Source organism: Streptococcus sp. HMSC076H09, from assembly GCF_001811765.1.
Lineage (GTDB): Bacteria > Bacillota > Bacilli > Lactobacillales > Streptococcaceae > Streptococcus > Streptococcus agalactiae.
Genome location: NZ_KV806601.1, coordinates 1 through 57,671, shown reverse-complemented (window position 1 = coordinate 57,671; position 57,671 = coordinate 1). Strand labels below are relative to the sequence as shown.

Here is a 57,671-nt window from a genome sequence, read left to right as displayed (position 1 = left end):
CACGTTATAATAAACTTGCTAGAATTTATTACGTGTGTTATTCAACTTAGCTTAGCTGTGTTGTCTGACGCACTTTTTATTTAATTATCAATGGGCAACCTATTTAGTCACTCTTAATTTCTATACGATGTTGTCTTTTGCTAATTATTAATTGCTCAACATCAAATAGAAAGAATTGACTAACAACCATATCGTTGTTATAATCATTTTACAACCTTATAGTTGTTTTGTCAATAGGTAAATTCAAGAAATTTTATGTTTTCCAAAAAACTAAAAGAATTAAGAATTAACAACAAGCTTTCTCAAAAACAAATAGCTGAACAAATGAATATTTCTCAACAAGCTTATGCAAAATGGGAAAGTGGAAAAAATTCTCCATCTCTCGCAACACTTGAGAAAGTTGCAAATTTCTTCAATTTATCTATTGAAGAATTACTATCTGATGGTACTGTTAGTCTTGACAACTTATTAAAAGCTGAAACTATTACTTATCAAGGAAAAACACTATCAGAAGAAGATGCCTTTAAAGTAAAAGAAGTTTTGAACATTGTCATTAGTACAATCAAATAATCTATTGAATTATCAATGATCTAAATTTTTAACTCTGTACTCAAATAAGTGCTTTTTAGGATTATTGATAAATACTTTAACACTTTTTTGCAAGAGTTTTTGATAAGCTATCGCTTGTATTTTAATTATATAACCTTTAGCTTTTATTGTCAACTGTTTTTTCACTAAAAAATATTAAAAATTCAAAAGGTATAAATATATGTTCTCAGAACGCTTAAAATCTCTTCGGAAAGAAGCTAAATTAACTCAAAAAGATATAGCTTCTCAATTTGGATTTTCTCAACCTGCTTACCAACAATGGGAAAGTGGGAAAAAAAAACCAAGTGCAGAAACGCTTGAAAAATTCGCTTCCTTCTTTAATGTCTCTACCGATTATTTATTAGGAAATACAAATAAAAAAAATGCCAACGATTTAGACATTGAAAAAGTAAAAGAGAGCCTAAAAAAATCTCTTGGTTACAATGGAACTTCTGATATTCCTGAAGATGAGCTAGAAAGTATGGCACAAGCTTTTATTGAACACTTTAAAAATCAATAATTAATAATGGATTTATCAACTGTAATTAAAAAAACGGAAGATTTAGGAATTACTATCTTATTTTGTAATATGCCAAAAACCAAAGGAAGATATGATAACACACTTGAAAAGCCTTGTATTTATGTCGACAAAAGTCTTTCAGATATAGAAAAAATTAACATCATTCTTCATGAAAAAATGCACTTTACAAAAAATGATCAGAGTAACTGCTTATCTTATATTTCTTCATATTCACATCATATCGAAAATCAAGCTGAAAAAGACCGCATATTAGATTTTATGAATCTAATTAACGAAGAATATCCGATTGATGAATCTTTTAACTATATCAACTATATGAAAAATGCTTGTGTACCTGAAAAGTATGAAACTTATATCAAAAATCTTGCTAAAGAATTCTATCTAAGAAATCACAGAAAAGAGAGCTAGTAGTTAGTTAGCTCTCCTTTTTATTCTGAAAAATAATTTTCATGGAACAGAATATAATATAATATAATAAAATACTATTCTTTTCCTACTTCTTTATAACCATATTTTTTCAATGCTTCCTCACATGCTTTTGATCCCTTTTTATAAACAATGTGATCACTAGGACTTACAGCCTTACCTTCCTTAGTAAGTTTCATATTAAATGTCCTATTTCCATAATCAGTCGAAACTGTAATTTGCTTGTTTTCATTATCAACTTTAACAATAGCATAGTCTTTCCCATCAACATCCACACTACCAGCATTACTAGTGATTGTCATCTCCAAATCATTTCTATATTTATTAATCCAATAATATTCACCTTCAAGTGAATCATTAGAACATGCCACTAAAATTAGTGTAGATAAAGCTAGAACAATAAAGCCAACTAATTTCTTTTTCATATTTTATAAACCTCTACCCTTAAGAAAATCTTTTAATCTTTCAATATCTCTATCACTTAACTTACCAATAATTTTAATATTGAATCCCTTATTCTCTAAATCATAATACTGAATTGTATCAATCCAAGAACGTCTTTTTAAATTTGCTTTTGCCCAATCAATAACTTCTAGATACTGACTTTTTATATAATCAGACTTATTCTCATATTTTGTAGTTAGTCTATAAGTCCTAATAACCTCATTATTAAATTTCACTACTACTGCAGGTCTTATTTTTGAACCAGTACCATCTGCATAATCAATACATGAAACTAAAACAGAATATACCTCAATATTGTTCATTTAAAATATTCCTCATATTCTGAAAAATCCTCATCACCAAAAAATTCTTTTACACTTTCCGGATCATCAGCTCTAACTCTAATTCCTTTAGAGTTTAATTCTACTAATTTTTGAAATTCCTCATCAGAAATAAATGACTTATTTTTTATCTCAAATGGAATACTTTGAGTTTTAACCGATTGAATTAAAAACATTTTTACAGCTGTACTCATATCTAAACCTAAAGATTGAAAAAGCTTTGTTGCTTCATCTTTTAACTGAGCATCAACTCTTACTGCTACTGTTGACATAATATCACCTCAACTTATATTTGTATCACTATTGTATCACTATTATTCATACACAACAAATAGTAAACTACAAAGCATATCTCCAACAGTTCTTTTTTTACTTGTCATCAACCCTCACAACAACATTAGACATAATGTCACTTCTCATATACTTTATTAATACTTTTGTGATGCTATAAACGTTAATTTCTATATTTTCCTTTGTATAAACCTAATTTATAAAAATATACATACGTTTTACTCTATAAAAATATTATAAATGACTTACACTAAAAACTATTTTGAACCTAAGCTGTTTATTACTTTTATATCTTATAAATTTGGATATAGCAGTATAATACATATATCGAAATTTATTTTTAGTCTATTTATAATCAGATATCTAAAAAGGCAACAACGAATATCGCTGTTGCCTTTCAAAAGAACAATAAAACTATCATTCTTTTTATTTAATAAATAGGCCATATTTATTATTTAATTTGATAGGAACGGACCGGAGATTAGTAGTAATCGCGTTCTGGTTTAGTATCAACTCATTTCAAAGCAGTTTGAAGTGCCATTTGTAGGTTCACAATCTCTTGATCCACTTCTTGAACGGTTACATTAGGATTTAATTGGACGCCTACTGCATGTGTGATAGCTTTATTTAAAGCATTATAAACATCAAAACTTTTCTTGTTTAAAACTTTTTGGTCTCTTTGTACACGAATATCCCAAATTGCTTTGTCCAGTTTTGACTTAGTATAAATAGTTGCTTTATCTGTTGGCTTCAAATCTGGATAAGTCATTACTTTTTGTTCTAATTGCTTCACTTCTGCTACTTGTGCTTTTATAGAATCAACAGATGCAAATGGATCAGCAATACGAATAACTAATTTAGTTATTCCGAATCCCATGTCAACATTAGCTTGACTAACTTTGTTAGTCAAGTTATGTGTTGAAAAATTAATTGCTTCAATAACATCTGTGATAGCTTCTATACGTGGACCAATAGAACCAAGATCGTAGATTGTCGCTGGATTACCACCTAAAGAAGACTTCATCTTATCAACAGCATTTATAGCAGTATCTACAGGTTTTTCATAATCTGTGCCTTGAACTTGATTTTTAATAGTATTCAATTGAACACTATCTTGATCAAGTTTTTGTTTTATTTGTTGTTGATTATTAACTTGACTAACTACGACATGATTAGTAGCTTGATCAGCATGAACTTCCAAAATCGCTGGAGAAAACAATGCAACTCCTGTCAAAATAGCTATGGAAAAATAGACTACTTGTTTCTTTGCCATGGTTTTTCCCTCCTAAATCAAAATAACTTAATATACTGCAGTATTTTTAACTTGTAGGTACCTACACCAGTAGTATACAGTCTAAAAAAAATACTGTCAAACCTAATTTAAAATATAATTCTATTGAAAATCATATAATTCCACTTATTTTTTAATGAGATTAAATATTTTATTTTTATATAATATAATAAAATCCTATAAAATATAATTTTCAGACATATTAGAATTAGCTATAACTATAAAAGCAACTATTATCTTTTTAAATTGGGTATTCGGATTTTATGGTGGAAAAGGGCTTATAAATCACCCTTCTCCAAATTCTTAATAAGTGTGGAAAAATCGACACCTAAGTTGTCTGTAATGTCGTGATCATTCACTTCATACCAATTGAAAGTATCGTATAACATAGCTTTATTGAAAGCACTTGAATTAAATCGTGGCTTACGCTTTTTATGGAGCTTCTCATTGAAAAGGATTTTGGCTCGTAAGGCATCAAACGAGTAACCTCTACCCATTCGCTCTACCTGCCTAATAATGCTGTTAATTGACTCCGTATAAGCATTAGTGAGCCTTTTATCAAAGTAGTTGAATATTTCAACATGCCAGTTGTCTACGGCTCTCACGAGGTCTTTATATGCGTCTTTAGAGTTGCTGGACATACAACGGTGTCTCCATTGACTATAACGAAGATGACCTTCATCTGGATCAGGAGTATCCCATATCCAGTAAAACTCTTCTTTGAGTTCATAGGCTTCTTTTAAAGCAGGAAGATTACCTAACCAAGTATCTAAGAGGAATGATTCACGTTCATTTAGATCGTGTTTACGCTTTAGAAGGATAAACCTTTCACGCATAAGGGTACGTCTTTCTTTTTGGCTCATATGGGCTTTCAAAGACTTTCTGACGTTATCTAAGGCTTGATTAGCCATTCTAACTACATGAAACTTATCTACGACAACTTTAGCTTGTGGAAGGATAGTGTTCACTGCGTCTTTGTAGGGCTTCCACATATCCATTGTGACGTACTCAATGTAAGTCCTGTCACTGATTTCTGAAAGACGTTGGATGACTGTTTCCTTGTTACGGTTAGGCTTGATGTCATAAATAGTCCTGCGTTCAATATTAGTCAATACAAGCCGAGGTCTACGGATAATATGTATCTCGTCTATCCCAAGCCACTTAGGAGTTTCAAACTGGTATTCACGTTCTTTGAGTGCCACATAGTCCTTAAAAACGTTCCTAATGGTTTTCTCGTCAACACCAACGCTTTCTGCGACTTCTACAAAGGTCTTAGACATGGATTGCTCTTGAATGGACTTTAAAAGCCTTTTGGTCATACTACGCTTTTCATCTACAGATATGGTAGATCCGCATTCACGACACTTGTATCGTCTACGGTTCAAATGTAAGCCCACTCGCTTTAAACGAATGGGCAAATCCATAATTAGTTGATTTCTTGAATTGTGTTTGTACAACTTGTCAAAACCACATTCAGGACAACGTTCAGGTGGTCCGACTGCTTCAACTTTAAACATCATATCGGTTTCATTTTCTTGTGGCGGTTCTATTGTTTTAATGTCTGGTAGGGATAATAAGTCTGACATATTATTCATCCTTTATTACTCTGCGGTGTTAAGGTATCAATTATAGATTTGATGTCGAAATCATCAGTGTTAAATTATTTTTGTGACCACAAATGCACTTAGAAAATCCCTTAAAGCATTAGCTGGTTCACTTGAATAGGGAGTTGTAAAAAAGTTCCCTTAGCCTGCACAACAAGATAATTTCGAAATATCTTTATCGAACGTAAGTGCAACTAATTTTAGCCCTTCAGCCATTGTTAAATATGGTGCTAGGGTTTCTGTTAAATCTTCTATCGTTAAGCCAAATTTAACAGCTAATGATGCTGCATAGATGACATCTCCTGCATTTTCAGATACAATATGAACCCCTAATACTTTTAGTGTTTCTGCATCTGCTACTAGTTTAAATACACCGGTTGTTTCACGGTTTACAATTGCTCTTGGAACAGCACCTAAAGGTAATACAGATGTCTTCACATCATACCCTTTCTCTTTTGCTTGTTCTTCTGTTAAACCAACCGTTGCAACCGTCGGATTCGTAAACGTAACAGCAGGAACTACCGATAAATCTATTTTTTTGTTTAATCCACCAATAGCATTATCAGTAATAATTCCACCTTCATAGGCTGCTACATATACAAATTGTGGTCCTAAAGTCACATCTCCTGCTGCATAAATCTTTTCATTACTTGTTTGACCAAAATCATTGATCAGGATTTCATTATTTTTTCCAGTTTCAACACCTGCTGCACTTAAATTTAAAGAATCCGTATTTGGTTTTCTTCCAGTGGCAACAAGTAACTGATCTGATTCAATGACTTCTCTACTGCCATTTACTGTTACGTAAACCCTTTTTATCTCTCCACTTTGTTCAACACGCTCAAAAGTTGCCCCTTTGACAAGGTTTATACCCTGTTCAATTAACGCTTTTTCAACTGACTCTGAAATCTCAGGATCATACTCCTTTAAAAGTCGCTCACTTCTTTGCATAAGCGTTATTTCTGAACCTAAATGATGAAATAGTTGTCCAAGCTCCATTCCAATGTATCCTGAACCAATTACAGTTAATCGTTTTGGTATTTTCTTTAACTCAAGAAGTGTTGTACTAGTTAAATAGTCCATTTTTTCAAGTCCTGAAATTTGGGGCAACGAAGGCGATGCACCTGTTGCAATTAAAAAGCGTTTTGCAGATAACTTTGTCCCATTGACCTCAACCGTACTAGCATCAACGAATTTTGCTTCACCTTTAATTAAATCAAAATTATATTCATCAATTAAATCCATATATTTTTGATTCCGAAGTTCGCTCACCAATTTATCCTTTTGCGTGATTAAACTAGCTAAATCCACTTCTCCAGCGGATGTTTGTAAACCTATAAACGGATTGTCTTTTGATAAATGATTGATTTCCCCTGCCCTAAGAAGAGTTTTTGACGGAACACAGCCAATATTCACACAGGTTCCCCCAACCGTTCCACGCTCAATCATTCCAACTTTTGCACCGTATTCTATAGCTTTAATTGCCGAAGAAAAGGCAGCAGCACCAGAACCAATAATAAGAAGGTCATAATTGTCTTCATTAATTAACGCCACGTTTTCTAGTGATGATACTTCTTCAATTTCTCCGGCTTGGTAATTTGCTTCATCAATCGCCTTTATTGCACTTTCAACCTCAATATCATCGGGCAGTTCAAATACTGCTTCACCACGACGATAACTAGACTCAATATTTTTAGCACCTATCTTTTCAAGTGCTGATTCTACGTGTTTTTCACAACCCGTACAAGTCATTCCTGAAATGTTTACCTTAAATTTATTCATAAAAAAGCTCCTTTCGTTAATTAATCTCTCATGTTAATGTTTCTATTATTGGACACGAATGTAATTTCTTTTCATCTGGACATCGTTGTTTTAAGTCGTCTAACATAGTTTCAATTCGTTTTAAATCCTCTATTTGTTTTTGCACTTCCTTTTGTTTTTTAGAAACAAATTCGAACATATCTTGACAACGAACTTCATCTTTATCTACAACACCAAGTAATTTATAAATCTCGCTTAAAGAGAAACCAAGTTCCTGTATTCGTTTAATAAACCCAACACGCTTAACGTCATCATATGAATATATCCGATAACCAGCTTCCGTTCGGTGAGGTTCTTGTAATAAATTTTTTCGCTCGTAATATCTGATCGTTTCTTTATTAACTCCACATTTATCTGCAAACTCACTAATGCGATAAATCATCTTATTTCACCCCCTGAATATTATAAACCATGTACCATAGTACACGGTCAAGTAAATTGGACTATTTTATTTTTTTCCCAAAGTATCACTCGTATGTGATTGATACTTTTATATAATACTATTGATTATCCTAACATCCCACCAGAAAATCCGATTTAAACACCAGTTGTTTTTAAACTATTAAGAAAGTAATTCCACTATATATTCCGAAGACCCTTTAAATTTAAGTTAATCTAAATATTTCTGAACTTTCATGCTAATCAATTAAATTTCATACGTGTTTCTTATTTAATCTTACCTCAACAAAATAAATTTTATTAAAATATATAAAAAGCAGACTATGTTATATTTTCCATATTTAAAGTGTTAAAAGCCCAACAGTATAAATGTCGATTCTTCTAAAAATATAAGTAGTTGTTATCTTTTGATTTCATTATACCTTTACTATTCTATTTAAATTTGTTCGGTTTCAGTCACACCATAAAATTAACTTTTTAAATAAGATTTTATTTCGGTATCAACATAAACACTTTATAGCGATCTGAAAAAAGAGTAAGATTCTGATTCCCTTAAACTTTTATTCCTGATAAGAGAATTCTTTATTTTTAAAATTAAACATTGAAAAATTTTTATCATTGTACTAAAATTAGGTGTGGTTAATATATTATTTAACCATACTATTTCAATGGAAAGGTTTATAGTTCAATGAATCTACAAAAAAATGATAAAACAAATAGTTTTATCCATTATGCAAACGGTCCTTCCCTAGAAGAAATAAATGGGACAATTGAAGTTCCTAAAGATTTGAGCTTTTTTAAAACTTTACTAGCTTATTCTGGACCGGGTGCACTTGTTGCTGTTGGTTATATGGATCCTGGAAATTGGTCCACTTCCATAACTGGCGGTCAAAATTTTCAATATTTACTAATTTCAATTATCTTAATGTCTAGTTTAATTGCTATGCTACTTCAATACATGTCAGCTAAGCTAGGTATTGTTACTCAGATGGATCTTGCTCAAGCTATCCGAGCAAGGACCAGTAAACAGTTGGGAATTGTCTTATGGATTCTCACTGAGCTTGCTATAATGGCAACAGATATTGCTGAAGTTATTGGTGGGGCTATTGCACTTTATTTACTGTTTCATATTCCACTTGCGATTGCTGTTTTCATTACAGTATTTGATGTATTACTCTTATTATTGTTGACAAAAATAGGATTTCGAAAAATTGAAGCTCTAGTAGTTGCTTTAATATTGGTTATTTTCTTAGTTTTTGCATATCAAGTGGCTCTTTCTCATCCTATATGGACGGATATTTTTAAAGGTTTAGTACCTACATCTGAAGCTTTCTCAACCTCTCATACAGTAAATGGACAAACACCACTTTCAGGTGCCTTAGGCATTATTGGGGCAACTGTTATGCCACATAATCTTTATCTACATTCTTCAGTTGTTCAAAGTCGAAAACTAGATCATAATAACAAAAAAGATATCGCTAGAGCAATTAGGTTTTCAACTTTTGATTCAAATATTCAATTAACAGTAGCCTTTTTTGTTAATTCACTATTACTCATTATGGGCGTTGCTGTTTTCAAAACAGGAAGTGTTACTGATCCATCATTCTTTGGTCTATTTAAAGCACTATCTAATTCTACTATTATGAGTAATTCTATTTTAGCTCATATAGCAAGTTCAGGTATTTTATCACTTTTATTTGCAATAGCTTTATTAGCATCTGGACAGAATTCAACTATTACTGGAACATTAACAGGTCAAATTATTATGGAAGGATTTATTCATATGAAAGTTCCAATTTGGTTCCGTCGTATCATTACTCGCCTAATTTCTGTTATTCCTGTAATGATTTGTGTCTTAGTAACTAGTGGTAGAAGTACTGTTGAAGAACATATAGCTATTAATAACTTAATGAATAACTCTCAAGTCTTCTTAGCATTTGCATTACCATTCTCAATGTTACCTCTACTAATATTTACTAATAGTAAAGTTGAAATGGATGATGATTTTAAAAATACTTGGATAATTAAGATTCTTGGTTGGCTTTCAGTTATAGGATTAATTTATCTCAATATGAAGGGATTGCCAAATCAAATTGAAGGTTTTTGGGGAGATAACCCAACTCATCAACAAATTATTCTTGCGCATCAAATAGCTCATATCATCATTATTAGTGTAATACTAACTTTAATATGGACTATTGTTGAATTGTATAAAGGAAATAAAAAATACAGTACGATGCAACAAAGTGCAACTTAATTTAGTAAACTAGGTAGCCTCAAGTAAAGATAAAAGTAGTAGAATAATTCTACTACTTTTATTGATATTATTTTTTAAGAAGTCAATTATAACATTGAAAAGAACTCAACATAAGGAGTTGCTATCTATTTTGATAATATTATTGATATGTATAAAAAATCTTGTTGTAACCTAAAATATTTAGAGATCATTAGATACAGCCTTAGTGGCTGGTGCTAACTGGACTCAGAATTTATTCTTAGAGATAAAAATGTATGTACATATTCCCATATTCTAGATAACTTATACTAAAAAATTTTTATTCTAGAATATAAAAATTACTTTAATCTTTTTTAAAACCCAAAATGACAAATCCCTTGATTTTACTAGATATTTTTATTTAGAAATTAAATTTAAATTACTTTAATTACTAATAGGGACATCTAACTCAACAAAAAAAGCCCTAGGGATGGGGCTTTTAGTGTTCCTTGAAGTGGATTCGTTGCGATTTTAAATGAAATTTTTGATAACCTCAAATTCCTCTTTTTAATGCAAAGTTATTTATAAAGGCTAGCTTATCATAGGAGGTTACATTCCATTTAATAACCATCTTCTATTTGATAAGCACACTATCAAAAAACTAATTACACTAAGGCATATCATATAAGGAACAATTATAAAAAAGTCGGTTAAATCAATAGTCATCGGATGTGAGAAAAGTTTCCCTATTATTTTATAGAGAGAATTTGAAGCATCAAAAATAGCAGATACTTTAAAAATTCCTCCAATTGCCACTAAAATAATGGATGTAATCCAATAAAAAATAGTAACTCCAATAGAAACTAGCATATTAGAAAACAGGATACTAATAGTTGAGACGACTAGTAGATACTGTAGAACAACGAGTGAAAATAAGATTGTAGTTGTTAAAAAATAAAATAGTGAATATCCCCAAAGCAATGAAGCTAATATATTGCAAACTATTATAGCAATAAAAAATTCTGAAAATAATACTAACAGTTTAGTATAAAAGTATTTAGTTAGATGATACCCTGAAAAATAGTGATATAAAATACATTTGTCAGAGTAATCTTTATTAAAGAAATATACAATGACAAAGCCGAATATTAAAAATCCAAATTGGGTAAATACTGTGTAGGTACTAAAGTAAAATTCTCCCAAAGTTAAATGTCTTATTTTATCTATCCCTACTGGTAAAATATATCCTAATACATAGGTCAAAGCTACAGTAGATATAATATAAAATAATGTTCTACCTCTTATAGACTTTCTAAACTCCAATCCTAACATTTTTTATTCTCCTAAATACCAACTAATAGCATCATCTAATGTGTCTACTTTACAAATTTTTTGATTATCAATTAGAAAATAGTTTCCCTTTAAAGACCTGATATTATTGATATCATGTGAAATATTAATAATAATTTTTTCGGGATAATACTGAATATAGTTTTGCAAAAATACGTTTATCTCATCAACAGACTTTTTATCTAAAGCATTAGTAATTTCATCAAGTATAATAATATGCTTGTCTAAAGACAACAAAACTAATAATTTCACCTTTTGTTTCTGCCCATCACTTAATTGCTTTAACTTAACCGTTTTACTTATTTGATTAATATTCAATAACTGATAAATTTCTTTAGAAAGCTTCCACGGAATTGTCCTTTCTAAATCGTTAATGGTAACATCACTAGGAAGATTAGAATAACTCGAAATAATCAGCGTGTCTTCATAAATATCATTTGAAAAATAATTCCCTCTATTTATGATAAAATCTTTAGCTAGTTGAGATTTACCTGATCCATTCCTACCTAAAAGATGATTTATTTCCCCTTCTTCAAAGTCTAAGTTAGTATTCTCTAAAAGTATTCTATTTCCTATTTTTAAGGTGTAATTATTAATAAACATAGCTACTCCAATTTACTTATTTCAGACAGCAACCTATCCATAAAGATTAAACTCTAATTAATGGGCTGAACCAGCAACCCATCTATTTTTTGAATTTCTTACAAAATACCATAAATCGTTTACATTGTCTAATTTATTTTTCTTAGTTAGAACTTTTGCAAAGCTCATATCATTTAGAATTGGTTTTACTTCTCTCTGAATATTTTTATTTCAATAGTCAAATTACTTTATATAACAACTAAAAATATATTTAAAAATAAATTTTTGGAGATTTTTTTAATTTTGAAAATCAACTAAGATTAATATATTCATCTTTTATGTAATATTCAAATACATTTGAGTACTCTAAAAAAGGTATATCTTGTATTTCTTCAATAACTTATTTTTGTTCTAGATTTGTTCTAGAAAATTTATCTTTCTTTATTAATTTTTATAAACAAAAAGTGATAAATTCCTTGATATTACTTGTTTTCTTTTTTTATACATTAACTTTAAATACATATAGTTACTTTGTAGGGGCATTAAACTACATAAGAAAAAGCCTTTATTTAAAGGCTTTTTTGCTTGACAGAAGAGGATTTGTCCCATCATTTGTCCCCAAAATTATTTATTATTTTTCTTGAAAATCTTTATGAATGGTAATTGAGTTTAGACAATCACAGCCTATTATCCTTTACACAATAATATTAGTTGAAATTTTGATATGAATTTGACAAAAAGATATTCATAAATTTCATTGCTGATTGGTATTCTCCTTGGTTCAGATTAAGTTTCCTATTAATAGAAATATATTTCGCCATTTGATTTGTTTCATCCAATAAAAATCGCAAATTAGCCTCAATGTCTTTTAAAGATTTATTTGAAAAAATTTTCAATAGTTGATCTTTATCTGTAATATATTGCAAGATATCCTTGTCGAGCTTTCCAAAAGATAATGAATCAAGCTCTTTTTCTATTAATATTTTTTGTTTTAGAAGTTTAATAAAAGCATTTTTAATAGGATTAGATATCATAAACTCTGAATAAATAATATCATTTCTTGCTATCCCCTTGACTACATAAGTACTAACCCAATATATTTCATTAAGAATTTTGTTGATTTCATCTTCTGACAATTGCTTTGTTTCGTACAGAGAACTTCTTTCAAAATTATAATCAAGATATTTATTCTTTTTATCTAAAAGTACTTTTGAAAAAGCATCATCTAAATAATCCTCCAAGAATTCTGGTTTAATAAGTCTTAAATCAATCCTCGTCAGATCTTGAAACTGCATTAAGTAAGCAAAGCAATTGTATTCCGTCTTATTTCTAAACTCATTTGGTTTCTGCATTATAAGAATATCACCGAATTTTTTATGATAATTAGTGTCAGAAATAATATCTTCTATAAAATTAGTAACAAAAACAATATCATAATCTTGAAAATCATCTTTCGGTACATTTGGGTTAGCCCGAGATCCATTCAATAGTACAGCTTCGATTCTCTTATCTTGGTTTGCTATGTTTAACACCAAATTATATATTTCTTGCTCATCTCTCATAATGGCTACCTCCTACTTCACTTTATATTACCATGTTTTTTCTAATACCTTTATATTACCCTTGTATTTTTCTCTAAGCATGTAATCATAGACTTAAATTAGCATGGACATACCTTTACGACCTCCAAGGATTCAATTTTAAATTTTTCTTAACAACTGATTATGATTCCAAATATTTTCAACCGTTTAATGTTAGTATGTCATCAGTTATCATCACTCTTTTTATGATAGTTAAGATTTTTAAACTATCATCTTTTGAAAAACATTTCATCTTGACTATTTCTGTTAATAAATCAGCTCCATGAGCAAAGGCATGTATCCATCCAAGCTCCTCGTCAAAGCCTCTAAAATCAGGTTCATCTATAAGCCAGGAGAATGCCTGATTCATAATTTTTATCTGATCTTCTTCAGATATCCAACTTTTATTATTTGAGTCCTCCAATAATAAAGCTAGTAATAGAGCAGTAAAAGATCTGTTTAACACAGTATTACTGTTGGGTACTCCTAATCCTTGTAAAAGAAATTTATCCCTTAAAACTCTCTGAAGGACATTTAATTTCTGGCTTTGCATCAGTTTATGTTCTATTACTAATTTAACCCAAGACCCATATACTATTTCATCTCGAACTCTTGGGTTCCAATCTCCTATATGATGTAATCAAAAAGATAAAACATCCTCATCAATTGGATAATTATTTTCTATCTTTTTGATTACATCACTTGCTTCCATGTTTCTCCTTGCATGACTTTATATTTTATATTTTCCAAAGTGTAACATTTGAGTTTTCGTTTTCACTTTAAAATGATTATAGTAACTTTAATTTTTTACTTGGATACTCACTTTTATATCAGAAATTTTTAGTACTTATTCTTTGACTCTAGGAATAAAGCGAAGGCCTACCTTGTAACCTCTATTAGGAAAAAATTGAGGCATACTATAAATATACGATAGAACTAAAATTACCAGAGAATATAGAAAGTATAAAAATCTAAAATACTTCTGCTTTAATTTATAATTTCCTTGGGTTTTACAGCTCGTGTAATATAGTATATTCCAGAAATTAAAAAGTAAAACATAGGTAATATTCTTAATAAGGCAAATGGTGTTTCAAATAAGAATGCTAACCAAAATATTTTCCCTTGCATTTCCCATAGACCTTGCGTCAGATACCAACTTTTTGGATCAAATATGGTGATAGAAGTTGTTCTTATCAAGAGAAAGAAATAAAATAAAGAGAAAAACGCATGCTCACAAGTATATTTATAATAACTCATATTTATTGACATCTTGTCTTTTTCTTTATCTCTCTTAAAATAATAGAATGCTGGAAGAAATGAGTTAATGCCTGTAAAAGCATAGCCACTTTTTTGAACCTTATCGATCCATTCTTCCTCTTTTTCTGTGGATTTAAAAAATAATTTAAACTTTATCATAACTATCTCCCCCAAAACCCAACTGATTAGCAGTATTAAGTAACTTTCTTAATCGATTCGTTTCAAGTTCTACTATTTCTTTTCCTGTCTCAGTAATAATATAAACTTTTCTTCTTCTATCGTCACTTGGGATAGACTTTATCCATTTTTGTTTAAGTAAATTTTCAATGGCACCGTACATTGTCCCTGCGGCTATTCTAACATCACCGCCACTCATTTCTTCAACTTTTTGCATAATAGCATAGCCATGTGCTTCCTCAAACAAAGCTAATAAGATATAATAGGTAGTTTCTGTTAACGGTAAATGTTTATTCCTTTTCATCAATTTTCTTTCTATACAGTTAAACTTTATATAGTTATTCTATACAATACAACTATATAAGTCAACTGTATATTTAAACTTATTAAAAAGAAAAGAACAGATAGCCTATCCAATTATTCGTTTGGAGTTTTTTATTTTAGTCGTAACTTCTCAAAAGTACTATAGTTTTTTATAATCTATTGACTATAGTACTGTTGTTTATTCATCTCATCCTGATCTTAATACCTTTAATTATGACTTCTTATCCAATCTATACAGTTAAAATACCTCCTCATAAACACAATAGTTTTTAAAATTAATAATAGAGACTAGAGTTCATCACTCTGGCCTCTATTATTTTTTATTCAATTTATATCCATTGATTTATTTCTTATGATATTACTTGAATAAGCTACCATAACCAATGATAACAGTAATCCTAAAAATTTCTTTTTCTATATTCTACAACCACTTTTCCAATGTATTATCTAAAATAATCGTTATTTGGGTTTATTCATCTGTTTGACTAGTTTTTTTCACAATTAATCAAGAAGTTTTACATATATCCTTGAATCTCTATCTGGAAAAATGTAGTCTACATCTAGTTCATCTCTTGTTATTTGCTTAAATCCTTGATTTTCATAAAAGAAGTGAGATCTTTTCTCTTTTTCTGGAGTATCCAAGACAATTCTTGTGAATTTACTAGCTCGAGCAAAAAGCATAAATCTTTCAAATAATTTTCGACCAAGTCGAACAGGATTTCCTCTATATTTTGGATATGTAAAAAATTTTTTTAGAACAGCTGTTTTATCATCAATACGCAGTAACGCAATCGAACCAACTACTTTTTCATTTTCTAAGGCAATCCAAAATTGACCTTTTCTGTTTTGATAATAATTTTCTATTTGAAAAATATCGTCTTGTTCAGCCATCTTTATATCAAGTTTAGCTTCTATATTCTGACAATAATTAATTAAATCTACTAGCTGTGCTAAATGGTACGGATTATTCTCGTATTCTTTAATTTCCATAATATATTTCCTTATTTTGACTTTAAAGTATATTTCTGCAATGAGGTATGCATAGGATATCATATTAGTTGGAAATATTGATCTAGATAAGTCAAATAGCAGCAAAGCTCTTAATTCGGTTTTATTTTTTCAAAAAGTAGCTATCGCCTTATTGATATCTTATCAAAATTAAACTTCACTTTTTTCAAAAATGTACATGCTAAGTAATAACGTCATTATAATAAGCAAAAACACTAATATGCTCGGTTCCATTAAGTCTTGAACTTTAAACTTTCCACTTAATATTTCTCCTTGTTTTTGGATAAGAAGCATAGGATTATAGCTTTTACTGATTTTAAAAAATCCAGATACTACACATAACACCACCATAAAAAGACAACCTAACAAACCCCCTAAAGTTTTACGAAAAAGAACTGAAAAAAAGAGTATTAAGCTTATGAAAAGAATACCGATAAACCATGTTGCACCGTAAACCATTAATTTATGACTTCCTTCGTTACTAAAGTAATATAACGTATAACTAAAATGGATGACAACACTTAATAAGTATGACACTGTCCATAGAAGGGTAATTACTATAAATTTAGCAAGGATTATAACTTTTTTGGCTAATCCCTTCGTAACTAGATTAATTAAGGTTCCTTTTGAAAATTCTTGCGTCAGTGTACTACTAAATAAAAATACTAAAATAACTAAACCAAGCTGATTCATATTTTTAAAATACTGAATATAAGAATCAATATAGGTAGGCTCTGGTATCGCTCCCTGTAGTTTTTTAGGTAAAATTCCTGCCATAATATCAGGCATCATAAGTGCAGTTAGGGGACCTAATATACCAAATATTGAACAAGTAATCAGAATAGATATAACTTTGTATGTCCTAACATTCTCCATCCATTCTTTTTTTAACATTACTGCTAAAGATTTCATTTGGTAACCTCCAAATAAAGCTCCTCTAAACTATTGTCAATGACTTCAATAGCTGATGGGCTAATCTTTAAAGAAACTAAATCTTGGTAAAAACCAGCTAGTAAATCTGCTTTGTTATCCATTTTAGAGCCTTTGAGAGTCAGTGCATACTCATTATCTTTCTTTTCTATCTGATAGTTATGAGATAGTACCTTAGCTTCAGACTTTGTCACTTTTATTAAAATACGAACCGAATAATTTTCCTCTGATTTTTTTCCTTTTAACTCTTCAAGAGAATAAATCCCACACTTAGTTAACACCAGAACATGATCACATATTTTTTCGACATCAGAGAGAATATGGGTAGAAAAAATCACAGTTTTTTCTCCTCTAAGATTTGAAATAATATCTAAAATATCTTGGCGACCTTTCGGGTCTAATGCAGAGGTTGGTTCATCGCAAATAATAATTTTAGGATCATGAACCAGTGCTTGGGCTAATCCAAGACGCTGTTTCATTCCTCGAGAATAAGTAGCAATCTTTTGGTGATTATCGTCAAGTCCAACTGACCTAAGTAGTTCTTTGTTAGAAAGCTTATGCTTTGATCTCGCTAAACCAGAACATAAATCAAGATATTCTAGAGCTGTCATATAATCGTAGTACTCGGGAACATCTGGGAGATAGCCAATCAGTTGATTGGTATCTGTTCTTCCAAAATTAACTTTTTTACCAAAAATTGTTATGAAACCCGTATCAAATTTTAACAATCCTAAAATCATTTTTATTGTCGTTGTTTTACCTGCTCCATTTGGTCCTACGAATCCATAAATCATATTTTCTTCTAAATCAAAAGAAACATTATTTAATATTTTTTTAGGACCAAAAGATTTTGTAACGTTTTGAAATGAGATAGCTTTCATTCATTATTCCCTTCCAAAATAAGAAATGCAATTGGCCCAATTATATTAAGAAATATAATGACCAAAAACCAAACTGGCTTTGAAAGGTGTTTAGTCATCTTAAGTTTACTTAGTTTGACTAGAGAAATGATAATTAAAGCTCCTTGCAACATAATCAACGGAACTAGGAATGGTAATAATTGATTTGGTATTTCTGTATTCATATTAGTAATCCTTTTTTAAATCGTTAAGTTTTTGAATCATTTGTTGAAATTCTTTATGCCCTGATAGTTCTTTAAATTGTGAATTTTGAAATAAGTCCTCAACTCGTTCTATTACCTGTAATTGACTCGTCGGTGGTGCAATACCAGTAGGTATTGTCTCTAACCAATCATCGATGGTATAAAAGAAAGTATCACCGTGTAATTCAAATCTTTGGAGCAATTGTTTTAAAGATTTAAAACATTGTTTTAAGTATCCTAATGCCTTATCATCATCACTTTTACTATAATGACAAGCTAAACTATAATAACACTTGATGACTGTGTTGGGATGCAAAGAGTTTAATTGAAACGCTTCTATCATATGTTCAAGCCTTTCAAAAATATCGCCTTTGTTTTCTTCAACTTCAAAAGTTGATAAACTCAATAGATACTCGCATACAAGTAGAATCTGCTGATAAATTTCAACCTGTAATACTTGCTTAGCTCGGTAAACATCGCCTTTTGCAAAAAAGCTATTAGCTAAAAGTAATTCTTCACCTAATTTATAGGGACTATTCTGGTAAAGGTTTATCACTTCATCATATTCAAGGTTGTGAAAAAGAACGACCGTTTTGAACATTATCGCCGTCTGGAGGTCAGACTCAACTACTGTTTTACTAATAATTTTATTTAGTGTACTTAGTGACCACTCTTTCATTTCTGAATCATTAAGGTTGGTTAGGTTGCTCAAGACCATATTAATCATTATCAACAGAGTCTTAAAATCGTTAGGGAACTGTTTTGATAATTCCTTAACTTCCTGAAAGAAATCTCTCTCAGACAATACATTTGCTTTTATTTTTAGATCCTTAATGAGCTGATTTCTTTGATCATCTGACAATGTTTTTTGATAACCGACTAAGTCATCCAAGCTAATATCAAAAAGATTAGCCATCAAAATAAGATAGTCAATATCCGGTTTAGCTTGATTATTTTCCCACTTTGAAATTGTAGTTTTTGTTAAATGCAGATAATCACTCAAATTCTCTTGCGTCATACCAATCTGAGTACGTTGTAAATAGATATTCTCTCCAAGCATCGGTCAATCTACTTTCACGTCCATTATAGAGTTTCTAAATCAAAAATAAAAGTTCCTATCAGGAAATATAATATAAAAAAGTTTCCCTAGAAGAAACTTTTTCGTTGATTAATAAGTGGCAAAACAGCATTAATAATAACAATGGTTAAATAAAAATTAACTTCACTAATATTTGTCATTGAAAAATAATGAATTATAAAAGAGCCCTTAAGAAAGGCTCTTTTATAATTCATTGGTAACTACTATTTTTATTGTAACTCTTTCAAAGATACAATAGCAGACAAACCATAATATGACGATGCTCCTAGTAACAACGACCCTAAAATATCCGTTAAAAAATGATTTTCTAAATAGAGTCTTGAAAAAATAACTGATGCAAGGATCACTAATGCAAATATTACGAAAACTACTTGTGACAATACTCTTCTCAATCTCTGTCTCGCAACCACTAAAACAAGAATCATTAATAAAAACGTTGATATCGTATGTCCACTGGGAAAACTATAACCCGAATCAAAAACAAGTTGATTCATAGGTCTATGACGTGCGATGATATCTTTTAAAAGCAATGCCAAAGCATTGGTACCAAAAAATAACATAAATAGCCACACAGCTATTCTTTGGTTTAAAAAATATTGATACCCAAGGATAACAAGTGCTATTAATGACGTTGTCAAAGGGCTGACAACTGTTGATATTATCGTCATTAAGTTAGTTAAATCGGGATTTCGTATGCTTTGAAAAAAAGCTGAAGTGATATTATCCAAATAACTTATCATATCACTTTGAGATTTAACTGCTAATGTTAACACTAAAAAAGAAACAAGTAGTATAACACACTGGAAAAAGGATTTCTTGTTCACTACATAACCTCACTTTAATAAAGAGATAAATCTTCATACATTATGGTTTAAAATATTTAAAAAATGCTTAAAGTACGCGCTAACCTTTTAGGTTTAAATATGACTATTCACAAACTAGAAGAAATACCAAATACGAACTTTTCCTATTAATTAGCGTTCAAATTTTCATTAATAAAGCAATATTGCTACAATATACTTGAAACGGAGGGAATAATGGATATTACAGATTATCAAAAATGGGTGAGTGAATTCTATAAAAAAAGAAACTGGTATCAATACAATTCTTTTATTAGAAGTAACTTTCTTTCAGAAGAAGTCGGCGAATTGGCTCAAGCCATTCGCAAATATGAAATTGGACGTGACAGACCTGACGAAACCGAACAAACTGATTTGGAAAACTTAAATGATATAAAAGAAGAACTAGGAGATGTCTTAGATAATATCTTCATACTTGCTGATCAGTATAATATCTCACTAGAAGAGATTATCAGCGCACATCGCACTAATTAGAAAAGAGGTTTGAAACATGAGAATAACTATTTTTTGTGGAGCAAGTACTGGGGAAAATCCTGTTTATAGTGAAAAAACAGTTGCCTTAGCACAATGGATGGCACAAAACAAACATTCTCTGGTGTATGGTGGAGGAAAAGTTGGCTTAATGGGAGTCATGGCTGATACTGTGATTGCAAATGGTGGCTACACTACTGGTGTTATTCCGACATTTTTAAGAGATCGTGAAATTGCACATGAAAATTTATCAGAGCTTATCATAGTAAATAATATGCCTGAACGTAAGGCAAAAATGATGCTACTTGGAGATGCCTTTATCGCTCTACCTGGTGGACCTGGTACCCTTGAAGAAATTTCCGAAGTTATCTCTTGGTCTCGCATCGGTCAAAATGATAATCCTTGCATTTTATATAATGTTAATGGCTACTTTAATGATTTAAAAAATATGTTTGATCATATGGTTGGTGAGGGTTTTCTTAGTCTGGAAGATAGAGAAAATGTCCTATTCTCAGATGATATTACTGAAATCGAAGATTTTATAACGAATTATAAAGTCCCTAGCACGCGCCAATACTAGATTGATAAAAAAAGGAAGTTTCTAATTGAAATTTCCTTCTTTTTTCGAAGCGATTACCCTTGGTTCATTTTTCTTTCAGCTGGTCAAGCCCATCCTCTCAATATCCAAACTCATCCTTTCTGCTCGAGAACTTATAAATTTTTAGGTAATCTTTAGAGAAGCCAAAACTATAGTCTTGTCTATGTATTTTATCTTATTAGAAGTATCCAAGTGCTCGTCCCTATTGACTAATGACTTAGAAACCTATACATTATACATTATAATATTTCTTTGTCGTTACCGTTATTAATAAGGAGGTAATCAATTGAATCAAGAAAAAAAGAGACTTAACCTAATCGGGCTGATACTTTTAGCTCAGGCTATTGTTTTAAGTTTGGCGACTACACTATTTGCTGAAATCTTACAAAATGATGTCTGGATAGGTATAGCAAGTACTTTAATCGCCTTACTCATTCCTTGTTTTTTTATGGGTTTTAAAAATTTAAAAAAACATCTAACGGCAACCCATCATACAATCACTTTCACCACTATTTTATTCTTGTTAAGCATTATATATACTACTAATAATATAGTCTCCACAATATGGGATGTTGTGCTAAATCATCTCAATATTATGGAATCGGAAAGTCAAAATTATGATGCCACATTCAATATACTTATGATTAGTTATTCTGTTGTTGTAGGTCCTTTTTTTGAAGAAGTTTTATACCGAGGAATAGTATTGAATTTATTATCCAAGTATGGTAAATGGTTTGCCATTATCACTTCTGGCATCCTATTTGGTTTAATGCACCAAGACATTTCTCAGCTATTGACTACATCTATTGCGGGTATCATAATGGGTTTTATCGCTTACCATTATTCCTTTAAGGTAGCCCTACTCCTTCATATCTGCAATAACTTTATCGTAGAAATTTTCACCCAGCTATCAACAGTAAACGAGTTATACGGGACTTATTTTGAAAATATATTGCTAATTTTAGCAATCTTATTTATATTATATTACCTTTTTACTCATAGGAATACTGCTCGCCGTCGTATAAGTCTGCACTCTAACGTTCGAGAGGCTGACTCAATAAACTCTAAACAACATACAAAATTATTACTTACTAGTTGGCCTTTTATTCTCCTTGTCATTTACGACATTGTCCTAACAACTATTAATTAAGACCAAGCCACAAGACACAAAAAGTATGGTTTTGAAAAGGATAATCATCCTCCTTTTCAAAACACATACTTTTCTTTATGTTTACTAAAAGGTCATTAATAGTGAGATAATGTCAATTTTTTTATTATCAAATATGGTAGACTACACAGGACATATTTACACTTCTAGATTTCCTCTCCACGCTTCTGTGCCGCCATCTACATTGATTACTTTGTAGCCTTTCAACTCAAGAAATTGGCATGCTCTAATAGATCTTCCCCCTCGTTGACAAACAAGATAATATTCCTTATTTTTATCTAACTGTTCAAACTTATGACTGAGTTGACTCAAAGGAAGATTTATCGCACCTGAAATATGCCCCCCACGATACTCATGCTCTTCACGAACGTCTATCAAATGGATATTATTATGCTGGGCAATCAATGTTTCTAATGCTACAACAGTTATCTTTTTAGTCATAATCTTTATTTCCTTTGATACTTGGCAAATTTAGTCAAATGACTAATCACTTTATTATTTAAAATGGTGACATCGTTCTACTATTATGACTATTATCGTAAACCTTTTAATCATAAAAACCATGGTAGTACAAAATCACGAAGTCGACAGCATCACACGAAAAATACAAATATTATTTTAATGCTGTTTGAAGTGCTGCTTGTAATGTTACAATCTCTTGATCAACTTGTTGTACCGTAACATTTGGATTCAACTGAACTCCAACAGCATGTGTGATTGCTTTATTTAAAGTATTGTAAACTTTAAATTCTTTGACGTTAAGTACTTTTTTATCTCTAGTAAAGCGTGTATTCCAGATTTCCTTATCAAGTTTTGATTTTGTATAGATGGTAGCTCTATCAGTTGGTTTTAAATCAGGATAAGTTAAAACCTTTTGTTCTAATGCCTTTACATCGTTAACTTGAGCTTTAATTGAATCAACTGAAGCAAATGGATCTAAAATGCGAATAACCAGCTTAGTTATCCCAAATCCCATATCAATATTTGCTTGACTAACCTTATTTGCTAAATGTTGAGTTGAAAAAGTGATTGCTTCAATCACATCTGTTAAGGCTTCTACACGACTACCAATAGAATTCAAATCATAAACTGTCTCAGGGTTGGCACGCAATGAAGTCTTTAATTTTTCAACACTAGTAATAGCCTCATTAACCGTTTTTTCATAATCTGTTCCCTGAACATTATCTTTGATATTTCTCAACTGAATGCTATCTTGATCAAGCTTTTGAGCCATTTGCTGGGCTTGATTATTACTGTTTACATGATTTACCACTTGTGGAGTTGTCACTTGATCAGCATGTACTTCTAATACAGCTGGTGAAAATAACAATGCACCAGCCACTAGAGTTCCAGATAGATACATCATATGTTTAACGTTCATAATGAATTTCCTCCTTTAAACTAAAATCACTTTTACTGCAGTATTTTTAATTTACAGGGCCCATGTTTGTATCTTACTACTTGTCCAAAAGGTCGTCAAGCGCTTTCTTTTCCCCTATATTTTACATTATTACAAATAAACTGCATTTTTTTCATAAAACTAATATTATCATTTTGCTATAATATACTTGCGCCTATCCTTTTGTTAATTTCTGATAATTTAATTTAGATTTTCATGTAAAAAACCATAACGATAATTTACCACCTTATATAAATCTAAATATTTTAGAAAATTTCTACTTATCACTATTTTTATCAAATAGATTAGCCTAATGTTTTTCTTAAAAAATAAATTTAATAAGAAGCGTACTATTTTAGATAAAATCGTTCCATTATGCCCAAAAACCATACTAAAACTCATTATTTTTACTTTCTGTTTAGAAATTCATACTAGACCAAGTATTTTAGACACTTAAAAAGCCTTAAACATAATAAGTTCAAGACTTTTTATTACTTAGTATTTTAAACTGTGAGTTTGTTTGGCAGTTCCCTCCGATGATTTTTACCCCAATTTTTTGAACCAAAAGTTAACAATATCGTCAGCCATAGTATTGATATCTAGATTACATTTACTGGTAACTATGTTACCATGTGTATGGATAACTTATATCAAAAATATATTAATCTAAAAAAGTGAATAACCCTTATAAAATAAGTAAATCCTAAGTACAGCATTAACTTCAAGTAAACAATTTAACGGAGGTAGTATATGAAAATAGCAATAATCGGATATAGTGGGTCGGGTAAGTCCACTTTAGCAAGAAAATTGGGAAATTACTATAATTGCAATGTATTACATCTTGATAGTATTCACTTCGCCCCAAATTGGGAAGAGAGAAAATATGATGACATGATTGACGATGTCAGCAACATGTTAGAAAAAAGAACATGGATTATAGAAGGTAACTACAAAAAACTGCTATATCAAGAACGTCTAGCAGATGCAGATGAGATTATTTTTTTTGACTTTAATCGCTTCAACTGCTTGTGGAGAGCATTCAAACGTTACTGTAAGTTTCGTGGTAAGACTAGACCTGATATGGCCAATGGATGCCCGGAAAAATTAGATTTTGAATTTATCAGTTGGATTCTTAAAGACGGTCGCTCTGACAAACAAAAATCAAACTATAAACAAGTTGTTGAGGACTACCCTCAAAAAATAAAGATTCTAAAACACCAACGCGATCTTGATCAATACCTAAAAGAACTCCCTGTTGCATCCAATACAGACCCTCTCAAGAGCTTGTAATTATTATACTGACAGTATTTACTCGTATATCTCGCTTTACCTTTTCTATTCTTATTCTTGAAAATTAAATTGTTTTTCATGTTCCAATTTTCTGAATATTCTGCTATAATATGATAATCACTTGGTCAAGAGACAAAAAACTATTCACTTTTAGAAAATAGCTGTCTCTAATCGACCTTTGGAATAGAGGAGGACACTGAATGACAACAAATGTAATGGCAAATTATAGCTACGGAGAAGATTGCTTCAAAGAAATTCCTAGCGTTTTGGCAACTTACCGTATTCAAAGCATTGCTTTCGTCGGTGGCAAACGTGCCCTAGACAGCTCAGAAGCCGAGGTTCGCTCTATTTTAGAGGAAGCAAATATTAAAGTCACAGGAAGCTTTGTCTATGGAACGGATTCAACACAATCTAACATTGACAAGTTAGTAGCCAACCCACAAGTTCAAGCCGCTGATGCTATCTTAGGTTTTGGCGGTGGAAAAGCTTTAGACACAGCTAAAATGGTAGCAAAAGAGTTAGGTAAAAATAGCTTTACTATCCCAACTATTTGTTCTAATTGCTCCGCAGGTACTGCCATTGCAGTTGTATATAATGATGACCATTCTTTCTTAAGATACGGCTATCCCGAGTCTCCACTTCATATTTTTATCAATACACGGATTATTGCACAGGCACCAAGCAAATATTTTTGGGCTGGTATTGGGGACGGTATTTCAAAAGCCCCTGAAGTAGAACGTGCTACCTTAGAGGCTAAGACCAATAAACTACCACATACTGCAGTGTTAGGACAAGCAGTCGCTCTGTCTTCAAAGGAAGCTTTTTATCAATTTGGTGAACAAGGTCTAAAAGATGTTGAAGCTAATTTAGCTTCGCGTGCAGTTGAAGAAATTGCGCTTGATATCTTAATCTCAACTGGCTATGCTTCTAATTTAGTTAATCAACCTGATTTCTACTACAATTCTTGTCACGCGCATGCATTTTACTATGGTACAACCGCTATTCAAAGACAAGGTGAATTCTTACATGGCGTTGTAGTTGCGTTTGGTGTGTTAGTTTTACATGCTTATTTCAACGAACTAGAAGAACTTGAAAAAGTAGCTCGTTTTAATAAGTCACTAGGTTTGCCAACAACTCTAGCTGACGTCTCTTTATCAGAAAAAGATATTCCAAAAATTGTTGAAATTGCAATGACTACTAATGAATACAAAAATACCCCTTTCGATCCCAAAATGTTTGCTCAAGCTATTTTAGCAGCAGACGCTTTCGGACAGACACTAGCCTAATAATTCACCAACTCGATTATTCCGATACAAAAATCCCTTAGACACATCATCTAAGGGGTTTTTGTTATTAATAAAGTAAAAATACTGCTCTCCATTATAGGAAGTTGCAGTATTAATTTAAATTCTTAGTATTGTATCAGTATTTTTAAATAACTGCTAAAAGATTATTTTTGTAGTTGTTTCAATTGTGCTAACTGATTTCCCAATGATACTAGCATTTCTGTCTGTAACTTTTGAATCTCTAACAATTCAAACTGATCTTGTTGTACCATATGATCAATCTTTTCGTGCAATAATCTAATTTCTAACTCAGAGGTTTTATTGACATTAAAGTCATTTCGAGCTTGCAAACGATCATAATCAGCAGCACGATTTTGACTCATCATAATAAGTGGTGCTTGGATTGCAGCAATCGTTGATAAAGCTAAGTTTAACAGGATAAATGGGTAAGGATCAAATTGAATACCAAAAGGCTTCATGATATTAACCAACATCCAAATAGCCATAATGGATACAAAAACGATAATAAAAGTCCAAGATCCGCCAAAACGTGCAACATCATCAGCAATTCGTTGACCGATAGTTGCTTGCTTGTTCAAACGCTCTTCAACGTTGAAGGGCTTCTCTTCTTCTTTCATCAAGGTAGTCACATTATATTTTATCTTCTCATTTTTCTGATTCGCTCGCTGAACAATTTCGTCAAGATAATTCATACAATAATGACTTAAATTTCCATACGAAATAAAGTCACTATCCAGAGCAAAAGGATAACGTGCTCTTATTAAACCTTTAATGCCTAAGTCTAAATCGGAAACAAATAGGCCTTCTGCTTCACTATAAACTTTTTGATCAATAAAATCGACACATACCATTTTTATACCTCCCTTTCTCAACCAAGATTTATTCAATATTTGAATACGGTCAAGCTAGCCAACAGGCTATAGGCTTTTGGTACTATATAAGTGAGTATTTGATACACCCCTATTAAGCTTTACAGCGTTATTTCGTTAGTCTAAAAAAATCGCTGACATCCATATTATGCCTTAATTTTATGCTACCCATCAAAATAACGCTTTATTCTAAGTCTATAAACTTAAAGAAAACTTAAATTAACTAATTTATCTTAGTATAGAAGGTGGCTTAAAAATCTAGTTTAACCTCTGTTTTGGTACGTAACTTTTATTATAATAATAAACGACCAACTAAAAAGTAAGAAAGTTAAGAGGACTTTCTTACTTGCTTTTTTTGTATATAGTCAATTAACTCAAGAGTCAGATCATAGCGTAAAAAGGGAGTAATCAAATAGATACCATTAAAATAGTTCAAGGCTTCATCAATCAAGGACTTACTCTCGTTTAAGGCCAAAGTTAAACAAGCTTCTTTGTCGTCCTTTACCTTTTCAAGAGCAGATAAAAATGACTCAGAAAGTTTAATACCAGGAACTTCATTGTGTAGAAAAACAGCGTTATTATAACTTGTTATTGGCATAATTCCGATAAAAAAGGGTTGTTCAACTGTTTTAGTAAGATCAGCTAATTCCTTTAACACAGAGTGATCAAATATTGGTTGTGTCATAAAATAATCAGCACCAGAAGCTACTTTTTTCTCAATCAATTTTACGGTTCGAGTAAGGTTTTTCACATTAGGATTAAAGGCAGCAGCAACTGTAAAATCTGTTGGACGTCTCAAGCTAGCACCACTATAAGATAAACCTTGATTAAGTTGTTTAATCAGAGAAAGGAGTTTAAAGGAAGTCACATCATAAACACTAGTCGCTCCTGGGAAATCACCAAGTTTAGTCGGATCTCCTGTTATGGCTAAAATATGGTTAAAACCTAATAATTCCATGCCCAACAGTCTAGACTGTAAACCAATTAAATTATGGTCACGACAAGCTATATGTAGTAAAAAGGGTGTGCTAATTTCATCTTTAAGCAAGCTAGCTATACTTAAATTACAAATACGTGTATTAGATAGTGAATTATCTGCTAAAGTAATTGCTGCAATACCTTTTTGGTCAATCGCTCGTATAGCCTTTTGAAACTGAACGATATCTAAATGCTTTGGAGGATCTAATTCTGCGATAATTGTTACTTCTTTTTTTACCTTATCCACTAGAGTATCTGTTCGTCTGATACGCCTAACAAAATCTTTTACAGGTATTATAGGAGTAACAACCTTTCGTTCAATAGGTTTCAATCCTCTAATAGATCGTTTCACAGCTCTAATATGATCTGGAGTTGTCCCACAACAACCACCAATAAGCCTAACTCCTTCTGCTACGAGAAGTTCTGCAGATTTTCCAAAATACTCTGAATTCTGACTAAACTGGTATTGACTATTCTCACCATCTAAAGATAACTGACTTGCATTAGGATAAACTGACAAATAAGACTGGGCAAATAAAGGAACTTGCTTCAATGATTGGATCATATGATAGGGTCCAAGGTGACAATTTAAGCCAATCACATCTGCACCTAGCATAACTAATTGGCTGAGCGCCTCTACAATAGGCTTTCCATTTGATGTTACCCCTGCTTCATGAAGAGAAATATTAGTAATAATTGGTAGATCAGTCATCTCCCTCACAATTTTTAAAACTGTCGTTATCTCCTCAATATCATAATAAGTTTCAAACAATAATCCGTCTAGCTGTCCTGTCGCCAATAAAGCCTCAACTTGTTCCAAAGTTTCTTCTACAATATTATCCAATGTTAAATCGCATTGTCTTTGAGAACGAAAACCTCCAACAGTACCTAAAATAAATGTTTCTTTACCCAAAGTCGCTTGATGAGCTATATTAACTGCTGCTTGATTGATAGAGACAACCTGATCTTCCAAACCGTAGTTCTTTAATCGATGACGTTGAGCCCCATAGGTATTCGTCTGAATAACATCTGCACCCGCTTCAATATAAGCTTGATGAATGGCTAGAACCTTTTCTGGATGTGTTACATTGTAGGATTCATGACAAGTATCTAGCCCATAAGTATAAAGGAGAGTTCCCATTGCACCGTCAGCTACTAGAATATCTGTTTTTAATTTCTCTAAAAACTTGGACATCTTCTTTACTCCTCCCTCATGGCAATCCTTTACTGATTAACCTATTAATTATCTAATTGCTGACGAACCTCTTTGGTAGCTGAAACAAGAACCTCCAAGGCAGCAATTGTTTCTGCTTCACGGCGTGTTTTTAAGCCACAATCAGGGTTTACCCAAAATTGCTCTTTTGATAGACATTTTAGTGATCGTTGAATATTGACAATAATTTCTTCCTTAGTAGGTATGCGAGGGGAATGAATATCATAAACACCCAGGCCAATTCCTAGAGGATAAACTGCTGTTTCAAAACTTTCAATGATGTCCCCATGACTTCTACTCGTTTCAATAGAAATAACATCTGCATCTAGTGCACGGATAGAATCAATAATTTCGTCAAATTTTGAATAACACATATGTGTATGAATTTGTGTCTCATCTTTTATAGCCAAAGCAATTTGATTAAAAAGATCAGATCGGCTAATATCATCTCGCTCAAATGACCAGTTCGTTATAGTAATAGGACCTGTCAACATGCCTTTAACAGGTTTCTTAGTCAAACTTTGGGCATAAACCGTTTCTTCAAGGCTTAAGGGTTGAATATGTTTGACATCACCATAAATGATAGGTGGTTTGACCGCCCTTGAACCATAAGACTGTACCCAGCCTAATTTGGTTGTCGTAAAACCAGCTAACTTTTGACCAAAAAATTCAACCATATCAACACGCTCAAATTCGCCATGTACTAACACATCAAGATCAAGATCTTCTTGAATAGCAATCCATCTTCTAATTTCAGTTTTTATGAAATCTTTATAATCTGAGTCAGATAGATTTCCTCTTTTCCAAGCAAGGCGTTTCTTCCTAATTTCAGGTGATTGAGGAAAGGATCCAATAGTTGTTGTTGGTAAAATCGGTAACTGTAATTTTTCAGCTTGCAAAGCTTGGCGTAATTTATACGGACTTCGTTCAAGCTTTACTTCTGCTAATGATTCCAATGCTACATGACGAAAATCAGCAGCTTGAAGAGCTGAAAAACGAGATAAAGCTTCGTGATATCCCTTTGTTTTATTACCATCAAAAGCACTAGCTAATAGTTCTAATTCCTTTAGTTTTTCATCAGCAAATGATAAGCCATTCTTTAACACAGGGTCTAAATGTGTTTCGTATTTAGTCGTCACCGGTACATGTAAAAGACTTGAAGAAGGTTGAAGAGTCAATCGTTTAACAAAGGGACCTATCTCTTCCAATAAAGCCAACGTTTCTTCTAAATTTACTGCCCAGATATTTCGACCATTAACAATTCCTGCAAATAATTCTTTTTCGCGGAATAGACCTTGCTTAACAGCAGCTAAATTTTCCGCCCTACCATGTATAAAATCAAGGCCAAATCCCGTTACTGGCAGCTTAGAGAGTTTATCTAAACAGACTGCTGATTCAAAGTAGGTTTGAAAGATGAAGTGGGCTTGTGGTACTTCTCTTGCAAAAAAATCATAAACAGACTTAGCTATATCTACTAAAAGTTCACCTTCATCAGTTACAAATATCGGCTCATCAATCTGAATATAGGTGGCGCCTGCATCTATCAGATCTTGAAAGACCTGCTTATAAAGTGGTAATAACCGCTGAACAGTCGCTTCAAAGTCGACAATTCCTGATGATAAGGAAACATAGGTTATTGGACCAGTGATAACCGGCTTTGCTTTATCACCAACTACTTCCCTAGCTTCTAGATAAAGATCAAGTAAGTAATTATTCTGCAAGTGAGGTTTAGTCTCAACCTCCCATTCTGGGACTATGTAGTGGTAGTTGGTATTAAACCACTTTTTCATAGATGATGCGACATTATCTTTATCACCTCTTGCAATAGCAAAATAAAGGTCTAAATTCCTCTCATACTCATCGAAACGCTTTGGGATTACATTGAATTGAAATGACAAATCCAAAACATGATCATAACAAGAAAAATCCCCCACTGGAATAAGGTCAATACCTGCCTCTTTTTGTTTCTTTAAATGATTGATACGTAATTGTTTTAGTTGTTTTTCTAAATCTTTTTGTTCAAGATTCCCTGCCCAGAAAGCTTCGATCGCTTGCTTCCATTCGCGCTGTTCACCAAGACGTGGATACCCTAAATTTGAAACTTTTACCATAATTTCCTCCATCAAGTTATAGCTAATAACTAACCCTTTTAGTTTTATGAATTATTTTAGTCCATGAAAACTATAATATCAATAGCTTTTAATATTTTATATTTTTAGCGATTTATATAGTTTTAAACTATATAAACCACTATGGACCTTTTTATAAATTTTAAAACAGCAGCATGTAGATATCTTTAAAAAGCAATCTTACAATCAACTCATATTATCAAGATACAGAAAAATCTGTTGATATTATTAACAATTAGTCAAACTATTACACATCGGCTATCAAAAGTTCCTGTCTAGACAAAAACACAAAAAACGTATCTAGAAATAGATGCGTTTTTTGTGTTTTTATTAATCTTCCATTCCTACACGTTAAAATAGTAATCTCAATAAAGCCATAGTAACGATACCAGTAAGAACAGTGTAAAATAAATTTCGATATCGAATAGTGACAACTAGAGTTGGTATGCCAGCCAATAAATCTAACCATTTTAGTGTTGGCAATTGTCCTAATTTAACTAAAAAAAAGCTAGAGAATGTTAGGGCAAATAAAATAGAAAGAGGAAGAAATTTTAAAAATTTCACAAGACTATTTGGTAGCCCTTTGTATTTTACAAATATGAATGGAGCGACTCTTGGCACCCAAGAAACAACAAAACCTAAAAGAATAGCAAGAAAAACGGTACTATTTATCATCTAAAACAACTCCCACACTACATCCAACAACAGTCGCAAGCAATACTGATAAGGCTCCTGACAAAAAAGTAGCTAATAAGAAGTAACTTAAACCTACAGAAGCAAGAACATATACAACAAGTCGCTTTCCATCAGATAACATCCCAAACAACTGAAATACAAAGAGACCTATAAACATGGCGACTAATGCAAAGTCTAAACCAAACATTTCTGGATTAGGAATAGTACTCCCCAGTAAAGTTCCTATTATCGTTGAGATTACCCATGTCAAATAACTCATCACATTATTACCATGCATCCAACTAGGCGATACAACTTTGTGATGTAATGCTTCTCCAAGTAAAACGCCGTAGCTCTCATCTGTTATTAGAGTTCCTATGGCTAATTGATTCATTAGGTGAGCAGACTTGAAGATAGTAGTCGCGTGTAAACTCATTAACATATTTCTCAAATTAACTAAAAATACTGTCATCGTAATAGTCATCAAGTCTGCTTTTGCTAATAATAGCGCACACATAGCAAACTGAGCAGATCCCCCATATACCAAGGCACTCATAAGACCAACTTCTATTGCAGATAAATCTGATGCTGAAGCAACTATCCCAAACGCCAAGCCTATTGAGATATACCCTAAAGCTGTGGGCAAGGCATCTTTCACTCCCTCTTTAAATCCTTTTTCCATCATATCCCCCTAAATTTTCAGTATATTCAGTTATTATAGCACAACGGTGATTACTAAGAAAGAAGAGGAATGATTATTTATCTTTGCCAGCAATTAGACTAATAAATATCCTGTAATTATTCTATAAACCTTTGATATTGTAGCCATATAGTTGGACAATATTATTATTTTCATAGAATGATTTTTAAAAAATGCTTTAGGTACGGTCTTAAATTTACCACAAAATAATTTGTAATGAAAATTCAGAAAATTGTAGAAAATTTTGATTTTTTATGTTTTAATAGTTTTTGTAATTATTATGTTACAAGAAAAGGAGATTTTTATGAACACAAAACAGCGTTTTTCAATCCGGAAATATAAGTTAGGTGCCGTATCTGTACTTTTGGGAACCCTATTTTTTTTAGGTGGTATCACAAATGTAGCTGCTGATTCTGTCATAAATAAGCCATCTGATATTGCAGTTGAACAGCAAGTAAAAGACAGTCCAACGAGCATAGCAAATGAGACACCTACTAACAACACGTCATCAGCCCTTGCGTCGACAGCTCAAGACAATCTTGTTACAAAGGCTAATAATAGTCCAACAGAAACACAACCAGTAGCTGAGTCTCACTCTCAAGCCACCGAGACATTTTCCCCAGTCGCAAATCAACCGGTTGAAAGCACTCAAGAAGTTTCTAAAACTCCTTTAACCAAACAAAATTTAGCAGTCAAATCTACACCAGCTATTTCTAAAGAAACCCCTCAAAACATTGATAGTAATAAAATTATCACTGTCCCCAAAGTATGGAACACAGGCTACAAAGGAGAGGGAACTGTTGTAGCAATTATTGACTCAGGACTAGATATCAATCACGATGCTCTCCAATTAAATGATTCGACAAAAGCAAAATACCAAAACGAACAGCAAATGAATGCTGCTAAAGCAAAAGCTGGTATAAACTATGGAAAATGGTATAACAACAAAGTAATCTTTGGTCACAACTATGTTGATGTCAATACAGAGCTAAAAGAGGTGAAAAGCACTTCTCATGGTATGCACGTAACCAGTATCGCAACAGCTAATCCTAGCAAGAAAGATACAAATGAATTAATCTATGGTGTTGCTCCTGAAGCACAAGTAATGTTTATGAGAGTCTTCTCTGATGAAAAAAGAGGAACTGGACCAGCCCTTTATGTTAAAGCTATTGAAGATGCCGTTAAACTCGGTGCTGACAGCATTAATTTAAGTTTAGGTGGAGCTAATGGGTCTTTAGTTAATGCCGATGACCGACTTATAAAAGCTTTAGAGATGGCTAGACTCGCTGGCGTTTCTGTTGTTATAGCAGCAGGTAACGACGGTACATTTGGGAGTGGAGCATCAAAGCCTTCTGCTCTTTATCCTGATTATGGTTTAGTTGGTAGTCCATCAACAGCTCGTGAGGCCATTTCTGTAGCATCATATAATAATACAACACTGGTTAATAAAGTCTTCAACATTATCGGATTAGAAAACAACAGAAATCTCAACAACGGATTAGCTGCTTATGCAGATCCTAAAGTTAGTGATAAGACCTTTGAAGTAGGGAAACAATATGATTATGTTTTCGTAGGAAAAGGAAACGACAATGATTATAAGGACAAAACTTTAAATGGTAAAATCGCCTTAATTGAACGTGGAGATATTACTTTTACAAAAAAAGTCGTCAATGCTATTAATCACGGTGCTGTGGGAGCTATTATCTTTAATAACAAAGCTGGGGAAGCTAATCTAACAATGAGTTTAGATCCTGAAGCAAGTGCTATTCCTGCTATTTTTACCCAAAAAGAGTTTGGAGATGTTTTAGCTAAAAACAACTATAAAATTGTATTTAACAATATCAAAAATAAACAAGCCAACCCTAATGCAGGTGTCCTATCTGACTTTTCAAGCTGGGGGTTAACAGCAGACGGACAATTAAAACCTGACTTATCTGCTCCTGGAGGCTCTATTTACGCCGCTATCAATGATAATGAATATGATATGATGAGTGGGACAAGTATGGCTTCTCCCCATGTCGCTGGTGCTACTGCTCTAGTTAAACAATACTTATTGAAAGAACATCCAGAACTTAAAAAAGGTGACATTGAAAGAACTGTCAAATACCTTCTTATGAGTACTGCTAAAGCACACCTAAACAAAGATACAGGCGCTTACACCTCACCACGCCAACAAGGAGCAGGTATTATCGATGTCGCAGCAGCAGTTCAGACAGGATTATACCTAACTGGTGGGGAAAACAACTATGGCAGCGTTACATTAGGAAATATTAAAGATAAAATTTCCTTTGATGTTACTGTTCATAATATCAATAAAGTTGCAAAAGATTTACACTATACAACCTATTTAAATACTGATCAAGTTAAAGATGGCTTTGTCACATTGGCTCCTCAACAACTTGGTACATTTACAGGGAAAACGATACGGATTGAACCAGGGCAAACCCAAACGATTACAATTGATATAGATGTTTCGAAATACCATGACATGTTAAAAAAAGTAATGCCAAACGGCTATTTCCTAGAAGGCTACGTACGTTTTACAGACCCTGTTGATGGTGGGGAAGTTCTTAGTATTCCTTATGTTGGATTTAAGGGAGAATTCCAAAACTTAGAAGTTTTAGAAAAATCCATTTATAAGCTTGTTGCTAACAAAGAAAAGGGATTTTATTTCCAACCAAAACAAACAAACGAAGTTCCTGGTTCAGAAGATTATACTGCCTTAATGACTACAAGTTCAGAGCCTATCTACTCAACAGACGGTACTAGTCCTATCCAATTGAAAGCCTTGGGAAGCTATAAGTCTATAGATGGAAAATGGATCTTACAACTAGATCAAAAAGGCCAGCCTCATCTAGCCATTTCACCTAATGATGACCAAAATCAAGATGCCGTTGCAGTGAAAGGTGTTTTCTTACGTAATTTCAATAATTTAAGAGCCAAAGTCTATCGTGCAGATGATGTTAATTTACAAAAACCACTATGGGTAAGTGCTCCCCAAGCAGGAGATAAAAATTACTACAGCGGAAATACTGAAAATCCAAAATCTACATTTTTATATGACACAGAATGGAAAGGAACCACTACTGATGGTATTCCTTTAGAAGATGGAAAATACAAATACGTTTTAACTTATTACTCTGATGTCCCTGGCTCTAAGCCACAACAAATGGTGTTTGATATCACTTTGGATAGACAAGCTCCTACACTAACAACAGCAACTTATGACAAAGATAGACGTATCTTCAAAGCTCGTCCTGCAGTAGAACACGGGGAATCTGGTATCTTTAGAGAACAAGTTTTTTACTTAAAAAAAGATAAAGATGGTCATTATAATAGCGTCTTACGTCAACAAGGAGAAGACGGTATCCTTGTTGAAGATAACAAAGTATTTATCAAACAAGAAAAGGATGGTAGCTTTATTCTACCTAAAGAGGTTAACGATTTCTCTCATGTCTACTATACTGTTGAAGATTATGCAGGCAATCTAGTATCAGCAAAACTCGAAGATTTGATCAATATTGGCAATAAAAATGGTTTAGTAAACGTCAAAGTGTTTAGCCCTGAGCTTAACAGTAATGTCGATATTGATTTCTCTTACTCTGTCAAAGATGACAAAGGTAATATCATCAAAAAGCAACATCACGGGAAAGACCTCAATTTATTGAAATTGCCTTTTGGTACCTATACGTTTGATCTATTCTTATACGATGAGGAACGAGCAAATCTAATCAGTCCCAAAAGTGTCACTGTAACTATTTCTGAAAAAGATAGCCTTAAAGACGTCTTATTTAAAGTTAACTTACTCAAGAAAGCAGCCTTACTCGTTGAATTTGACAAGCTTTTACCAAAAGGAGCAACAGTCAAGTTGGTTACTAAGACAAATACTGTTGTTGATCTACCAAAAGCAACTTATTCTCCTACTGACTATGGTAAAAACATACCTGTAGGAGACTATCGTTTAAACGTAACGCTGCCTAGTGGGTATAGCACTTTAGAGAACTTAGATGATTTACTTGTATCCGTAAAAGAAGATCAGGTAAACCTAACAAAATTGACGCTGATTAATAAAGCTCCTCTGATTAATGCCCTAGCAGAACAAACTGATATTATTACCCAGCCTGTGTTTTATAATGCTGGAACTCACTTAAAAAATAATTACCTAGCTAATCTTGAAAAGGCACAAACTTTAATTAAAAATAGAGTGGAACAAACAAGTATTGATAATGCTATTGCTGCTTTGAGAGAAAGTCGCCAAGCTCTTAACGGTAAAGAAACAGATACTTCTTTACTGGCAAAAGCTATTTTAGCTGAAACAGAAATCAAGGGAAACTATCAATTTGTTAATGCTAGTCCATTAAGCCAATCAACTTATATCAATCAAGTCCAATTGGCGAAAAACCTTCTACAAAAACCTAACGTCACTCAATCAGAAGTAGACAAAGCCTTAGAAAATCTTGATATTGCTAAAAATCAATTAAATGGTCATGAAACTGATTACTCTGGTTTACACCATATGATAATTAAAGCAAACGTTCTGAAACAAACATCATCTAAATATCAGAACGCCAGTCAATTTGCTAAAGAAAATTATAATAACCTTATCAAGAAAGCAGAATTGCTGCTTTCCAATAGACAAGCTACACAAGCTCAAGTTGAAGAGTTATTAAACCAAATAAAAGCAACCGAACAAGAGCTTGATGGCCGTGATAGAGTTTCTTCCGCAGAGAATTATAGTCAATCACTCAATGATAATGACTCTCTCAATACCACACCTATCAATCCGCCAAATCAGCCCCAGGCGTTGATATTCAAAAAAGGCATGACTAAAGAAAGTGAGGTTGCTCAGAAGCGTGTCTTAGGGGTGACTAGCCAAACCGATAATCAAAAGGTAAAGACAAACAAGCTTCCTAAAACAGGCGAAAGCACTCCTAAAATAACCTATACAATATTGCTATTTAGTCTCTCTATGCTAGGTCTGGCAACAATCAAACTAAAGTCTATCAAAAGAGAATAAAATACTTTAAAAAATAGAGCAAGGCATCAATTACTAGCTATTAATAGTTAGTGACTGGTGCCTTTTTGAGGAGCTTAAAATGATGTTCCTAAAGACCTTTTCTCTGCAGTATCTTGGTTTATAACACCATAACACTTCAAAGAATGGGAAAAAAACTCTTTTTTTGTTATATTTGATATGACATAAACAGCTAGCTAAAAGTCAAATTATAACTATGGGTATTGAGGTATACATGACAAAAATAATTTATTTCGCTGATGATGAAAAGAATATTCGTGACTTGGTGGTTCCTTTTTTAGAACATGATGGTTTCACTGTTCGAGCATTTGAAACTGGAGACCTTCTCTTAGAAGCCTATAAAAACCAAAAACCCGATTTAGTTATATTAGACATAATGATGCCTGGAACTAATGGTTTAGATGTTATGAAAAGCATCCGCCAATATGATAATATTCCTATTATCATGTTAACAGCTAGAGATTCTGATGTTGATTTCATTACGGCTTTTAATTTAGGAACTGACGATTACTTCACCAAGCCTTTTTCACCTATAAAACTTAGTCTACATGTTAAAGCATTGTTCAAACGCCTTGATGAAAAAGCAATCAAAAATGACACTCAGTATCAGTTCCTAGATTTAACTCTGGATACCGAAAAGCGAATAGCCCTATTATCAAATGAAGAAATGCCCTTAACCAAGACAGAATTTGATTTTCTTTTAGTATTAATTGAAAAACCTGAAACTGCTTTTTCTAGGGAAACACTGCTTAATCGTATTTGGGGATTTGATGATATTGAAAGCAGAGCAGTTGATGACACTATTAAACGATTACGTAAAAAATTTAAGCAATACCACAGTCAGGTTAGTATCAAAACTGTCTGGGGTTACGGCTTCAAATTAATCAAAGAGGACAAATGAAAAAGAAAAGTTTAATTAGCAATCTTATCCTTATTAATAGCATCACTCTATTTCTTGGTTTTTACCTCATCTATTTTTCTGTCAACTATGTCATTAAAGACTATGTCCATCAAATGACAAGGAATTCCATGCAGGCGAATTTCACCATTTTAGATAGTATCTATAACAACAAGAAAATACCAGATGAAAATATGGTTAACCAAGATAGCATCTTTGTTTGGTCTTACTATGCTATTTTTGACCAGCATTATCGTATGAAATATGGCACTGATAATCATAAAAAAGAGAGCCATGATATTATTCGCTATCTTACCCAAAAAAGATTGTGGCAAATTTCTAAGGAAAAAGATGGTATGTTTGTAACCATCAAGAAAAAAACCTATTATGTAATGACCAAAGACTACTCTGGTATCCTTGTTGATGGTAGCATAAAAAAAGTTCCTAAAGCACAGTCGCAACTTTTTCATGTGATTAACTTTTCAGACATTACTTACACCCAGCATCTAATTACTAAAATTAATCATTTTCTTATAGTTATCTTAGTACTAACCTATATTCCCATGCTATTTATTATGAGGAAGACTTTCACTGGAATTAGAGAATCTATTCAATCAGTACAAACTTATATTTCCAGCCTTTGGAAAAATCAAGGCAATCATCAATCTAGTCAAAAAGAAATTGTCTTTTCTGATTTCGATCCTCTTCTACTTGAGAGCCAAGAAATGGCAAATCGAATCTACCAAGCAGAAGAGAGCCAAAGAAACTTCTTTCAAAATGCCTCCCACGAGTTACGGACACCTTTAATGTCCATCCAAGGATATACTGAGGGAGTTCAAGAGGGTATTATTGATGCCGAGCTCGCACACTCTGTTATTCTGCAAGAGAGCAAAAAAATGAAACAGCTCGTAGACGATATTATCTTACTCTCTAAATTAGATAGTAACTTAAGTGATCAAAAAGATGAATTTTCTTTAAATGAATTACTTAATAGTATTATTGCTTATTTCAAACCCCTAGCTAATAAACAAAAGATTAGTATTACTTATAGACCAGACAAGCATGAAAAGTTACTAAAAGGTAACGAAGAGTTGATTCAACGAGCTATCAATAATATCCTTAGTAACGCACTACGCTATGCTGTTTCTCATATTGAAATCTCTTACACAAATCAAAAACTAACTATCTCAAACGACGGACCAGCCATTTCAAAAGAAGACTTGCCTTATATTTTCGATCGCTTCTATAAAGGACATGGCGGCCAAACAGGTATTGGACTTGCAATGACTAAAGAAATTATCAAGCAACATCATGGTAATATCATCGCTGAGAGTGATTCGACCTCAACAACTTTTACGATTTATTTCAATTGCCACAAAATTGCCTAACTTTTCCTACAAAAATTCAAAGAAGTTATTGCTTTTTTAACCTATAATACCTATAGATCAAAAAGTTATTCTAAAAGAAAGTGAGTTTTTATATGTTACATTCTAAAAAAATACATTCCTTATCGCTTATTGCCGTTCTCTCTTTAGCAACATATACGAGTTTACAACCAAATCATGTAACGGCTGAACAATCACAAAAAACATCAACTGTTCATATGAGTCAAAAAACTATTGAACATAAGTTAAAAGTTGCAGATAAAGAAGCTGCTCCTCTCTACGCTAAAATCGACCATATCCAACGACATATTGAAGTCAAAAAAGCAAAAGATTTAAAAGTTATTGAATTGTATATTAACAAAGATATCAACCAACTAGAGAAGCAAAATAAACGTCTACTAACTAAATTCTATACTTCTATTGATAATCAAACATGGGATAGCACAAGTGAAGTCAAAAAATTGATTGATAAGACAAACCTATCCACTAACGAAAAAGATAGATTAAAATTATATTTTGAACAACGTGCTTACCTTGAGACAAGGTTGAACGACCGCTATCAAAAATTTGATAACTCTATTGAAAACCAAAATAAAGAACTAAAAATATTAACGTCAAAAATAGAAAAAATCTATCAAAAACATGGTATTACAAAAGAGGTATTAAAAACTTACTATGCTAAAAAAACAGTACGAGCTGACTGATTTAGCTAAAAATAGAAAAATCCCAAAAGTTAAACTTTTGGGATTTTATACGCGTAAATATCACTATTTCTAGTAAAATCTTTATCTTATTTCACCACAATATTAACGAGTTTGTTTGGTACTGCGATGACTTTGATGATGTCTTTGCCTGCGATTTCGGCTTGGACTTTTTCGTTAGCAAGAGCAAGATCTTGCAATTCTTCGCGTGAAAGGTCTTTAGCAACGACGAGTTTAGCTTTGACCTTACCTTTGATTTGGACAACGATTTCGATTTCGTTTTCAACCAATTTGCTTTCGTCATAGCTTGGCCATGGCACGTAAGAGATTGACTGTCCTGAGGCTGTCAAGACTTGCCAGAGTTCTTCACCTAAGTGCGGTGCGAATGGTGCAATCAATTGAACAAAGCCTTTGGCATAGTCGCTAAAGAGTTTGTCTTCCTTGTTGGCTGCATTGACAAAGACCATGAGTTGAGCGATAGCTGTGTTGAATTTCATTTGGTCAACTTGCTCAGTAACTGCCTTAACAGTTTCGTTGTAAACCTTGTCAAGAGCTCCGCTATTTTCCTCAGTGATCTCTTTAGTCGTGATCAAACGGTAAACACGGTCCAAGAACTTACGTGAGCCTTCAAGACCTTCTTCAGACCAAGCGATTGAAGCATCGAGTGGTCCCATGAACATCTCGTAAACACGAAGGGTGTCAGCACCGTACTGCTCAACAACATCATCTGGATTGACAACGTTCTTAAGTGATTTAGACATCTTAGCAGGTGCTTGTTCAAGCTCTTCACCAGTTTCCACATGGAAGAAGCTGCCATCACGTTTTTCAACCTTGTCAGTTGCCACAAGAGCACCACGGCTGTCGCGGTAGCTTGTTCCCAAAATCATCCCTTGGTTAAAGAGTTTTTGGAATGGCTCTTTGGTAGGTACGACACCGAGATCATAAAGAACCTTGTGCCAGAAGCGAGCATAGAGAAGGTGAAGCACGGCATGCTCTGCACCACCGACATAGATATCAACTGGCAACCATTGTTTGAGGAGTTCCTCGTCAGCTAGTTTTTCAGTGTTGTGTGGATCGATGTAGCGGAGATAGTACCAGCTTGAACCTGCCCATTGTGGCATGGTGTTGGTCTCACGACGACCTTTAACGCCATCTTCACGAGTGACTTCCAACCAGTCTGTCAAGTTAGCAAGTGGGCTCTCACCAGTACCTGAAGGACGGATATCCTTAGTAACTGGAAGAACTAGTGGCAATTCGCTCTCAGGAACCGCAGTTGATGTTCCATCTTCCCAGTGGATGATTGGGATTGGCTCACCCCAGTAACGCTGACGGCTGAAGAGCCAGTCACGAAGACGGTAAGTAACTTTCTCATTACCAACACCTTCTGCTTCAAGCCACTCGACCATTTTGGCAATAGCTGCCGCTTTGTCGAGACCATCTAGGAAGTCTGAGTTGATGTGAAGACCGTCTTCTGTAAAGGCAGCCTCTTCAACATTCCCACCTTCAAGAACTGGAATGATGTCTAGGTTGAATTGTTTTGCGAATTCCCAGTCACGTTCATCGTGAGCTGGAACTGCCATGATAGCACCTGTACCGTAGCTAGCAAGGACATAGTCCGCAATCCAAACTGGAATTTCTTTACCATTAACTGGGTTAATGGCATAGGCACCTGTCCAGACACCAGTTTTTTCTTTGGCAAGGTCTGTACGAGCAAGGTCTGATTTGAGACTCGCTTGACGTTTGTATTCGGCAACGGCTTCTGCTTGGTCAGCTGTTGTAATAGCATCAACCAAGGCATGCTCAGGAGCAAGAACTGCGTAAGTCGCACCAAAAAGGGTGTCAGGACGTGTTGTAAAGACAGTGAAGTCCTTATCTGTATCCTTAACCTTGAAGGTTACATTAGCACCAGTTGATTTACCAATCCAGTTGCGTTGCATGTCCTTGATTGACTCTGGCCAGTCAACTTCTTCCAAGTCTTCCAGCAAGCGCTCTGCATAGGCAGTGATTTTGAGCATCCATTGGCGCATTGGTTTTCTGACAACTGGGTAGCCACCACGTTCTGATGTACCATCTGGAAGAACCTCTTCGTTGGCGATAGCTGTTCCCAATTCTTCAACCCAGTTAACTGGAACTTCAGCTTCGTAAGCTAGACCTTTTTCATAAAGCTTGGTAAAGATCCACTGTGTCCACTTGTAGTAGTTAGGGTCAGTTGTGTTAACTTCACGATCCCAGTCGTATGAGAAACCAAGAGCATTAATCTGGCGTTTGAAGTTAGCGATGTTTTCAGCTGTAAACTCAGCTGGGTCATTACCAGTATCCATAGCGTACTGCTCAGCAGGAAGTCCAAAAGCATCCCAACCCATTGGGTGGAGGACATTGTGACCTTGGGCACGTTTGAAACGGCTGAGAATATCCGTTGCTGTATAGCCTTCTGGGTGACCAACGTGGAGACCAGCTCCAGATGGGTATGGGAACATATCTAGGGCATAAAACTTAGGTTTTGATGCGTCTGTTCCTGTTTTAAAGGTATGATTATCTGCCCAAAAAGCTTGCCATTTGGGTTCGATTTCTTTGTGATTATAGAATGTCATCGCACTTCTCCATGTCAAAAAAGTATAGTCTTCTTATTATAACACGAAAAATAGCAATAAAAAAGGTGAAAATACCCTCAACAGCAGGTTCTCTCCCCACTTATCCTTGACAATAAACTAAACTTACTCTATACTATTTCCAAATGACATAATGCTTTAACCGTGTCCTGTGAGACATATAAGCGACCAAAATAGGATTCTATACAGAAATCCTACTATTTTTGCGAGCGTTTATAGAACTCAAGGGTAGCAGCTTGAGTTTTTTCTTTTACATTATAATGAGTTGAAGCAGCTATGACATCTCTGTTTTAGAATTTTTTCTATTGACAGTATTTAATAACGGTGGTCTGTGAGCCATCATTAAAGGAGGAGACTTATGTCACCATTAAATATCAATAAGAATAATTGGCGCGCCCTAATCGCTGCCATTGTCGCATCCGGAACCGATGATTTAAATATCATGTTCCTTGCATTTTCTATGTCAACTATCATTACTGATCTTCATTTATCTGCGGCACAGGCTGGTTGGATTGGGACAATTACCAACTTGGGAATGCTCGTGGGAGGACTAATCTTTGGTTTATTAGCTGATCGCTACAATAAATTTAAAGTTTTCAAATGGACGATTCTAATCTTTTCAATCGCAACTGGTTTAGTTTTCTTCACTACTAATTTATCATATCTCTATATCATGCGCTTCATTGCAGGAATTGGCGTTGGTGGCGAATATGGTATCGCTATTGCCATTATGGCAGGAATTGTCCCAACTAATAAAATGGGCCGGATTTCTTCACTAAATGGTATCGCTGGTCAAGTTGGATCTATTAGCTCAGCACTCTTAGCAGGATGGCTAGCTCCAGCACTCGGTTGGCGGGGACTTTTTCTCTTTGGCCTTCTCCCTATAGTTCTCGTCCTATGGATGCAATTTGCTGTTGATGATAAAGATATCTTAGATCAATATAATACAGACGCAGATGATGAACCTCTAGATATCAGTATAAAAGCTTTATTTGATACTCCTGTATTAGCCACACAGAGCCTAGCACTAATGGTTATGACAACTGTTCAGATTGCCGGATACTTTGGCATGATGAACTGGTTACCAACTATTATCCAAACCAACTTAAACGTTTCTGTCAAGAATTCATCATTATGGATGATTGCAACCATTCTTGGAATGTGCCTTGGCATGCTAGTATTTGGTCAATTGTTAGATAAATTTGGACCGCGTTTAGTATACGGGTGTTTCCTTCTATCATCTGCAATTTGTGTCTATCTCTTTCAATTCGCAACAACAATGCCTTCTATGATTATAGGCGGGGCAGTTGTCGGATTCTTTGTTAATGGTATGTTTGCAGGCTATGGTGCCATGATTACACGTCTCTATCCACATCATATTCGTTCAACAGCTAACAATCTTATCTTAAATGTTGGTCGTGCAATAGGTGGCTTTTCATCTGTTATCATCGGAATGATTCTAGACGTTTCAAATGTCTCTATGGTCATGCTTTTCTTAGCAAGTCTCTATATCGTTAGTTTTTTATCAATGCTAAGCATTAAGCAATTAAAACGTCAAAAATATCACACTAATTTAACACAATTAGATGTCAAACCAACTGACTGATATTACAAAACAGTATTCCTCAATTGAGAAATACTGTTTTCTTTATTTCATTAGATAACTATTCAGCTCAGGCATCACACTTTTAGCATCTTTCATACCAAGCTGATAAATACTATCAAGTTTATCCGGATTCTTCTCTAAGCGGCCAATAACCAAGCTCTTACTCGGTCTAATTGCAAATAGATCGCCTGTTTTTTCAAGGCTCATGACCTTTTCAAGACTATTATTATACTGTTGGTACCGATTCGAGGCTGTCTTTACAAAATTAGGATATTTCCTATACAGAGTTTTATACAATCGTCCACTTGAAGGCTTTTTCTGATAATTGAGCGGCCTAGTCATCACAACAATCAACTTGTCAAATCCTAAACCACGGGCAAAATCAACGGGAATACTATCAGATAAACCACCATCTAAGTACTTTTTCCCCTGCCAATCAACCATCTTTGAGACTACTGGTAATGCTGAACTAGCACGTAAAATTTCCATTTGTTCAAAAACACTATCAATTTTAAAATATTCAGGTTTACCAGATGTCATCTCTGTAGCAACTACGTAAAAATCAATACTTGATTTTTTAAATGCTTCATCGTCAAATACATCCAATTTCATAGGAACTTCATAATAGGTGAAATCTTTATTAACAAAATTCCCTGTTCGAAACCATGACCTTAGACTCATATATTTAGGGTGGGATAAATACTTTTTATTGTATCGCAAAGCCCTCTCTCGTTGTCTAGATACAAAATTAACACCAAACAATGCACCAGCAGAGACAGATACGATACCATCTATTTTTATTCCTGCATCTAGAAAAGCATCTAAAACTCCAGCAGTATAAAGACCTCTCATTCCGCCACCCTCTAAAACTAAACCAACAGACAACATAGGCAATCACTTTCTAATATTGATATTTGATTAAAGTATAGCAAAATATAGCTGTTTTTTCTGAAAAAGAATATGTTGTACTATATAAACTCCATAATTAATTTAATAATAATTTCTGAATCACACTCACCTATGATAGAATAATACTAATAGTTTTTAAATTTATATTTACTATATCTAACTAATATAAATAAAGGATTTTTTATGACTTATCAAAAAACAGTTGTTTTGGCTGGTGATTATTCCTACATTAGACAAATTGAAACCACATTAAAATCTCTCTGTGTCTATCATGAGAATCTCTCAATTTTTATTTTTAATCAAGATATTCCTCAAGAATGGTTTTTAGCTATGAAAGATAGGGTTGGACAAACTGGAAATCAAATTCAGGATGTAAAGCTCTTCCATGATCACTTATCCCCAAAATGGGAAAATAAAAAGCTTAATCATATTAATTATATGACCTATGCTCGTTATTTCATACCTCAGTACATCTCAGCTGATACAGTTTTATATCTTGACTCTGACTTAGTTGTTACTACTAATTTAGATAACCTCTTTCAAATTTCACTAGACAATGCATATTTAGCTGCAGTTCCAGCTCTTTTTGGGCTTGGATATGGGTTTAATGCTGGAGTAATGGTAATTAACAACCAACGTTGGCGACAAGAAAATATGACTATTAAATTAATTGAAAAAAATCAAAAGGAAATTGAGAATGCCAACGAAGGGGATCAAACAATTCTTAATCGCATGTTTGAAAATCAGGTAATTTATTTAGATGATACCTACAATTTTCAAATTGGTTTTGATATGGGAGCTGCTATCGATGGGCATAAATTTATTTTTGACATCCCAATTACCCCACTCCCAAAAATTATTCACTACATTTCGGGAATCAAACCTTGGCAAACATTATCAAATATGAGACTCCGTGAGGTATGGTGGCACTATAATTTACTTGAATGGTCAAGTATCATATCTAGTAAAAAAGTATTTGGTTTAGACCACCCAATTAAAACACAAAATTATCGTCTCAATTTCCTTATTGTTACAACTTCTGATTGTATACCATCTATCTCAGAATTAGTCACTGCCCTTCCAGATTGTCTATTTCACATTGCAGCACCAACAGTTATGTCTGACATTCTTATAAGCCTATTAGCTTTTGAAAATATCCGCCTTCATAAAACTTACACTCCACCTATTATTGATAAATTATTAGCAGAAGCTGATATTTATCTTGATATTAATGTTTTTGGAAAAATGGAGGGCATTCTACAGAAAATGTCACAATCTGAAAAACCAATTCTTACTACAAGAGAATGCAATAGCCAGCTTGTTCCAGAAACAGTTTTTGCATCTATCGATGATTTAATTAATTATCTTCAGTCTATATAAAAAAATTGGCATCCATTCACTATATACCCAACATTATTCTAAACACTTAACTAGGAGAATTTAAATGGAAAAAGCAGTTGCACTTGCAGTTGATTCAAACTACTTGGATAAAGCCTTAGTAACAATAAAGTCTATTTGTGTTTATAATAGAAATATAACTTTTTATTTATTCAATCAAGATACCCCAGTTGAATGGGTACGTAATATAAACAGGAAACTAGAGCCTCTAGGATCAAAACTGATTAATGTTAAAATATATAACTATGATATTGCTCATCTAACGACTTTTCTAACTGTTAGTACATGGTTTAGATTATTTTTAGCAGATTATATACCTAGTTCACGTGTACTTTATTTAGATTCAGATATTATCGTTAACACTAATCTTGATTACTTATTTGAACTAGATTTTAAAGGTTATTACTTAGCAGCCGTCAAAGATCCCCATAAAAATGAAGAAGGAGGGTTTAATGCTGGCATGCTTTTAGCTAATCTAGAACTATGGCGGGAAGATGGGCTCACTAAAACATTACTAAAAACAGCTGAAGAACTCCACCGAGTTGTCAAAACAGGGGATCAAAGTATCTTGAACATTGTTTGCCATAATCGTTGGTTATCTCTGAACAAAACATGGAACTTTCAAACTTATGATGTCGTTAGCCGCTATAATCATCGATCTTATTTATATCTAAACATAGAAAATAGAACTCCTAATATTATACATTTTTTAACTAGTGACAAACCTTGGAATGAAAATAGCGTTGCAAGGTTTAGAGAACTATGGTGGTATTACTTCCAACTTGATTTTTGCCAATTAACCGGCAAGCAAAGAAAAGTGATTTCTTACGAAAAGTCCATGGAATTGCTTTCTGTTTCAGATATTCATCTTTTCACTCTTACATCTTCCGATAATTTAGAACACATTGAATCGCTAATTTGTAGATGTCCTACTGTTCAATTCCATATTGGTGCCTACACAACAGTGTCAAATAAACTTAGCAAACTAGAACAATATCCAAATGTCCTAGTTTACCCTGAATTAATTGAGGCAAGAATTGAAAAATTAATAACATTAGCCACTGCATACCTTGATATTAATCATGGTCCAGAAGTAGGTAATATTTTACAAAGAGTTCATTTGAAACAAAAGCCAATTTATTCTTTCAACAACACGTCTCATCAAGAGAATATAACCAAACATATCGTTAATCATAATTCTATTGATAATATGGTTGTTTTAATTAACGAATTAAACCTAAATCAATTATAAATTAACAAAAATCCATCTTTATTTTAAGATGGATTTTTCAGAAGTTTTATAATTCTGCAACTTGGTACAACTCAAGTTCTGCTTGTGTTTCTGAGCCGAACATGTTGATCATTAATTTAACTTTGTTATTCTCAATCTCAACTACACGTCCTTCTTGTCCGATGAAAGCACCATCAATGATTTGAACAACATCACCTTCCTTGATATTAGTATCAAAGACATCAACGGTTTGTCCCATTGAGATGAGTATTGAACGAATCTCTTCTTCTAACAACGGTGTTGGTTTAGAGCGATTGCCGTGTGATCCAACAAATCCAGTAACGTTTGGAGTATTACGAACAACAAACCAGGCTTCATCAGTCATTACCATTTCCACAAGTACATAACCCGGGAAGCGATTTTCTTCAATTTCTTTTGTTTTCCCATTTTTCTCAACATTTACAGTTTGAGTAGGGATTTCCACACGCAAAATGTTGTCTAACATATTATAAGTTTGCGCACGTTGCAAGAGATTTTCCTTTACTTTATTTTCATAACCTGAGTAGGTTTGGAGTACAAACCAACCCTTATCAAAAGAATCTAACATAAGTTTTCCTTTCCTTAATAAAAAAGCCTTTTACGGCTTATTGGACTGCTATTTTCAATATATATTATAAAGAAAATAAAATAAGCTGTCAATTAAAGTACCGACTAAATCATTCTAAAATTCAAATAAAAAAGGCAAAGTTCTGATGAGGTTTGCCTTAAGATTTTGAAAGGATAGACCTTTCGGTTTATGTTTAAAAATAAATTTAATTTTTTTTATGCTTTAAAACTATCGTAATAAGACCTGCACTTAACATAACAATTAGTGATACAATTGCTAAGAGTGGACTTGCGGCTTCACCCGTTGATGGTAATTTTTTACTATACTTTTTGTTTTCAATAGCTTTTTTAGCCGCCAAGTTTCCGCTAGTATTAACCGATTTTTTGGTTGCTGGTTTGGCCTCTGGTTTAGCTTCTAGCTTAGCCTCTGGTTTAGCTTCTGACTTAGCCTCTGGTTTAGCTTCTGGCTTAGCCTCTGGTTTAACGTCTGGTTTAGCTTCTGGCTTAACGTCTGGCTTAGCTTCTGGTTTGGCCTCTGGCTTAGCTTCTGGCTTAGCTTCTGGCTTAGCTTCTGGCTTAGCTTCTGGTTTGGCCTCTGGCTTAACGTCTGGTTTAGCTTCTGGCTTAACGTCTGGTTTAACGTCTGGCTTAGCCTCTGGTTTGGCCTCTGGCTTAACGTCTGGTTTAACGTCTGGTTTAACGTCTGGCTTAGCTTCTGGCTTAACGTCTGGTTTGGCCTTTGGTTTAACGTCTGGCTTAGCTTCTGGTTTAACGTCTGGCTTAGCTTCTGGTTTAACGTCTGGCTTAGCTTCTGGCTTAACGTCTGGTTTGGCCTCTGGCTTAACGTCTGGTTTGGCCTCTGGTTTGGCTTCTGGTTTGGCTACTTTTTTATCTTTTAATTCTAAACTTTGTAAAGCATCACGTAGCTTGTTAGCTAATTGATTTGCTTGATCAGTGGTAATAAATTTTCCCTCTTCCACATGATCATAAGCTTGGTCAACAGCTTTTTGAACTGCAAGTATATCTACGTATTTGTCCTTTACTTGATCATCTTTAAGCAGATCTTTAGCTTGATTATACCATGTAGTCAATCTTGTCAAGGCTTCTGGTGACAAAGCTGGTTTTGCAGCTTCTGTAGGTGCTTGTTTAGGTACTTGAATATTTGGTTTGGCCTCTGGTTTGGCTTCTGGCTTAACGTCTGGTTTTTTATCTTCTTTAGTACCTCTGGTAAGGTCTTGAAGTTCTTTTAAAAGCTTTTTGACTTCATCAAGCATTTTTTTTGCTTCATCAAGTCCACTTTGACCAGTCCAAACACTCCTATTTCCGAAAGTTTGTTTATCTCTAAACCTATTCAAATAAGTTCCCACAGAGTCTGCATAATATCCAGGTGTAGGCAAAATACTTTTATGCTTTTCATAAATTTCTTTAGCCTTTTTAGATAACGCTAATCCTTTTGAACTTATTCTTTCAATTTTTTTAGCATACTGCTTTTGTAAGTTTTTCTGGGCAACTTCCTGTGCTGCTTGCTTAATACTATTTAAAGCATTCATTGCAGCAGTAATATTGAGCTTACCTTCATTATACTGTTTCACTACATTATCAATTGCAGTATTATATCTCAACATTTCATCGTTAGATAAATTTTCTAACTTAGCAATTTCTTGCTTTTTACCATTGGCCTGATTTACCAACGTTTCTTTATTGGAATTAACAACTTTTTTAGCTTCTGCTACAAACTCATCAACTTGACTCTTAGTGCTAGCTCTTTGAATTTTTTCTTTATATTCTTCTAAGACTTCGGGGCTTATATTTTTTATTAAGGCCACGTCATTTTGAGCCATTTGCTTAGCTTTTGTTGATTCAGCATTATTCAGTTGCGTGGCTTGAGTTACAAATTTAAGAATAAGTTGCGAATCTTTTGAAGAGCTAATAGATTTAACTAAAATATCTTTTTGGTCTGATGAAAGGAAACCTAATGACTTAATGATATCTTGAGAACGTCTTGACTGCTTACCTAGTTCTTGATCACTAACTTTAGCATGTGTAGTTACACTTGGTTTATTTTGCTTACCAATTTGTCCTTGATATAAAATATTTCTAATTTCTGCTTCAGTACTATTAATTAATTGTGGAAGTGTATCCTGTGATGCTCTATTAAAATCATTTACTCTACTTAAAAGTATAGCAATAGCTTTGTCATTACCACGATATTTAGAAATCAAATTCTTCAGAGTAACCGCCCCTAAATTAACTTGTTTCTTATGAGGAATTGAATCCGATATTCCTGAACTAGTATCCGCGTGTACAATACCACTACATACAGCAAACGCTGCTGACATTGAGGCCAAACCATAAGCTGTTTTTCTTAAAAAGTATTTTACTTTTTTTTCGTTATTATTCATATTCGCTCCTTTATATAGTTAGTTGAAAATCCTAATTTATTAGGATAGGACCACGTTTATTTTAATTTAATTTGAGTTCCTTAACTAATTATATAACTTGGAGTTTTTTATTTCAACACTTTTCTTTAATTTATTTACATTTTATTAAAATAAACATCTTTTTTTTAATGTTTTTTTGCTCAACAATCTAGTAAAAATAATCAAAAGATTATTTTTTTATAATTTAATCGGATATATATGTTATTTTCCACACAAAAAACCCTTAGTAAAATCTAAGGGTTTGGGTTGTTTCTATCTAAAATAATCTATTATTAAAATCGATTAATCAAGTCCATGACTCCTGCGGCTAACAGTTTGTCAAAGATGTAGATAACGATTGTGAAAAATACAGTGTATTCCAAGATGGAAATAAAATCTTTCCAACGTTGTTTTCGATTTGGCCAAGTAGTGTCACGCAATACTTGAAAAATCCCTTTGACAAACATTATCAGTTCTCCTTTTTGCAGTTTGTTACGCTATATCAACGCGTTTCTTTGTGTATTGTATACTTCTTACAATATTTACAAAATTTATTTACTTCTAGTCGTGTTGGCTTGGGGGTGCTACTTACTCCGATTGAGTAATTTCGGCTTCCGCATTCTGTACACGCTAGGCTTGCTTTCTTTTGTGCCATAACGCCTCCATAAGTGCTATTTTAACATGATTTGTATAATCCTGCAAGCTATCTAAAGTAGTCCTTTAGACTATTCCAAGCATCTTTTACCTTCTCTTGGAAATTTGAATCTTCCACCGCTCTAGAAATATCTTGTGCAGCCTTACTTGCCGAATCTTTTAAATCATTAATAATTGAGCGTGATTCTTGGTTCGTTGTATTACTAGCATCTTGTGCATTATAAACTGAACCAATACCGTTTTGGAAATAAGCATTCTCAATATGAGTAAAACTAGACCCCTTAGTATACGGTAGTATATATGAAGCTTGCGTGCTAAATATATTTGAAGCTGTACCTGCACTAGAATCTGTCAAATAATGGTGTTTATCTGTGTTCTTAAAGCCAACCCATTGACTAATAACGACATCAGGCGTATAGCCGACTACCCACTGGTCTCCAGATAAATTGGGGTTAAAATCTGTTTCGGTTGTTCCAGTTTTACCTGCCATTGTATAACCATAAACATTGGCATTAATAGCTGTACCATTTGAGAATGTTCCTAACATCATACTAGTCATTTTACTAGCCACTGAGCGACTAATAACTCGCTTAGGCTTATCTGTAAATTGCTTTACTAATTTTCCATTAGCTGTCTCAATTCGAGTAATCAAATGAGCGCGATGCATTATACCGTCATTTGCAAAAGTTGAGTAAGCTTGTGCCATTTCTAAAGGATTAGTGGTTACACTTCCACCTAGCGCCACTCCTAGCTCTTTGTTTGCTGATGACATATTTAGACCAAACTTCCTGCCATAAGTAAAGGCTTTATTGATTCCTAGTTTGTCTAAAGTATAAACAGCAGGAATATTATAAGAATTAGCTAGTGCTTGATACATCGGGATACTTTCAGTCTCAATCCCACCATAGTTACTTGGTTTATAACCATGAAAATCTTGAACTTTATTAGGAAGTTCTTTATCTATTGACCATCCTGAAGCAATAGCTGGTGAATAAACAACTAAAGGTTTTATGGTTGAGGCTGGACTTCTCTTTGATTGAGTCGCGTAGTTAAAACTTCTAAACTGTGCATCTTTAGTACTTTGAACACGTCCAACTAAACCTCTTACACCACCAGTTTTTGGATCTAAAGCTACGCTAGCACCTTGGGCAGATTGACCATCATAGTCAGATACAGGGAAGAGGCTAGTATCATCAAATGTTTTTTGCATTCCTGATTGATAATTTTGATCTAATGCAGTGTAAATCTTATAGCCATTATTGACAATATCTTTTTCTGAAATACCATAAGTATCAATGGCTTCATTGACAACAGCATCAAAATAGGATGGGTACCTGTAATCATTAATTTTACCAGCATAGGTATCTGCTAATCTATTTTTCATACCAATTGAAGCAGCTTCTTTAGCTTGAGACTTGGTTAGTTTACCTGCATCAACCATCGCTGCCAAAACAGTATCTCTTCGGTTAGTTGCATTTTCAACAGAATAATAAGGATTATAAACTTCTGGTCCTTTAAGCATTCCAGCAAGTGTAGCAGCCTCATCTACTGTCAAATTAGCAGCACTGGTTCCAAAATATTTCCTACTAGCATCTTCCACACCCCAAACACCATTACCAAAATAAGAGTTATTAAGATACATGGTCAGAATCTCAGCCTTGCTATATTTCTTAGTCAATTCTAGCGCTAAAAAGAATTCACGCGCCTTGCGTTTAATCGTTTGGTCCTGTGACAAGTAAGCATTTTTTGCTAATTGCTGGGTAATAGTTGAGCCTCCGCCAAATTTCCCAAGTGTAGCTACTGCCAAAAAAAATCGCTTAAAGTTTACACCATTATTTTCATAAAAAGTTCTATCTTCAGTTGCTATAACAGCATTTTTGAGATGATCAGAAATAGCATTTAACTCTACATAAGTTCCCTTTTGTCCCGAAAGTTTTCCAGCATATTCTTTATTCTTATCATAAATGGTGGTGGTTGTTTTTAGAGCACTCTGTAAATCACTAACTGTAGCAGTTTTAGAAAGATAAAAAAGATAGCTACCAAATATAAGAATAAAAGCCATTAAGGCGATAAAAAGCAACTTCCCAATACGATAGCGCCGCCAAAAACGACGGATAGGATTTTTAGGAGAAGGGAGGTAACGATCAACTTTTTGTAGCCATTCAGGTCGAGATTTAGCATTTTCCTTTTGGTGACGAATGCCTCGCTGATACTGGGATTTACTAGGTCGGGTAATATCATCAATATCATAGACTTCTTCGCCATCCAAATTGCTAGTTTCTTCTCTAGTTTCTTGTTCATTTTTTCTTGTCATTTCGTCGTTGTCTTCATCAACACGAAATAAGTCTATAAACTTATCAAATAATTTCATAGACTTATTATATCAATTTTCAATAAAATGCTATAATAAAACCATGTCATTTTCATTAAAAATTAGAAATCCATACGGTGAACATACCGTTAAAGAACTCCTTGAAGATTATTTTTTGATTCCACGTAAGATTAGACATTTTTTGCGTGTTAAAAAACATGTACTTATAAACAATGAATTTATTAATTGGCAAACTGTCGTCCAAGAAAACGATACTATTACCTTAATCTTTGATGATGAGGATTACCCTACTAAAAAAATTCCTCTGGGCAGAGCAGAGCTTATTGATTGTCTTTATGAGGATGAACATCTTATTATCGTTAATAAACCTGAAGGTATGAAAACTCACGGTAACCAACCAAATGAAATAGCACTGTTAAATCATGTATCTGCCTATTCTGGACAAACATGCTATGTTGTTCATCGCCTAGATATGGAGACCAGTGGAGCTGTTTTATTTGCTAAAAATCCATTTATACTTCCCCTTATCAATCAACGCTTAGAACGAAAAGAAATTTGGCGTGAATATTGGGCTTTAGTTGAAGGAAAATTTTCACCTAAGCATCAAGTTTTGAGAGACAAAATTGGACGGAACCGTCATGACAGACGTAAACGAATCATTGATTCTAAAAACGGTCAACATGCTATGACAATCATTGACGTTTTGAAGTATATCCAAAATAGTAGTCTCATAAAATGCCGACTGGAAACCGGAAGAACCCATCAAATTCGCGTTCACTTATCTCATCATGGACATCCCTTAATAGGAGACCCCCTCTACAACCCTTCTTCTAATAATGAAAGGTTAATGCTACACGCTCACCGATTGACTCTATCTCATCCATTAACTTGCGAAACTATTAGCGTAGAGGCCCCTTCATCTACTTTCGAGAAGATTTTAAACAATTATAAAAAAGGAGTTGGATAATAATTATCCAACTCCTTTTAATCATTATTGCTTAGTTAATGGCTTACTGAGTAGTGGTTTATGGTAATCAAATTCTCCATCACTAGATGTCTGCCAGATCACTGGGATGATCTTATTCCCTTCAATTTTTATTCCATAGGCGTATTTAACTTTAAGACCACCGATACCTCCTGTTACAAAAGTTGTAGTATCAGTACCTGATTCATATTGATAAAGGTAGAGCCCATTTCCCTTATCCTCCAACTTCGTAACTTTAGCAGAATGGTTACTTTCCTTAGATTTACTATCCTTGTAAACTTTTTTCTGAGTAACTTTACCATCCTTATCAAAAGTCATCGTTACTGTACCGTCCTCAACTTCACCTTTCCAACTTCCTACAAGGTTCTCTGGAAAAATGGAAACGGGATCAGCCTTAACTTTATTAGTTTCCTTAGCTACTGTGATATCTTTTTTACCATCATTAGAAATAAGGTAACTATTTCCCGATTTTTTCATAATAAAATTACCAGTTAAATTCTGAATAATGTGGCCATATGTTTTCTTATCAGGATCTGTTGATTTATCATAATTAAAATCATAATCGGCAGCAAAATTAACTTGATAACTTTCTTTCCCAACCTGTGTCATTTTATTAAGGACAATATTAGGAATAGTGAAATGGCTCGCTTTACGATTATCAGTTACAAATTTTGCTTTAATACTTTCTTTCAATCCTTTGTAAAAATCATTTTCGGCACCTTTTTCAAAAACTGTTCCTAAAGTCTGAGGGTCTTGCCCAGTTGATACATAAAGTATCAATTGATTGAAAGCAGTTATCAATTTCTGTCCAGCTTCTTTTTCATTTAATAAACCATCAACATCTAATTTGATTGTCTGATTATCAGCGATAGAGATTAATTTTTGTTTATGAGAGGTTATCTCACCATCATTAAAAACTTTTTTGATATAAGCTTTTGAACCATCAGTCACTGGATAATTCTCTACGGAATGGCTACCATCTTTTAATTTAGCAATACGATTATCACCAAAATAAAGATTACCATCCATAAGATTACTTGTTACTGTAAAAGATTTAAAAGCGACCGATAAATCAATAGTTTGGTTTTTACCATCATAATCTTTTTTGAGTTTAATCTCTTTTCCGTCACTAGTCCCTTCAAGGCTAGCAGTATAATGGGTTCTAGGTAAACGTTCCACCGTTACTGAAAAATGATCTGAATTGCTTGTCGCGACCTTTTTTTGATTCAACAAAACATCCAATTTAGGAACATTGGTTTTCAAGGTCAAAGACATAGGCTTATTAGCAATACGATAATCAGGGAATATACCTAAGCGACTACCTACACGCTTTAGATACATTGAATCATTTTTGTTTCCTTCTTTTATTTCCTGCCCTAATTTACGCGCCTCACTTTTAGACAAGGGCTCAAAATTAGCGTAATTGGCCTCATCATTTGTGATAGATTCTCCCGTATCTGACCAAACCATGTATTCTTTAATATTATCAAACGCTTGACCTGACGTACGAGAACGTGCTGCTACAAAACGACTAAGTACTTGTCCCTTTGAAAAATAAAAGAATCCTAGACTCAGAAGTGATACTAAAACTATACCAAAAATAACTAAGCACACTTTAACAACTTTTTTCTTAAAAAAATCAAACATACCTTATCCTCTCATTCACTTTATATTAAAGTAAATTGCTTAAAGAAAAGTTACAACACTGATAAAACAGCTGTATTTGTACTTGTAACCGCTATTTTTCTATTATAACAAAACGAAAAAAGGATTGAAACCATAATCCGATTTCAACCTCTAAAATTTTTGTCTATGATTATACTAAGTCCTGCAAGAAGCTTTCTCCAATCATCGCAGTATCAACACCAAAGTTAT

At 33.3% G+C, this 57,671-nt stretch carries 52 protein-coding genes; 17 read left to right on the top strand and 35 right to left on the bottom strand.

What is annotated here, in order from left to right:
• Positions 1–255: 255 nt before the first annotated feature.
• From HMPREF2818_RS03925 to HMPREF2818_RS03915, 3 genes are all read left to right on the top strand, one after another.
• A complete protein-coding gene (locus HMPREF2818_RS03925; protein ID WP_000491762.1) occupies positions 256–570 on the top strand; it encodes a helix-turn-helix domain-containing protein in 315 nt (104 codons plus the stop codon).
• A 199-nt stretch (positions 571–769) separates the two neighbouring features.
• A complete protein-coding gene (locus HMPREF2818_RS03920; protein WP_000490637.1) occupies positions 770–1,108 on the top strand; it encodes a helix-turn-helix domain-containing protein in 339 nt (112 codons plus the stop codon).
• A 6-nt stretch (positions 1,109–1,114) separates the two neighbouring features.
• Positions 1,115–1,537: an ImmA/IrrE family metallo-endopeptidase gene (locus HMPREF2818_RS03915; protein ID WP_000366193.1), complete on the top strand. Its 423-nt coding sequence runs from the start codon at positions 1,115–1,117 to the stop codon at positions 1,535–1,537.
• A 74-nt stretch (positions 1,538–1,611) separates the two neighbouring features.
• Here HMPREF2818_RS03915 and HMPREF2818_RS03910 read toward each other — a convergent pair whose 3' ends face one another.
• The 7 genes from HMPREF2818_RS03910 to merR all read right to left on the bottom strand — a co-directional run bounded on the left by HMPREF2818_RS03910 (position 1,612) and on the right by merR (position 7,729).
• Positions 1,612–1,980, bottom strand: a complete 369-nt coding sequence (locus HMPREF2818_RS03910) for a hypothetical protein (RefSeq protein WP_000728324.1) — start codon at positions 1,978–1,980, stop codon at positions 1,612–1,614.
• Positions 1,981–1,983: 3 nt separating this feature from the next.
• Positions 1,984–2,322, bottom strand: coding sequence for a hypothetical protein (locus HMPREF2818_RS03905; protein WP_001059490.1), 339 nt, complete (start codon positions 2,320–2,322; stop codon positions 1,984–1,986).
• Positions 2,319–2,612 carry a type II toxin-antitoxin system RelB/DinJ family antitoxin gene (locus HMPREF2818_RS03900; protein ID WP_000108708.1) on the bottom strand — a complete coding sequence of 98 codons (294 nt, stop codon included), beginning with the start codon at positions 2,610–2,612 and terminating at the stop codon, positions 2,319–2,321. The genes HMPREF2818_RS03905 and HMPREF2818_RS03900 overlap by 4 nt, the downstream gene beginning before the upstream one ends.
• Before the next feature lie 533 nt (positions 2,613–3,145).
• Positions 3,146–3,904 (bottom strand): CAMP factor pore-forming toxin Cfb-II, encoded by a 759-nt coding sequence (cfb, locus tag HMPREF2818_RS03895; protein WP_001085574.1) that lies wholly within the window; start codon positions 3,902–3,904, stop codon positions 3,146–3,148.
• A gap of 296 nt (positions 3,905–4,200) precedes the next feature.
• Complete coding sequence (locus tag HMPREF2818_RS03890; RefSeq protein WP_070508681.1) at positions 4,201–5,508, bottom strand: ISL3 family transposase; 1,308 nt, start codon at positions 5,506–5,508, stop codon at positions 4,201–4,203.
• A gap of 159 nt (positions 5,509–5,667) precedes the next feature.
• Positions 5,668–7,308: a mercury(II) reductase gene (gene merA / locus HMPREF2818_RS03885; protein WP_001031939.1), complete on the bottom strand. Its 1,641-nt coding sequence runs from the start codon at positions 7,306–7,308 to the stop codon at positions 5,668–5,670.
• 28 nt (positions 7,309–7,336) lie between these two features.
• On the bottom strand, positions 7,337–7,729 hold the full coding sequence (merR, locus tag HMPREF2818_RS03880) for an Hg(II)-responsive transcriptional regulator (RefSeq protein ID WP_000640387.1): 393 nt from the start codon (positions 7,727–7,729) through the stop codon (positions 7,337–7,339).
• A 705-nt stretch (positions 7,730–8,434) separates the two neighbouring features.
• Here merR and HMPREF2818_RS03875 point away from each other — a divergent pair.
• Positions 8,435–10,003, top strand: a complete 1,569-nt coding sequence (locus HMPREF2818_RS03875; protein ID WP_001053209.1) for an Nramp family divalent metal transporter — start codon at positions 8,435–8,437, stop codon at positions 10,001–10,003.
• A gap of 567 nt (positions 10,004–10,570) precedes the next feature.
• Here HMPREF2818_RS03875 and HMPREF2818_RS03870 read toward each other — a convergent pair.
• From HMPREF2818_RS03870 to HMPREF2818_RS03815, 13 genes are all read right to left on the bottom strand, one after another.
• Positions 10,571–11,293 carry an ABC transporter permease gene (locus HMPREF2818_RS03870; protein WP_000901036.1) on the bottom strand — a complete coding sequence of 241 codons (723 nt, stop codon included), beginning with the start codon at positions 11,291–11,293 and terminating at the stop codon, positions 10,571–10,573.
• A gap of 3 nt (positions 11,294–11,296) precedes the next feature.
• The gene (locus tag HMPREF2818_RS03865; RefSeq protein WP_000470461.1) at positions 11,297–11,914 is read right to left on the bottom strand and encodes an ATP-binding cassette domain-containing protein; all 618 of its coding nucleotides are present in this window, start codon (positions 11,912–11,914) and stop codon (positions 11,297–11,299) included.
• A gap of 57 nt (positions 11,915–11,971) precedes the next feature.
• On the bottom strand, positions 11,972–12,115 hold the full coding sequence (locus tag HMPREF2818_RS09765) for an epipeptide YydF family RiPP (protein WP_223295589.1): 144 nt from the start codon (positions 12,113–12,115) through the stop codon (positions 11,972–11,974).
• Positions 12,116–12,600: 485 nt separating this feature from the next.
• Positions 12,601–13,455: an aminoglycoside 6-adenylyltransferase gene (locus tag HMPREF2818_RS03860; RefSeq protein WP_001204133.1), complete on the bottom strand. Its 855-nt coding sequence runs from the start codon at positions 13,453–13,455 to the stop codon at positions 12,601–12,603.
• Positions 13,456–13,633: 178 nt separating this feature from the next.
• Positions 13,634–14,026, bottom strand: coding sequence for a DUF2785 domain-containing protein (locus HMPREF2818_RS03855; RefSeq protein WP_001191784.1), 393 nt, complete (start codon positions 14,024–14,026; stop codon positions 13,634–13,636).
• A gap of 434 nt (positions 14,027–14,460) precedes the next feature.
• Positions 14,461–14,889 carry a DUF2812 domain-containing protein gene (locus tag HMPREF2818_RS03850; protein WP_000589232.1) on the bottom strand — a complete coding sequence of 143 codons (429 nt, stop codon included), beginning with the start codon at positions 14,887–14,889 and terminating at the stop codon, positions 14,461–14,463.
• The gene (locus HMPREF2818_RS03845) at positions 14,876–15,211 is read right to left on the bottom strand and encodes a PadR family transcriptional regulator (protein WP_000827865.1); all 336 of its coding nucleotides are present in this window, start codon (positions 15,209–15,211) and stop codon (positions 14,876–14,878) included. Before HMPREF2818_RS03845 ends, HMPREF2818_RS03850 begins: the two co-directional genes overlap by 14 nt.
• A 521-nt stretch (positions 15,212–15,732) precedes the next feature.
• Positions 15,733–16,221 carry a GNAT family N-acetyltransferase gene (locus HMPREF2818_RS03840; RefSeq protein WP_000403109.1) on the bottom strand — a complete coding sequence of 163 codons (489 nt, stop codon included), beginning with the start codon at positions 16,219–16,221 and terminating at the stop codon, positions 15,733–15,735.
• 168 nt (positions 16,222–16,389) lie between these two features.
• Positions 16,390–17,151: an ABC transporter permease gene (locus tag HMPREF2818_RS03835; RefSeq protein ID WP_000838139.1), complete on the bottom strand. Its 762-nt coding sequence runs from the start codon at positions 17,149–17,151 to the stop codon at positions 16,390–16,392.
• A complete protein-coding gene (locus tag HMPREF2818_RS03830) occupies positions 17,148–18,050 on the bottom strand; it encodes an ABC transporter ATP-binding protein (protein WP_000644459.1) in 903 nt (300 codons plus the stop codon). Before HMPREF2818_RS03830 ends, HMPREF2818_RS03835 begins: the two co-directional genes overlap by 4 nt.
• Positions 18,047–18,253 carry a PLDc N-terminal domain-containing protein gene (locus HMPREF2818_RS03825; RefSeq protein ID WP_001090962.1) on the bottom strand — a complete coding sequence of 69 codons (207 nt, stop codon included), beginning with the start codon at positions 18,251–18,253 and terminating at the stop codon, positions 18,047–18,049. Before HMPREF2818_RS03825 ends, HMPREF2818_RS03830 begins: the two co-directional genes overlap by 4 nt.
• A gap of 1 nt (position 18,254) precedes the next feature.
• Positions 18,255–19,331 (bottom strand): helix-turn-helix domain-containing protein, encoded by a 1,077-nt coding sequence (locus tag HMPREF2818_RS03820; protein WP_000900239.1) that lies wholly within the window; start codon positions 19,329–19,331, stop codon positions 18,255–18,257.
• Between the two features lie 248 nt (positions 19,332–19,579).
• Entirely contained in the window at positions 19,580–20,194 is a 615-nt protein-coding gene (locus HMPREF2818_RS03815) for a phosphatase PAP2 family protein (RefSeq protein WP_001036318.1), read from the bottom strand.
• Positions 20,195–20,407: 213 nt separating this feature from the next.
• Between HMPREF2818_RS03815 and HMPREF2818_RS03810 the strand changes: the two genes are divergently transcribed.
• The 3 genes from HMPREF2818_RS03810 (at position 20,408) to HMPREF2818_RS03800 (ending at position 22,449) form a co-directional block, all read left to right on the top strand.
• Positions 20,408–20,704, top strand: coding sequence for a MazG nucleotide pyrophosphohydrolase domain-containing protein (locus tag HMPREF2818_RS03810; protein WP_000355473.1), 297 nt, complete (start codon positions 20,408–20,410; stop codon positions 20,702–20,704).
• Between the two features lie 16 nt (positions 20,705–20,720).
• Entirely contained in the window at positions 20,721–21,281 is a 561-nt protein-coding gene (locus tag HMPREF2818_RS03805; protein ID WP_001223119.1) for an LOG family protein, read from the top strand.
• Between the two features lie 304 nt (positions 21,282–21,585).
• The gene (locus HMPREF2818_RS03800) at positions 21,586–22,449 is read left to right on the top strand and encodes a CPBP family intramembrane glutamic endopeptidase (protein ID WP_001071071.1); all 864 of its coding nucleotides are present in this window, start codon (positions 21,586–21,588) and stop codon (positions 22,447–22,449) included.
• 156 nt (positions 22,450–22,605) lie between these two features.
• Here the strand turns inward: HMPREF2818_RS03800 and HMPREF2818_RS03795 are convergent, their stop codons facing one another.
• Positions 22,606–22,908 carry a rhodanese-like domain-containing protein gene (locus tag HMPREF2818_RS03795; RefSeq protein ID WP_000162435.1) on the bottom strand — a complete coding sequence of 101 codons (303 nt, stop codon included), beginning with the start codon at positions 22,906–22,908 and terminating at the stop codon, positions 22,606–22,608.
• 172 nt (positions 22,909–23,080) lie between these two features.
• Entirely contained in the window at positions 23,081–23,848 is a 768-nt protein-coding gene (cfb, locus tag HMPREF2818_RS03790; protein ID WP_001101136.1) for a CAMP factor pore-forming toxin Cfb-I, read from the bottom strand.
• Between the two features lie 768 nt (positions 23,849–24,616).
• On the opposite strand from cfb (HMPREF2818_RS03790), the gene HMPREF2818_RS03785 reads away from it, so the two are divergent.
• Together HMPREF2818_RS03785 and HMPREF2818_RS03780 are read left to right on the top strand one after the other, a co-directional pair.
• Positions 24,617–25,156, top strand: coding sequence for a DNA topology modulation protein (locus HMPREF2818_RS03785; RefSeq protein WP_000684238.1), 540 nt, complete (start codon positions 24,617–24,619; stop codon positions 25,154–25,156).
• A gap of 200 nt (positions 25,157–25,356) precedes the next feature.
• Positions 25,357–26,442, top strand: a complete 1,086-nt coding sequence (locus HMPREF2818_RS03780) for an iron-containing alcohol dehydrogenase family protein (RefSeq protein WP_000210838.1) — start codon at positions 25,357–25,359, stop codon at positions 26,440–26,442.
• Positions 26,443–26,606: 164 nt separating this feature from the next.
• On the opposite strand, the gene HMPREF2818_RS03775 is transcribed toward HMPREF2818_RS03780, so the two are convergent.
• The 5 genes from HMPREF2818_RS03775 to HMPREF2818_RS03755 form a co-directional block, all read right to left on the bottom strand.
• Positions 26,607–27,314, bottom strand: coding sequence for a DUF1003 domain-containing protein (locus HMPREF2818_RS03775; RefSeq protein WP_000227144.1), 708 nt, complete (start codon positions 27,312–27,314; stop codon positions 26,607–26,609).
• Positions 27,315–27,660: 346 nt separating this feature from the next.
• Positions 27,661–29,505, bottom strand: a complete 1,845-nt coding sequence (locus HMPREF2818_RS03770; protein WP_000032989.1) for a bifunctional homocysteine S-methyltransferase/methylenetetrahydrofolate reductase — start codon at positions 29,503–29,505, stop codon at positions 27,661–27,663.
• A 44-nt stretch (positions 29,506–29,549) separates the two neighbouring features.
• Entirely contained in the window at positions 29,550–31,634 is a 2,085-nt protein-coding gene (metE, locus tag HMPREF2818_RS03765; protein WP_070508678.1) for a 5-methyltetrahydropteroyltriglutamate--homocysteine S-methyltransferase, read from the bottom strand.
• Between the two features lie 369 nt (positions 31,635–32,003).
• Positions 32,004–32,327, bottom strand: coding sequence for an AzlD domain-containing protein (locus HMPREF2818_RS03760; protein WP_000610951.1), 324 nt, complete (start codon positions 32,325–32,327; stop codon positions 32,004–32,006).
• Positions 32,317–33,009, bottom strand: coding sequence for an AzlC family ABC transporter permease (locus HMPREF2818_RS03755; RefSeq protein ID WP_000410681.1), 693 nt, complete (start codon positions 33,007–33,009; stop codon positions 32,317–32,319). The genes HMPREF2818_RS03760 and HMPREF2818_RS03755 overlap by 11 nt, the downstream gene beginning before the upstream one ends.
• A gap of 322 nt (positions 33,010–33,331) precedes the next feature.
• Between HMPREF2818_RS03755 and HMPREF2818_RS03750 the strand changes: the two genes are divergently transcribed.
• The 4 genes from HMPREF2818_RS03750 (at position 33,332) to HMPREF2818_RS03735 (ending at position 41,049) form a co-directional block, all read left to right on the top strand.
• On the top strand, positions 33,332–38,044 hold the full coding sequence (locus tag HMPREF2818_RS03750; RefSeq protein ID WP_070508675.1) for a S8 family serine peptidase: 4,713 nt from the start codon (positions 33,332–33,334) through the stop codon (positions 38,042–38,044).
• A 232-nt stretch (positions 38,045–38,276) separates the two neighbouring features.
• On the top strand, positions 38,277–38,963 hold the full coding sequence (locus HMPREF2818_RS03745; protein WP_000161338.1) for a response regulator transcription factor: 687 nt from the start codon (positions 38,277–38,279) through the stop codon (positions 38,961–38,963).
• Positions 38,960–40,348, top strand: a complete 1,389-nt coding sequence (locus HMPREF2818_RS03740) for a sensor histidine kinase (protein ID WP_000730417.1) — start codon at positions 38,960–38,962, stop codon at positions 40,346–40,348. The genes HMPREF2818_RS03745 and HMPREF2818_RS03740 overlap by 4 nt, the downstream gene beginning before the upstream one ends.
• Positions 40,349–40,440: 92 nt before the next feature.
• A complete protein-coding gene (locus tag HMPREF2818_RS03735; RefSeq protein WP_000903268.1) occupies positions 40,441–41,049 on the top strand; it encodes a hypothetical protein in 609 nt (202 codons plus the stop codon).
• A gap of 86 nt (positions 41,050–41,135) precedes the next feature.
• Here HMPREF2818_RS03735 and leuS read toward each other — a convergent pair whose 3' ends face one another.
• Positions 41,136–43,637 (bottom strand): leucine--tRNA ligase, encoded by a 2,502-nt coding sequence (gene leuS, locus HMPREF2818_RS03730; protein WP_000145178.1) that lies wholly within the window; start codon positions 43,635–43,637, stop codon positions 41,136–41,138.
• A gap of 376 nt (positions 43,638–44,013) precedes the next feature.
• Between leuS and HMPREF2818_RS03725 the strand changes: the two genes are divergently transcribed.
• Positions 44,014–45,261, top strand: coding sequence for an MFS transporter (locus tag HMPREF2818_RS03725; RefSeq protein WP_000074744.1), 1,248 nt, complete (start codon positions 44,014–44,016; stop codon positions 45,259–45,261).
• Positions 45,262–45,303: 42 nt separating this feature from the next.
• On the opposite strand, the gene HMPREF2818_RS03720 is transcribed toward HMPREF2818_RS03725, so the two are convergent.
• Complete coding sequence (locus tag HMPREF2818_RS03720; protein WP_000953624.1) at positions 45,304–46,149, bottom strand: patatin-like phospholipase family protein; 846 nt, start codon at positions 46,147–46,149, stop codon at positions 45,304–45,306.
• A 204-nt stretch (positions 46,150–46,353) separates the two neighbouring features.
• Between HMPREF2818_RS03720 and HMPREF2818_RS03715 the strand changes: the two genes are divergently transcribed.
• Together HMPREF2818_RS03715 and HMPREF2818_RS03710 are read left to right on the top strand one after the other, a co-directional pair.
• Positions 46,354–47,550 (top strand): glycosyltransferase, encoded by a 1,197-nt coding sequence (locus HMPREF2818_RS03715; protein WP_000222146.1) that lies wholly within the window; start codon positions 46,354–46,356, stop codon positions 47,548–47,550.
• 64 nt (positions 47,551–47,614) lie between these two features.
• On the top strand, positions 47,615–48,820 hold the full coding sequence (locus HMPREF2818_RS03710; protein ID WP_000409544.1) for a glycosyltransferase family 8 protein: 1,206 nt from the start codon (positions 47,615–47,617) through the stop codon (positions 48,818–48,820).
• 46 nt (positions 48,821–48,866) lie between these two features.
• Here HMPREF2818_RS03710 and nusG read toward each other — a convergent pair whose 3' ends face one another.
• From nusG to pbp2a, 5 genes are all read right to left on the bottom strand, one after another.
• Entirely contained in the window at positions 48,867–49,406 is a 540-nt protein-coding gene (nusG, locus tag HMPREF2818_RS03705; protein ID WP_000887149.1) for a transcription termination/antitermination protein NusG, read from the bottom strand.
• A 205-nt stretch (positions 49,407–49,611) separates the two neighbouring features.
• Complete coding sequence (locus HMPREF2818_RS03700) at positions 49,612–51,807, bottom strand: YSIRK-type signal peptide-containing protein (protein ID WP_070518631.1); 2,196 nt, start codon at positions 51,805–51,807, stop codon at positions 49,612–49,614.
• 311 nt (positions 51,808–52,118) lie between these two features.
• Positions 52,119–52,292 (bottom strand): preprotein translocase subunit SecE, encoded by a 174-nt coding sequence (gene secE / locus HMPREF2818_RS03695; RefSeq protein WP_000497678.1) that lies wholly within the window; start codon positions 52,290–52,292, stop codon positions 52,119–52,121.
• Positions 52,293–52,327: 35 nt separating this feature from the next.
• On the bottom strand, positions 52,328–52,480 hold the full coding sequence (gene rpmG / locus HMPREF2818_RS09755; RefSeq protein WP_000057521.1) for a 50S ribosomal protein L33: 153 nt from the start codon (positions 52,478–52,480) through the stop codon (positions 52,328–52,330).
• Between the two features lie 48 nt (positions 52,481–52,528).
• Positions 52,529–54,850 carry a penicillin-binding protein PBP2A gene (gene pbp2a, locus HMPREF2818_RS03690; protein WP_000764803.1) on the bottom strand — a complete coding sequence of 774 codons (2,322 nt, stop codon included), beginning with the start codon at positions 54,848–54,850 and terminating at the stop codon, positions 52,529–52,531.
• Positions 54,851–54,893: 43 nt separating this feature from the next.
• On the opposite strand from pbp2a, the gene HMPREF2818_RS03685 reads away from it, so the two are divergent.
• The gene (locus HMPREF2818_RS03685; RefSeq protein WP_000010476.1) at positions 54,894–55,778 is read left to right on the top strand and encodes an RluA family pseudouridine synthase; all 885 of its coding nucleotides are present in this window, start codon (positions 54,894–54,896) and stop codon (positions 55,776–55,778) included.
• A gap of 24 nt (positions 55,779–55,802) precedes the next feature.
• Here HMPREF2818_RS03685 and HMPREF2818_RS03680 read toward each other — a convergent pair whose 3' ends face one another.
• Entirely contained in the window at positions 55,803–57,443 is a 1,641-nt protein-coding gene (locus HMPREF2818_RS03680; protein ID WP_000459236.1) for a zinc ribbon domain-containing protein, read from the bottom strand.
• Between the last annotated feature and the right edge of the window lie 228 nt (positions 57,444–57,671).

Excerpts from the sequence above, each read along its gene's own strand:
- pbp2a (WP_000764803.1), bottom strand. The coding sequence starts at position 54,850 with ATGAAATTATTTGATAAGTTTATAGACTTATTTCGTGTTGATGAAGAC.
- rpmG (WP_000057521.1), bottom strand. The coding sequence starts at position 52,480 with ATGGCACAAAAGAAAGCAAGCCTAGCGTGTACAGAATGCGGAAGCCGA.
- HMPREF2818_RS03700 (WP_070518631.1), bottom strand. The coding sequence starts at position 51,807 with ATGAATAATAACGAAAAAAAAGTAAAATACTTTTTAAGAAAAACAGCT.
- HMPREF2818_RS03905 (WP_001059490.1), bottom strand. The coding sequence starts at position 2,322 with ATGAACAATATTGAGGTATATTCTGTTTTAGTTTCATGTATTGATTAT.
- HMPREF2818_RS03740 (WP_000730417.1), top strand. The coding sequence starts at position 38,960 with ATGAAAAAGAAAAGTTTAATTAGCAATCTTATCCTTATTAATAGCATC.
- HMPREF2818_RS03735 (WP_000903268.1), top strand. The coding sequence starts at position 40,441 with ATGTTACATTCTAAAAAAATACATTCCTTATCGCTTATTGCCGTTCTC.
- HMPREF2818_RS03810 (WP_000355473.1), top strand. The coding sequence starts at position 20,408 with ATGGATATTACAGATTATCAAAAATGGGTGAGTGAATTCTATAAAAAA.
- leuS (WP_000145178.1), bottom strand. The coding sequence starts at position 43,637 with ATGACATTCTATAATCACAAAGAAATCGAACCCAAATGGCAAGCTTTT.
- HMPREF2818_RS03915 (WP_000366193.1), top strand. The coding sequence starts at position 1,115 with ATGGATTTATCAACTGTAATTAAAAAAACGGAAGATTTAGGAATTACT.
- HMPREF2818_RS03755 (WP_000410681.1), bottom strand. The coding sequence starts at position 33,009 with ATGGAAAAAGGATTTAAAGAGGGAGTGAAAGATGCCTTGCCCACAGCT.
- HMPREF2818_RS03795 (WP_000162435.1), bottom strand. The coding sequence starts at position 22,908 with ATGACTAAAAAGATAACTGTTGTAGCATTAGAAACATTGATTGCCCAG.
- HMPREF2818_RS03760 (WP_000610951.1), bottom strand. The coding sequence starts at position 32,327 with ATGATAAATAGTACCGTTTTTCTTGCTATTCTTTTAGGTTTTGTTGTT.
- merA (WP_001031939.1), bottom strand. The coding sequence starts at position 7,308 with ATGAATAAATTTAAGGTAAACATTTCAGGAATGACTTGTACGGGTTGT.
- merR (WP_000640387.1), bottom strand. The coding sequence starts at position 7,729 with ATGATTTATCGCATTAGTGAGTTTGCAGATAAATGTGGAGTTAATAAA.
- HMPREF2818_RS03870 (WP_000901036.1), bottom strand. The coding sequence starts at position 11,293 with ATGTTAGGATTGGAGTTTAGAAAGTCTATAAGAGGTAGAACATTATTT.
- HMPREF2818_RS03835 (WP_000838139.1), bottom strand. The coding sequence starts at position 17,151 with ATGAAATCTTTAGCAGTAATGTTAAAAAAAGAATGGATGGAGAATGTT.
- nusG (WP_000887149.1), bottom strand. The coding sequence starts at position 49,406 with ATGTTAGATTCTTTTGATAAGGGTTGGTTTGTACTCCAAACCTACTCA.
- HMPREF2818_RS03910 (WP_000728324.1), bottom strand. The coding sequence starts at position 1,980 with ATGAAAAAGAAATTAGTTGGCTTTATTGTTCTAGCTTTATCTACACTA.
- HMPREF2818_RS03845 (WP_000827865.1), bottom strand. The coding sequence starts at position 15,211 with ATGAAAAGGAATAAACATTTACCGTTAACAGAAACTACCTATTATATC.
- HMPREF2818_RS03830 (WP_000644459.1), bottom strand. The coding sequence starts at position 18,050 with ATGAAAGCTATCTCATTTCAAAACGTTACAAAATCTTTTGGTCCTAAA.
- HMPREF2818_RS03750 (WP_070508675.1), top strand. The coding sequence starts at position 33,332 with ATGAACACAAAACAGCGTTTTTCAATCCGGAAATATAAGTTAGGTGCC.
- HMPREF2818_RS03685 (WP_000010476.1), top strand. The coding sequence starts at position 54,894 with ATGTCATTTTCATTAAAAATTAGAAATCCATACGGTGAACATACCGTT.
- HMPREF2818_RS03900 (WP_000108708.1), bottom strand. The coding sequence starts at position 2,612 with ATGTCAACAGTAGCAGTAAGAGTTGATGCTCAGTTAAAAGATGAAGCA.
- cfb (WP_001085574.1), bottom strand. The coding sequence starts at position 3,904 with ATGGCAAAGAAACAAGTAGTCTATTTTTCCATAGCTATTTTGACAGGA.
- HMPREF2818_RS03720 (WP_000953624.1), bottom strand. The coding sequence starts at position 46,149 with ATGTTGTCTGTTGGTTTAGTTTTAGAGGGTGGCGGAATGAGAGGTCTT.
- HMPREF2818_RS03775 (WP_000227144.1), bottom strand. The coding sequence starts at position 27,314 with ATGGTATGTGTCGATTTTATTGATCAAAAAGTTTATAGTGAAGCAGAA.
- cfb (WP_001101136.1), bottom strand. The coding sequence starts at position 23,848 with ATGAACGTTAAACATATGATGTATCTATCTGGAACTCTAGTGGCTGGT.
- HMPREF2818_RS03680 (WP_000459236.1), bottom strand. The coding sequence starts at position 57,443 with ATGTTTGATTTTTTTAAGAAAAAAGTTGTTAAAGTGTGCTTAGTTATT.
- HMPREF2818_RS03785 (WP_000684238.1), top strand. The coding sequence starts at position 24,617 with ATGAAAATAGCAATAATCGGATATAGTGGGTCGGGTAAGTCCACTTTA.
- HMPREF2818_RS03770 (WP_000032989.1), bottom strand. The coding sequence starts at position 29,505 with ATGTCCAAGTTTTTAGAGAAATTAAAAACAGATATTCTAGTAGCTGAC.
- HMPREF2818_RS03825 (WP_001090962.1), bottom strand. The coding sequence starts at position 18,253 with ATGAATACAGAAATACCAAATCAATTATTACCATTCCTAGTTCCGTTG.
- HMPREF2818_RS03715 (WP_000222146.1), top strand. The coding sequence starts at position 46,354 with ATGACTTATCAAAAAACAGTTGTTTTGGCTGGTGATTATTCCTACATT.
- HMPREF2818_RS03855 (WP_001191784.1), bottom strand. The coding sequence starts at position 14,026 with ATGCAAAGCCAGAAATTAAATGTCCTTCAGAGAGTTTTAAGGGATAAA.
- HMPREF2818_RS03925 (WP_000491762.1), top strand. The coding sequence starts at position 256 with ATGTTTTCCAAAAAACTAAAAGAATTAAGAATTAACAACAAGCTTTCT.
- HMPREF2818_RS03890 (WP_070508681.1), bottom strand. The coding sequence starts at position 5,508 with ATGTCAGACTTATTATCCCTACCAGACATTAAAACAATAGAACCGCCA.
- HMPREF2818_RS03745 (WP_000161338.1), top strand. The coding sequence starts at position 38,277 with ATGACAAAAATAATTTATTTCGCTGATGATGAAAAGAATATTCGTGAC.
- HMPREF2818_RS03840 (WP_000403109.1), bottom strand. The coding sequence starts at position 16,221 with ATGGAAATTAAAGAATACGAGAATAATCCGTACCATTTAGCACAGCTA.
- HMPREF2818_RS03920 (WP_000490637.1), top strand. The coding sequence starts at position 770 with ATGTTCTCAGAACGCTTAAAATCTCTTCGGAAAGAAGCTAAATTAACT.
- secE (WP_000497678.1), bottom strand. The coding sequence starts at position 52,292 with ATGTTTGTCAAAGGGATTTTTCAAGTATTGCGTGACACTACTTGGCCA.
- HMPREF2818_RS03860 (WP_001204133.1), bottom strand. The coding sequence starts at position 13,455 with ATGAGAGATGAGCAAGAAATATATAATTTGGTGTTAAACATAGCAAAC.
- HMPREF2818_RS03725 (WP_000074744.1), top strand. The coding sequence starts at position 44,014 with ATGTCACCATTAAATATCAATAAGAATAATTGGCGCGCCCTAATCGCT.
- metE (WP_070508678.1), bottom strand. The coding sequence starts at position 31,634 with ATGGTAAAAGTTTCAAATTTAGGGTATCCACGTCTTGGTGAACAGCGC.
- HMPREF2818_RS03710 (WP_000409544.1), top strand. The coding sequence starts at position 47,615 with ATGGAAAAAGCAGTTGCACTTGCAGTTGATTCAAACTACTTGGATAAA.
- HMPREF2818_RS03820 (WP_000900239.1), bottom strand. The coding sequence starts at position 19,331 with ATGCTTGGAGAGAATATCTATTTACAACGTACTCAGATTGGTATGACG.
- HMPREF2818_RS03805 (WP_001223119.1), top strand. The coding sequence starts at position 20,721 with ATGAGAATAACTATTTTTTGTGGAGCAAGTACTGGGGAAAATCCTGTT.
- HMPREF2818_RS03780 (WP_000210838.1), top strand. The coding sequence starts at position 25,357 with ATGACAACAAATGTAATGGCAAATTATAGCTACGGAGAAGATTGCTTC.
- HMPREF2818_RS03850 (WP_000589232.1), bottom strand. The coding sequence starts at position 14,889 with ATGATAAAGTTTAAATTATTTTTTAAATCCACAGAAAAAGAGGAAGAA.
- HMPREF2818_RS03875 (WP_001053209.1), top strand. The coding sequence starts at position 8,435 with ATGAATCTACAAAAAAATGATAAAACAAATAGTTTTATCCATTATGCA.
- HMPREF2818_RS03865 (WP_000470461.1), bottom strand. The coding sequence starts at position 11,914 with ATGTTTATTAATAATTACACCTTAAAAATAGGAAATAGAATACTTTTA.